General features: G+C 61.3%; 48 protein-coding genes (1 of these 48 running past the window's edge). 30 read left to right on the forward strand and 18 right to left on the reverse strand.

Features of this window, described 5'->3' with window-relative positions; genetic code table 11:
* Positions 1–24 precede the first annotated feature (24 nt).
* Genes AC1DRN_RS02005 through selO form a run of 3 tightly spaced genes read left to right on the forward strand, consistent with a single transcriptional unit; the run spans position 25 to position 6682 of the window.
* Positions 25–1767 (forward strand): potassium/proton antiporter, encoded by a 1743-nt coding sequence (locus AC1DRN_RS02005; RefSeq protein ID WP_223457704.1) that lies wholly within the window; start codon positions 25–27, stop codon positions 1765–1767.
* 34 nt (positions 1768–1801) lie between these two features.
* Positions 1802–5170 (forward strand): mechanosensitive channel MscK, encoded by a 3369-nt coding sequence (gene mscK / locus AC1DRN_RS02010; protein ID WP_223457706.1) that lies wholly within the window; start codon positions 1802–1804, stop codon positions 5168–5170.
* 48 nt (positions 5171–5218) lie between these two features.
* Complete coding sequence (gene selO, locus AC1DRN_RS02015) at positions 5219–6682, forward strand: protein adenylyltransferase SelO (protein WP_223457708.1); 1464 nt, start codon at positions 5219–5221, stop codon at positions 6680–6682.
* Positions 6683–6691: 9 nt separating this feature from the next.
* Here the strand turns inward: selO and AC1DRN_RS02020 are convergent, their stop codons facing one another.
* A complete protein-coding gene (locus AC1DRN_RS02020; RefSeq protein ID WP_223457710.1) occupies positions 6692–6922 on the reverse strand; it encodes a hypothetical protein in 231 nt (76 codons plus the stop codon).
* Between the two features lie 202 nt (positions 6923–7124).
* Between AC1DRN_RS02020 and trxC the strand changes: the two genes are divergently transcribed.
* On the forward strand, positions 7125–7559 hold the full coding sequence (gene trxC / locus AC1DRN_RS02025; protein ID WP_223457711.1) for a thioredoxin TrxC: 435 nt from the start codon (positions 7125–7127) through the stop codon (positions 7557–7559).
* Positions 7560–7669: 110 nt separating this feature from the next.
* Here the strand turns inward: trxC and AC1DRN_RS02030 are convergent, their stop codons facing one another.
* Positions 7670–8440, reverse strand: a complete 771-nt coding sequence (locus tag AC1DRN_RS02030; protein WP_223457713.1) for a ParA family protein — start codon at positions 8438–8440, stop codon at positions 7670–7672.
* A 356-nt stretch (positions 8441–8796) separates the two neighbouring features.
* Here AC1DRN_RS02030 and AC1DRN_RS02035 point away from each other — a divergent pair, with 356 nt between their 5' ends.
* From AC1DRN_RS02035 to AC1DRN_RS02130, 20 genes are all read left to right on the forward strand, one after another.
* Positions 8797–9522 (forward strand): beta-ketoacyl synthase chain length factor, encoded by a 726-nt coding sequence (locus tag AC1DRN_RS02035; protein ID WP_223457714.1) that lies wholly within the window; start codon positions 8797–8799, stop codon positions 9520–9522.
* Positions 9498–10310, forward strand: a complete 813-nt coding sequence (locus tag AC1DRN_RS02040; RefSeq protein WP_223457715.1) for a lysophospholipid acyltransferase family protein — start codon at positions 9498–9500, stop codon at positions 10308–10310. Before AC1DRN_RS02035 ends, AC1DRN_RS02040 begins: the two co-directional genes overlap by 25 nt.
* A complete protein-coding gene (locus AC1DRN_RS02045) occupies positions 10288–10563 on the forward strand; it encodes a phosphopantetheine-binding protein (RefSeq protein WP_223457717.1) in 276 nt (91 codons plus the stop codon). The genes AC1DRN_RS02040 and AC1DRN_RS02045 overlap by 23 nt, the downstream gene beginning before the upstream one ends.
* Before the next feature lie 9 nt (positions 10564–10572).
* Positions 10573–10827 (forward strand): acyl carrier protein, encoded by a 255-nt coding sequence (locus AC1DRN_RS02050; protein WP_007992314.1) that lies wholly within the window; start codon positions 10573–10575, stop codon positions 10825–10827.
* The gene (locus tag AC1DRN_RS02055; RefSeq protein WP_108216270.1) at positions 10824–11369 is read left to right on the forward strand and encodes a COG4648 family protein; all 546 of its coding nucleotides are present in this window, start codon (positions 10824–10826) and stop codon (positions 11367–11369) included. Before AC1DRN_RS02050 ends, AC1DRN_RS02055 begins: the two co-directional genes overlap by 4 nt.
* Entirely contained in the window at positions 11366–13045 is a 1680-nt protein-coding gene (locus AC1DRN_RS02060; RefSeq protein WP_223457719.1) for an acyl-CoA synthetase family protein, read from the forward strand. Before AC1DRN_RS02055 ends, AC1DRN_RS02060 begins: the two co-directional genes overlap by 4 nt.
* Before the next feature lie 146 nt (positions 13046–13191).
* Positions 13192–13926: a glycosyltransferase family 2 protein gene (locus tag AC1DRN_RS02065; RefSeq protein ID WP_223457721.1), complete on the forward strand. Its 735-nt coding sequence runs from the start codon at positions 13192–13194 to the stop codon at positions 13924–13926.
* Complete coding sequence (locus AC1DRN_RS02070) at positions 13923–14864, forward strand: LpxL/LpxP family acyltransferase (protein ID WP_223457723.1); 942 nt, start codon at positions 13923–13925, stop codon at positions 14862–14864. Before AC1DRN_RS02065 ends, AC1DRN_RS02070 begins: the two co-directional genes overlap by 4 nt.
* A complete protein-coding gene (locus tag AC1DRN_RS02075) occupies positions 14845–16389 on the forward strand; it encodes an HAL/PAL/TAL family ammonia-lyase (RefSeq protein ID WP_457265685.1) in 1545 nt (514 codons plus the stop codon). Before AC1DRN_RS02070 ends, AC1DRN_RS02075 begins: the two co-directional genes overlap by 20 nt.
* Complete coding sequence (locus tag AC1DRN_RS02080; RefSeq protein ID WP_223457727.1) at positions 16382–16807, forward strand: acyl-CoA thioesterase; 426 nt, start codon at positions 16382–16384, stop codon at positions 16805–16807. The genes AC1DRN_RS02075 and AC1DRN_RS02080 overlap by 8 nt, the downstream gene beginning before the upstream one ends.
* On the forward strand, positions 16804–17508 hold the full coding sequence (locus AC1DRN_RS02085) for an outer membrane lipoprotein carrier protein LolA (RefSeq protein ID WP_223457729.1): 705 nt from the start codon (positions 16804–16806) through the stop codon (positions 17506–17508). The genes AC1DRN_RS02080 and AC1DRN_RS02085 overlap by 4 nt, the downstream gene beginning before the upstream one ends.
* A complete protein-coding gene (locus tag AC1DRN_RS02090; protein ID WP_223457732.1) occupies positions 17492–19831 on the forward strand; it encodes an MMPL family transporter in 2340 nt (779 codons plus the stop codon). Before AC1DRN_RS02085 ends, AC1DRN_RS02090 begins: the two co-directional genes overlap by 17 nt.
* Positions 19831–20988 (forward strand): sodium:proton antiporter, encoded by a 1158-nt coding sequence (locus AC1DRN_RS02095; protein WP_223457905.1) that lies wholly within the window; start codon positions 19831–19833, stop codon positions 20986–20988. Before AC1DRN_RS02090 ends, AC1DRN_RS02095 begins: the two co-directional genes overlap by 1 nt.
* Positions 20975–22222, forward strand: a complete 1248-nt coding sequence (locus AC1DRN_RS02100; protein ID WP_457265686.1) for an NAD(P)/FAD-dependent oxidoreductase — start codon at positions 20975–20977, stop codon at positions 22220–22222. Before AC1DRN_RS02095 ends, AC1DRN_RS02100 begins: the two co-directional genes overlap by 14 nt.
* Positions 22219–22944, forward strand: coding sequence for a class I SAM-dependent methyltransferase (locus tag AC1DRN_RS02105; RefSeq protein WP_457265687.1), 726 nt, complete (start codon positions 22219–22221; stop codon positions 22942–22944). The genes AC1DRN_RS02100 and AC1DRN_RS02105 overlap by 4 nt, the downstream gene beginning before the upstream one ends.
* On the forward strand, positions 22944–23576 hold the full coding sequence (locus tag AC1DRN_RS02110; RefSeq protein WP_457265688.1) for a hypothetical protein: 633 nt from the start codon (positions 22944–22946) through the stop codon (positions 23574–23576). The genes AC1DRN_RS02105 and AC1DRN_RS02110 overlap by 1 nt, the downstream gene beginning before the upstream one ends.
* Positions 23573–24769 (forward strand): beta-ketoacyl-[acyl-carrier-protein] synthase family protein, encoded by a 1197-nt coding sequence (locus tag AC1DRN_RS02115; RefSeq protein WP_477786614.1) that lies wholly within the window; start codon positions 23573–23575, stop codon positions 24767–24769. The genes AC1DRN_RS02110 and AC1DRN_RS02115 overlap by 4 nt, the downstream gene beginning before the upstream one ends.
* On the forward strand, positions 24766–25227 hold the full coding sequence (locus AC1DRN_RS02120; protein WP_457265690.1) for a hotdog family protein: 462 nt from the start codon (positions 24766–24768) through the stop codon (positions 25225–25227). Before AC1DRN_RS02115 ends, AC1DRN_RS02120 begins: the two co-directional genes overlap by 4 nt.
* The gene (fabG, locus tag AC1DRN_RS02125; protein WP_457265691.1) at positions 25224–25952 is read left to right on the forward strand and encodes a 3-oxoacyl-ACP reductase FabG; all 729 of its coding nucleotides are present in this window, start codon (positions 25224–25226) and stop codon (positions 25950–25952) included. Before AC1DRN_RS02120 ends, fabG begins: the two co-directional genes overlap by 4 nt.
* On the forward strand, positions 25952–27178 hold the full coding sequence (locus AC1DRN_RS02130) for a beta-ketoacyl-ACP synthase (protein WP_457265692.1): 1227 nt from the start codon (positions 25952–25954) through the stop codon (positions 27176–27178). The genes fabG and AC1DRN_RS02130 overlap by 1 nt, the downstream gene beginning before the upstream one ends.
* 252 nt (positions 27179–27430) lie before the next feature.
* Here AC1DRN_RS02130 and AC1DRN_RS02135 read toward each other — a convergent pair whose 3' ends face one another.
* Together AC1DRN_RS02135 and AC1DRN_RS02140 are read right to left on the reverse strand one after the other, a co-directional pair.
* A complete protein-coding gene (locus AC1DRN_RS02135; RefSeq protein WP_223457747.1) occupies positions 27431–27697 on the reverse strand; it encodes a DUF6124 family protein in 267 nt (88 codons plus the stop codon).
* A 523-nt stretch (positions 27698–28220) separates the two neighbouring features.
* Positions 28221–29123: a LysR family transcriptional regulator gene (locus AC1DRN_RS02140; protein ID WP_223457749.1), complete on the reverse strand. Its 903-nt coding sequence runs from the start codon at positions 29121–29123 to the stop codon at positions 28221–28223.
* Positions 29124–29196: 73 nt separating this feature from the next.
* On the opposite strand from AC1DRN_RS02140, the gene AC1DRN_RS02145 reads away from it, so the two are divergent.
* Positions 29197–30516, forward strand: a complete 1320-nt coding sequence (locus AC1DRN_RS02145; protein ID WP_263289574.1) for an MFS transporter — start codon at positions 29197–29199, stop codon at positions 30514–30516.
* A gap of 153 nt (positions 30517–30669) precedes the next feature.
* On the opposite strand, the gene hemE is transcribed toward AC1DRN_RS02145, so the two are convergent.
* The 11 genes from hemE to AC1DRN_RS02200 all read right to left on the reverse strand — a co-directional run bounded on the left by hemE (position 30670) and on the right by AC1DRN_RS02200 (position 46475).
* Positions 30670–31737: a uroporphyrinogen decarboxylase gene (gene hemE, locus AC1DRN_RS02150; RefSeq protein ID WP_223457753.1), complete on the reverse strand. Its 1068-nt coding sequence runs from the start codon at positions 31735–31737 to the stop codon at positions 30670–30672.
* 254 nt (positions 31738–31991) lie between these two features.
* Positions 31992–33410: an FAD-dependent oxidoreductase gene (locus AC1DRN_RS02155; protein WP_223457755.1), complete on the reverse strand. Its 1419-nt coding sequence runs from the start codon at positions 33408–33410 to the stop codon at positions 31992–31994.
* Positions 33411–33442: 32 nt separating this feature from the next.
* Positions 33443–37888: a glutamate synthase large subunit gene (gene gltB / locus AC1DRN_RS02160; protein WP_223457756.1), complete on the reverse strand. Its 4446-nt coding sequence runs from the start codon at positions 37886–37888 to the stop codon at positions 33443–33445.
* A gap of 349 nt (positions 37889–38237) precedes the next feature.
* A complete protein-coding gene (locus tag AC1DRN_RS02165) occupies positions 38238–39833 on the reverse strand; it encodes an AAA family ATPase (protein ID WP_223457757.1) in 1596 nt (531 codons plus the stop codon).
* 10 nt (positions 39834–39843) lie between these two features.
* Complete coding sequence (gene aroB, locus AC1DRN_RS02170) at positions 39844–40944, reverse strand: 3-dehydroquinate synthase (protein ID WP_223457759.1); 1101 nt, start codon at positions 40942–40944, stop codon at positions 39844–39846.
* Between the two features lie 150 nt (positions 40945–41094).
* Complete coding sequence (gene aroK, locus AC1DRN_RS02175) at positions 41095–41613, reverse strand: shikimate kinase AroK (RefSeq protein WP_015093141.1); 519 nt, start codon at positions 41611–41613, stop codon at positions 41095–41097.
* A 4-nt stretch (positions 41614–41617) separates the two neighbouring features.
* A complete protein-coding gene (locus tag AC1DRN_RS02180) occupies positions 41618–43687 on the reverse strand; it encodes a type IV pilus secretin PilQ (RefSeq protein ID WP_223457762.1) in 2070 nt (689 codons plus the stop codon).
* Positions 43688–43700: 13 nt separating this feature from the next.
* Positions 43701–44228 carry a pilus assembly protein PilP gene (locus AC1DRN_RS02185; protein WP_223457764.1) on the reverse strand — a complete coding sequence of 176 codons (528 nt, stop codon included), beginning with the start codon at positions 44226–44228 and terminating at the stop codon, positions 43701–43703.
* Entirely contained in the window at positions 44225–44848 is a 624-nt protein-coding gene (gene pilO, locus AC1DRN_RS02190) for a type 4a pilus biogenesis protein PilO (RefSeq protein ID WP_223457766.1), read from the reverse strand. The genes AC1DRN_RS02185 and pilO overlap by 4 nt, the downstream gene beginning before the upstream one ends.
* Positions 44845–45411, reverse strand: coding sequence for a PilN domain-containing protein (locus AC1DRN_RS02195; protein ID WP_223457768.1), 567 nt, complete (start codon positions 45409–45411; stop codon positions 44845–44847). Before AC1DRN_RS02195 ends, pilO begins: the two co-directional genes overlap by 4 nt.
* Positions 45411–46475, reverse strand: coding sequence for a pilus assembly protein PilM (locus AC1DRN_RS02200; protein WP_223457770.1), 1065 nt, complete (start codon positions 46473–46475; stop codon positions 45411–45413). The genes AC1DRN_RS02195 and AC1DRN_RS02200 overlap by 1 nt, the downstream gene beginning before the upstream one ends.
* A gap of 219 nt (positions 46476–46694) precedes the next feature.
* Between AC1DRN_RS02200 and AC1DRN_RS02205 the strand changes: the two genes are divergently transcribed.
* Positions 46695–49136: a penicillin-binding protein 1A gene (locus tag AC1DRN_RS02205; RefSeq protein ID WP_411740691.1), complete on the forward strand. Its 2442-nt coding sequence runs from the start codon at positions 46695–46697 to the stop codon at positions 49134–49136.
* A gap of 233 nt (positions 49137–49369) precedes the next feature.
* Here AC1DRN_RS02205 and AC1DRN_RS02210 read toward each other — a convergent pair whose 3' ends face one another.
* The 3 genes from AC1DRN_RS02210 to rpmE all read right to left on the reverse strand — a co-directional run bounded on the left by AC1DRN_RS02210 (position 49370) and on the right by rpmE (position 51863).
* Complete coding sequence (locus AC1DRN_RS02210; RefSeq protein WP_056725708.1) at positions 49370–50638, reverse strand: malic enzyme-like NAD(P)-binding protein; 1269 nt, start codon at positions 50636–50638, stop codon at positions 49370–49372.
* A gap of 182 nt (positions 50639–50820) precedes the next feature.
* On the reverse strand, positions 50821–51609 hold the full coding sequence (locus tag AC1DRN_RS02215) for a thermonuclease family protein (protein WP_223457774.1): 789 nt from the start codon (positions 51607–51609) through the stop codon (positions 50821–50823).
* Between the two features lie 35 nt (positions 51610–51644).
* Positions 51645–51863, reverse strand: coding sequence for a 50S ribosomal protein L31 (rpmE, locus tag AC1DRN_RS02220; protein ID WP_007975586.1), 219 nt, complete (start codon positions 51861–51863; stop codon positions 51645–51647).
* A gap of 286 nt (positions 51864–52149) precedes the next feature.
* Between rpmE and AC1DRN_RS02225 the strand changes: the two genes are divergently transcribed.
* The 4 genes from AC1DRN_RS02225 to hslV all read left to right on the forward strand — a co-directional run.
* A complete protein-coding gene (locus tag AC1DRN_RS02225) occupies positions 52150–54369 on the forward strand; it encodes a primosomal protein N' (protein WP_477786615.1) in 2220 nt (739 codons plus the stop codon).
* Between the two features lie 147 nt (positions 54370–54516).
* Entirely contained in the window at positions 54517–56253 is a 1737-nt protein-coding gene (gene argS / locus AC1DRN_RS02230; RefSeq protein ID WP_223457776.1) for an arginine--tRNA ligase, read from the forward strand.
* A gap of 1 nt (position 56254) precedes the next feature.
* Positions 56255–56968: an SPOR domain-containing protein gene (locus tag AC1DRN_RS02235; protein WP_007975583.1), complete on the forward strand. Its 714-nt coding sequence runs from the start codon at positions 56255–56257 to the stop codon at positions 56966–56968.
* 232 nt (positions 56969–57200) lie between these two features.
* Positions 57201–57671, forward strand: partial view of an ATP-dependent protease subunit HslV gene (gene hslV, locus AC1DRN_RS02240; protein ID WP_046031180.1) — the 5' portion only. 60 nt of this gene lie beyond the right edge of the window; 471 of the gene's 531 nt are visible here — the first part of the coding sequence; its start codon is at positions 57201–57203; its stop codon lies off the right edge, out of view.

Raw genomic sequence — 57671 nt, forward strand, 5'->3', positions numbered from 1 at the left:
TTTCAGCTTTCTGGAGTACTGCCTTTGAATGCGACGACCATCAACAGCCTGTTCTTGATCGGCGCGTTGCTGGTAGGTGCGAGCATTCTGGTGAGCTCACTTTCGTCCCGTCTCGGCATCCCGATTCTGGTGATCATCCTGGCCGTCGGCATGGCGGCCGGTGTCGATGGCGCCGGCATTCTTTTTGATAACTACCCCACGGCCTATCTGGTGGGCAACCTCGCGCTGGCCGTGATCCTGCTCGACGGCGGCCTGCGCACCCGGGTGTCGAGTTTCCGCGTGGCGTTATGGCCGGCGCTCTCGCTGGCCACGGTCGGGGTGCTGATTACCACCGGGCTGACCGGCATGGCGGCCGCATGGCTGTTCAACCTGAACCTGATCCAGGGCCTGCTGATCGGGGCCATCGTCGGCTCCACCGACGCCGCGGCGGTGTTCTCGCTGTTGGGCGGAAAAGGCTTGAACGAGCGGGTAACCGCCAGCCTTGAAATCGAATCCGGCAGCAACGACCCGATGGCGGTGTTCCTCACCGTCACCCTGATCGACATGCTCGCCAGCGGCCAGACCGGCCTGCACTGGAGCCTGCTGACCCATCTGCTGCGCGAGTTCGGTATCGGTGGCGTCATTGGCTTGGGCGGTGGCTGGCTGATGCTGCAACTGGTCAATCGCATCAACCTCGCCACCGGCCTGTATCCGATTCTGGTCATCGCCGGTGGCCTGGTGGTGTTTGCCCTGACCAACGCCCTGCACGGCAGTGGCTTCCTGGCGGTGTACATCTGCGGCCTGGTGATCGGCAACCGCCCGGTGCGCAGCCGTCACGGCATCCTGCACATGCTCGACGGCATGGCCTGGCTGGCGCAGATCGGCATGTTCCTGGTGCTGGGGCTGCTGGTGACGCCTCACGATCTGCTGCCTATCGCCTTACCGGCACTGGCACTGGCGTTGTGGATGATTCTGTTTGCCCGGCCACTGTCCGTGCTGGTTGGCCTGCTGCCGTTCAAGGCGTTCCATGGTCGCGAGAAAGCGTTCATTTCCTGGGTCGGCTTGCGCGGCGCGGTTCCGATCATCCTGGCGGTGTTCCCGTTGATGGCCGGCCTGCCCAACGCCCAGCTCTATTTCAACCTCGCCTTCTTTATCGTGCTGGTGTCGCTGCTGGTTCAGGGCACGAGCCTGCCGTGGGTCGCCAGGTTGTTGAAAGTAACGGTGCCCCCGGAACCTGCACCCATCTCGCGGTCGGCCCTGGAAGTGCACGTCACCAGCGAGTGGGAGCTGTTCGTTTATCGTCTCGGCGCGGAGAAATGGTGCATCGGTTCGCCCCTGCGCGAGCTGAAAATGCCCGAAGGCACCCGTATCGCTGCCCTGTTTCGCGGTCAACAATTGCTCCATCCGTCGGGTAGTACGGTGCTCGAAGTCGATGATTTGCTGTGTGTTATCGGCCATGAACACAACCTGCCGGCCCTCGGAAAACTCTTCAGCCAGGCGCCACAACGGGGCCTCGACCTGCGCTTCTTCGGCGACTTCGTACTCGAAGGAGACGCCCAACTGGCCGCGGTTGCGGCCCTCTATGGCCTGAAGGTCGAAGGCATCGATCCGGACATGTCCCTGGGCCACTTCATTGCCCAGAAAGTCGGCGGCGCGCCGGTGGTGGGTGACCAGGTGGAATGGAACAACACCATCTGGACCGTGGCGGTCATGGACGGGAACAAGATCGGCAAAGTGGGCGTCAGATTCCCCGAAGGAAGTCGCCCGGGTCCCGGACTCTTCCTCTAAACTGCTTCCACTATCACTTGCTTGACCGGTCTTTATGCCTAACCTGCGCTACCTTTTCGCCATTGCCCTTTTGGGCTTGAGTCTCTCTGTCGGCACCCTTGGTTTATCGCCAGCGGCGCAAGCGGCCGAACCACCCTCCAGCGAAGCCGTGCAGGCGAGCCTGGACAAGATCGCCGACCGCAAATTGCCGGAAGCCGATCAGAAGGCCCTGCAAACCGTTCTGCAAAACACGCTGAGCCAGCTCAACAACAAGCGTGACTACGAGCAGAAACTGACCGCGCTCAAGCAGCAATTGAACAATGCGCCCAAACAGACCCTCGAGAACCAGCGTGAACTGACCCGCCTCAAGGCCAGCACCGTGGTGCCGGTGGCGCAGCGTTTCGCCAAAGAACCGATCCAGCAGCTGGAACAATTGCTCACAGAGCGTTCCACCCAGCAAAGCGACCTGCAAAAAGCCCTGGCCGATGCCAACAGCCTGATCATCACCGCCCAGACCCGCCCCGAGCGTGCTCAAGCGGAGATTTCCAGCAGCCAGACGCGCATTCAGCAGATCAACACCATCCTCAAAAACGGCAAGGACGCCGGCAAGACCTTGAGCGCCGAGCAGCGCGACCAGCTCAACGCCGAGCTGGCTGCGCTGAACGCCCTGATCCCGTTACGGCGCCAGGAACTGGCCGGCAATACCCAATTGCAAGACCTCGGCAACAGCCAGCATGACCTGTTGTCGGAGCGGTCCGACCGCCTGGATCGGGAAATCCAGGAATTGCAAAACCTGATCAACCAGAAGCGACTGGCGTTGTCCCAGGAAACGGTCACCCAGCAATCCATCGAAGCGCAGAAGGCTGGCGGCAGCAGCCTGCTGGCCACCGAAAGCGCGACCAACCTGAAGCTTTCGGACTACCTGCTCAAAAGCACCGACCGCCTCAACGAAGTCACCCAGCAAAATCTGCAGACCAAGCAACAGCTGGACAGCCTGACCCAGAGCGACTCGGCCTTGGACGAGCAAATCAACGTGCTCAAAGGCAGCCTGCTGCTCTCGAAGATTCTCTACAAACAGAAACAGGCGTTGCCGCGCCTGCGGCTCGACCGCAACCTGGCCGACCAGATCGCCGACATTCGCCTGTATCAGTTCGAAGTCAGCCAGCAACGGGAATTGCTGAGCAGTCCGACCACCTACGTCGAAAACCTGCTGGCGACCCAGCCGCCCGAGCAAGTCACGCCGCAGCTGCGCAAAAGCCTGATGGAACTGGCCACCACCCGCGCCGATCTGCTGGAACGCCTCAATCGCGAACTGAGCGCGGTGCTCAATGAATCCATCACCCTGCAACTGAACCAGAAGCAATTGCTCAGCACGGCGCAAAGCCTGCGGGCGACCCTCGATGAGCAGATGTTCTGGATCCCGAGCAACAAGCCGCTGGAACTGGAGTGGATTAGCAGTGTGCCGGATCGCCTGCAGCGACAACTCGATTCGCTGCCGGTACTTTCAAGCCTGAGCGAACTGACCGACGGTCTGACCCAGCGCCCGCTGCTGTTCCTGCCACTGGCACTGCTGATCGGTGCGCTGCTGTGGCGCCGCAAGAATCTGTACGCGCGACTGAACAAGGTTCACCAGGACATCGGTCACTTCAAACGCGATAGCCAGTGGCACACGCCGCAGGCGATTCTGATCAATATTCTGCTGGCGATGCCGGTTTCCCTGGGGCTCGCCTTGTGCGGACTGGCCCTGCGAATCGACGCCCGTGGGCAGAACGCCAATATGGGCGCGGCGCTGCTGCAAATGGCCGGGGCCTGGCTGGTGTTCTACACCGCCTACCGGATCCTCGCGCCGGGCGGTGTGGCAGAACTGCATTTCCGCTGGGAAAAGCCCCAGGTGGAATTCCTGCGCATCTGGGTCCGCCGCCTCGGCATCGTGGTGATGGCACTGGTGACCGTAGTGGCCGTTGCCGAACTGCAACCGGCGGCGCTGGCCGATGACGTGATCGGCATGCCGGTGGTACTCACCTGCTACGCATTGATGACCTTGCTGCTCAGCCGCTTGCTCATCAGTAGCCCGACCCACAAGAACGCCTCGCTGTTCCGCAAGCTAGTGGGGATCCTGTTCACCGCCCTGCCCGTCGCGCTGTTCGTGGCGGTGTGCTTCGGCTACTACTACACCGCGCTGAAGCTCAGCGACCGCTTGATCAACACCCTGTACCTGTTGATGTTCTGGCTGGTGATCGAAGCCACGTTCGTGCGAGGTCTCAGCGTAGCGGCGCGCCGCCTGGCTTATCAGCGCGCCCTGGCCAAACGTAACGCAGCAAAAGAGACCGCCGACGGCGAAGCAGTCGTCGAAGAGCCGACAATGGACATCGAGAAGGTCAACGAACAGTCCCTGCGCCTGATCCGTCTGGCGCTGCTGGGCGGCTTCATGGTCGCGCTGTACTGGGTCTGGTCCGACCTGATCAGCGTGTTCTCGTACCTGGACAACGTCACTCTCTACGAATACACCAGCGGCACCGGCGCCAACATGAGCATGGTGCCGATCAGCATCGGCGACATGCTCGGTGCACTGATCATCATCGGCATCACCTTTGCCCTGGCGCGCAACCTGCCGGGTCTGCTGGAAGTGTTCGTGCTGTCCAAGCTCAACCTGGCCCAGGGCAGCGCCTACGCGACCACCACGCTACTGTCGTACGTGATCGCCGGCGTTGGTTTCGTCTCGACGCTGTCGACCCTTGGCGTGAGCTGGGACAAGTTGCAATGGCTGGTAGCGGCGCTGTCGGTCGGTCTCGGTTTCGGCATGCAGGAGATCTTCGCCAACTTCATTTCCGGCATCATGATCCTGTTCGAGCGCCCGGTACGGATCGGCGACACCATCACCATCGGCAACCTGTCGGGTACGGTGAGCAAGATTCGCATCCGTGCCACGACCATCACCGACTTCGACCGCAAGGACATCATCGTCCCGAACAAGACGTTCATTACCGGGCAACTGATCAACTGGTCGCTGACCGATACCATCACCCGGGTGACCCTCAAGCTCGGTGTCGACTACGGCTCGGACCTGGACCTGGTGAAGGAGCTGTTGCTCAAGGCAGCACGCGATAACCCGCGCGTCCTGAAAGACCCGGAGCCGCACGTGTACTTCCTGAACTTCGGCGAAAGCACCCTCGACCACGAGTTGCGCATGCACGTGCGCGACCTCGGTGACCGCAACCCGGTGCTCGACGAGGTCAACCGCTTCATCAACCGCGAGTTCAAGAAACAGCACATCAACATCTCGTTCCGGCAGATGGAGGTTTACCTCAAGAACCTGCACGGCCAGGAATACAAGATGGTGCCAATCGAACCGGAAGCGAAGACCATCGTGCCGTTGGTCGACGGCAAACCGCCGAAAGAGCCGCCCGCCGCCGAACTCGACTAACCGGCCATTCCCCAGCAGAATGCTCGGACATTCTGCTGGAGCCGGCCCTTGAAAGCCCTCGACGAACTCACCTTCGATAACCGCTTCGACCGCCTGGGCGATGCGTTTTCCGCCCATGTGCTGCCCGAGCCCATCGATAATCCGCGCCTGGTAGTGGCCAGCCCCGCCGCCATGGCGCTGCTCGACCTCGACCCGGCCGTGGCCGAAACCCCGGAGTTCGCCGAACTGTTCAGCGGCCACAAGCTCTGGGCCGATGCGATCCCAAGGGCCATGGTCTATTCCGGGCATCAGTTCGGTTTCTACAACCCGCAACTGGGCGACGGTCGCGGCCTGTTGCTGGGCGAGGTGTACAACGAGGCCGGCGAACATTGGGACCTGCACCTCAAGGGCGCCGGCCAGACGCCGTTTTCACGCATGGGCGATGGCCGGGCGGTACTGCGTTCGTCGATTCGCGAATTCCTCGCGTCCGAAGCCCTGCAAGCCCTGAACATCCCGACCACACGCGCCCTGTGCGTGATCGGCTCCGATACCCCGGTGTGGCGCGAAAAGCAGGAGCGCGCGGCCATGATCCTGCGTCTGTCGCCAAGCCATGTGCGCTTCGGCCACTTCGAATATTTCTACTACACCAAGCGCCCCGAGCAGCAGAAAGAGCTGGGGGATCACGTGCTGGCCATGCACTTCCCGGAGTGCCTGGAGCAACCGGAGCCGTACCTGGCGATGTTCCGCGAAGTGGTCGAGCGCAATGCCGAACTGATCGCCAAATGGCAGGCCTACGGTTTCTGCCACGGAGTGATGAACACCGACAACATGTCGATCCTCGGGATTACTTTCGACTTCGGCCCGTTCGCCTTCCTCGACGACTTCGACGCCAACTTCATCTGCAACCACTCTGACGATCAGGGCCGTTACTCCTTCAGCAACCAGGTGCCGATTGGCCAGTGGAACCTCAGCGCGCTGGCCCAGGCCCTGACGCCGTTCATCAGCATCGAAGCCCTGCGCGAAACCCTCGGCCTGTACCTGCCGCTGTTCCAGGCCCATTACCTGGACCTGATGCGCCGCCGCCTCGGCCTGACAACGGCCGAAGACGACGACCAGAAGCTGCTGGAGAGTCTGCTGCAACTGATGCAAAACAGCGGCGTCGACTACAGCCTGTTTTTCCGCCGCCTGGGTGATGAAGCACCGGAACAGGCCATCACCCGATTGCGTGATGACTTCGTCGACCTCAAGGGCTTTGACGCCTGGGGCGAGCTCTACGTCGCCCGGGTGGCCCGTGAAGGCACGCTCGATCAACAGCAGCGCCGCCAGCGGATGCACGCAGTCAACCCGCTGTACATCCTGCGCAACTACCTGGCGCAAAAGGCCATCGATGCGGCAGAGAGCGGCGACTACTCGGAAGTCCGCCGACTGCACGCGGTACTGAGCAATCCGTTCGTGGAACAACCGGGGATGGAAAGTTATGCCGAGCGACCACCGGAGTGGGGCAAGCATCTGGAGATCAGTTGTTCGTCGTGAGGCAGAACATTAAACATTTTGGATTGGCGATGAACGGCGCTCCCGATCATAGGCTTCGATATGATCGCTTATGATCGACACCAAACCCTCAAGTGAGTGCAATTCATCACCGCCCATCATCACTAGCAACTCATCCCGCGATTTGACCAACCGGTCGAATTCAACTTCTGATTGAGGCCGTTTTAGCAGCCAAGATACGGATGACCAGTGTTCAATGGCTTGCTTAACGATTCTTTGCATTTTTGCGCCTCTTGGTTGTTATCGGAAAGTGCGCGAAAAGATTACAAATTGAATAACTCGCTACCTAGCAGACAGAGGCACCGTCGCCTGTAGGTGGCCTCTCCAATTGCAGAAGGCTCCTGCCTACAAATCCGAATCTTGATAAACAGGGTTCTTACCTCCAGATCAACGCTCTGACTACCAACTTCCGAAGAGCCTCACCATGACCGACCCACTCCTCATCCCCTGCCCTCACTGCAACGGCCTCAACCGCATTCCCGCCGAGCGTCTCGACGATCATCCAAAATGCGGTCGCTGCAAGGCCGAAGTCCTGCTGAACAAACCGTTTGAATTGAAGCAAGGCGACTACGCCAGCCAGATCAAGGGCGATCTGCCGTTGCTGGTGGACGTGTGGGCGGACTGGTGCGGGCCGTGCAAGTCGTTTGCGCCGGTGTTCGAACAGGCAGCCGGGCAACTGGCGGGCAAGTGTCGGCTGGCCAAACTGGACAGCGAGGCGAACCAGCAGTTGTCGGCGCAATTGGGGATTCGCTCGATTCCGAGCCTGATCCTGTTCAAGAACGGCCGGGAAGTCGCCCGGCAGAGCGGGGCTTTCCCGTTACCGCAACTGATGAGCTGGTTGCGTAGCCAGGGGATCTGAAGCAACACAGACCCTGTGGGAGCGAGCTCGCTCGCGATGAGGGCGTCAAATTCAACATCTCTGTTGACCGACACACTGCCATCGCGAGCRAGCTCGCTCCCACAGGTTTTTCAGGCGTTTTCCAACAGGTTGTGCAGCTCAACGAATTGCTGGGTCAGCTTGTGCCGCGGGTCGAGATGGATCAGCGGCGTGTTGGCCTGGTGGGATTCGCGCATGCGTACCGAGCTGGCCAGGTACACCGGCAACACCGGCAGGCCTTCGGCGATCAGCTCATCGAGAATTTGCTGGGGCAGGCTGGCGCGGGCCTGGAACTGGTTGACGACGATGCCTTCGACTTCCAGGCCCTCGTTGTGGTCTTCCTTCAACTCTTCGATTTCCGCCATCAGGCCGTACAGTGCCTGACGTGAAAAACTGTCGCAATCGAAGGGGATCAACACACGATCGGCGGCAATCAACGCTGAAACCGCGTAGAAATTCAGCGCTGGCGGAGTATCGAGGTAAATCCGGTCGTAGTCTTCGCTAAGCTCCTCAAGCAACTTACGCAGCTTGTTGATCTTGTGCTTGGCTTCAAGCTTTGGCTGCAAGTCCGCCAGCTCGGCGGTTGCGGTCACGACATGGAGGTTATCGAACGGGGTTTCGTAGATGTCGACCTGATTCTTTTTGGAGAACGGCCCGGAAGACAGCGTCTGCTTGAAGAAATCGGCGATACCCATCGGGATGTCGTTACCGGTGAGCCCCGTCAGGTACTGAGTGGAGTTGGCCTGGGCATCGAGATCCACCAACAAGGTGCGAAAACCCTCGCTGGCACTGACCGCCGCCAGATTGCAGGCAATGCTGGATTTGCCAACGCCACCTTTCTGATTGAACACCACGCGCCGCATGTCAAAACCTCCGTGTACCAAAGAATGACCGAGTGTAGTGGTCCACCGCGTCGCTTCGCTACCTTGTCAGCAAAGGGACTACACCGTCAGTTGCCTTCTCCTGCTTGAAAAGCCCTGAACGGCCCGATGGCTCGACGTCAGAGCCGACAGACGGAGGCATGATTTTGTGAATAATTACCAATCGTTCAATTTTTTCGAGTCAGCCGCTTCATCTTATTGAGCAAAATGTAACCAGCATTTGCTACACGTTCCCGGCACCGGGATAATGCGCGCCACTCGGCGCCAAACGCCACGCAGGGTGAGTCTCGGCTCTCGGCCGCTCCCCCGCGTCAAGTAAGCCCGTGAGGGCGGGATGAATGTCTGTGATCAACTTCAACATCGCCCAATGGCGCGCCTGGGCCCCGGGGCTTGAAAGCGTGAGCGATTGGCAGGCCTGGAGCCGACAACCGGTCGTGCTGCCGGACAGCGATGCCGCTCCCGACGTTTCCTTTCTGCCGGCCATGCAGCGCCGCCGGCTCAGCCGTCTGGCGCGGATGGCCTTCAGTGTCGGCTGGCCATTGGCCGAAGGTCGGCAGGATCTGCCATTGGTCTTTGTTTCCCGTCACGGCGAAACGCCCCGCACCGTCGACATTCTCAGTGATCTGGCCGCCGACCAGCCGCTGTCGCCAACCCAGTTCAGCTTGTCCGTGCATAACGCGATTATTGGCTTGTGGTCGATCATGCGCGGTGAAACCAGCGAAATGACGGCCCTGGCCGCCGCAGGCGACGGCCTGGAACACGGCATGCTGGAAGCTGCCGCATTGCTGGCTGAAGGCGCTCCGGCAGTACTTCTGGTGGTCACCGAAGAGCAACCACCCGAGGCTTACTCAACCTGGATCGACGACGTGCCGTTCCCTTATGCCGTCGGCCTGCTGATCACACCCGGTACCGACTGGCAGTTGTCCCTGAACAGCCCCGCGGATGCGTTGTCCAACACCCGTTGGCCCCACGCGCTGAATCTGTTGCGTACGATGCTCGGCCAGCAAACCACTTGCCAACATGCCTGGAAAAATCGCGTATGGACCTGGCAACGCAACCCATGACCGAAAAAAACCGCGACGCCTATTACTGGCGCTTGCTGGCCACCGCCGCGAGCTTTGCCCTGTTCGGGTTGGGTGGGCTGTGCCTGCGTCTGGTGATTTTCCCTGTGCTGAACTGTCTGCCCGGCGACGCCCAGACCCATCGGCTGCGGGCCAGACAAACGGTCAGCCGCTGTTTCTGGATTTTTGTGCGTTTCATGGCCCGTACCGGGGTGCTGACCTATAACATTGAAGGCGCGGAAAAACTCGGTCGTCCCGGGCAGATGATCATTGCCAATCACCCGTCACTGATCGACGTGGTGTTTCTGATCGGCCTGGTGCGTCACGCCAACTGCGTGGTCAAGCAAAGCCTCTGGGAAAACCCTTTCACCCGCGGACCGCTGGGCAGCACCGAATACATCAGCAATGACGGCAGCATGGACATGCTCGACGCGGCTGCCGACGCGCTGAAAGACGGCCAGACCCTGATCATTTTCCCTGAAGGTACACGCACCCAACCCGGCCAGGCGCCAGCCTTTCATCGGGGGGGCGCGGCAATCGCCCTGCGCGGTGCGAAAATCCTCACCCCGGTCATTATCAAGGTCAACCCGACCACATTGACCAAGGCCGAGCCCTGGTATCGCATCCCCAAGCGGCGCGTGCACTTCAGTTTTCGGGTTGGGGCCGATATAGACCCACAGACCTTCGCCACGCTGGGGCCGGCTCCGCAAGCCTCGCGCAAGCTCAACGATTATTTGCATTCTTACTTCATCAAGGAGCTCGCCGAAGATGAGCGATCTGTACACCCATAGCCTGGTGCTGGAAATCAAAGAACTGATCATCGAAGCCCTCGGCCTCGAAGACATCAGCGCCGAAGACATCGGCAACGAGCAGACGCTGTTCGGCGAAGGCCTGGGCCTGGACTCGGTGGACGCCCTGGAACTGGGCCTGGCCATCCAGAAAAAGTACGGCATCAAAATCGACGCCGATGCCAAGGACACACGTAATCACTTCAGTAACGTGGCGAGCCTTGCGGCGTTCGTCACCGCAAAACAGGCAGCTTGAGACCGGACCATGCAAACTCGTGACGACATTTTCAACACCCTGCGCGATGCCCTGGTCGAGCTCTTCGAACTGGACCCCGAGCGTGTGAGCCTGGAATCCAACCTGTATCAGGACCTGGAAATCGACAGCATCGACGCGGTCGACCTGATTGATCACATCAAACGCCAGACCGGCAAGAAAATCGCCGCCGAAGAATTCAAATCGGTGCGAACCGTCAGTGACGTGGTCGAGGCGGTCTACCGTCTGGTTCAACCGGCCGCATGAATCGACTGATTGGCCTCGGCCTGCTGCTGGCGGGTCTTTTGTATCCCTTTGCGGTGTATTTCGGCATGGAGCATTTCGCCCCGTGGCAGTTCGGGCTGCTGCTGGGCGGACTGTGGCTGGCCCGGGCGCTGACCGGCACACGACGGCCTGGCAGCCTGTGGATGGCCACGGTGGCCATTGTGTTCTGTCTGTTGCTGGCACTGTTCGACAGCCCGGCGCTGTTGCGCTGGTATCCGGTGTTGATCAGCAGCTTCATGCTGGTGCTGTTCGGATCGAGCCTGACATTCGGCCCGCCGATCGTTGAACGCCTGGCCCGGGTACGCGAGCCGCAATTGCCGGCCGAGGGCATTCGCTATACCCGTCAGGTGACCATCGCCTGGAGCGTTTTTTTTCTTTGCAACGGTGTGTGCGCCGCCGCCCTGACCCTCTGGGCGCCGCTGAGCTGGTGGACGCTGTACACCGGCCTGATTTCCTACGGATTGATAGGCCTGATGTTTGCCATTGAATGGCTCATACGACAAAGGGTACGAGGCCGCCCATGAATTGGATAAAACTTGAGCACATGCTGCTCAAGGCTCAGCCGGTGCGCGCCGTAACGACCGCTCCGGCACTGGATCACGCCCAACTGTGCGAACAGGCGCTGCGCCTGGCTGCCGGCCTGCAAGCCCGGAATGTACGGCAGATGGCCGTGCACCTTGAGGATGCCGCCGATCTGGCGATTGCCCTGTTCGGCGCCTGGCGTGCCGGGGTCAGTGTGCTGCTGCCGTCTGACCTGCAACCGCAGACTCGCCAACGCTGGTCAGGTGAAGTTGATCTCTGGCTGACCGATCAGCCCGACGATGAACACCTTGGCAATTTCCAACAGCCTCCGCTCAGTACCGCTGTGCTGGATCCGGATCACTGTCAACTCAGCCTGTGCACGTCGGGCTCCAGTGGCGAGCCCAAGCGCATCGAAAAAAACCTGCGCCAACTGGCCAATGAAGTCGAAGCCCTGGAACAGCTGTGGGGCGCTGATCTGGGCCCGGCGTGCATCATCGGCAGCGTCGCCACCCAGCACATCTACGGTCTGCTGTTTCGGGTGCTGTGGCCGCTATGCGCCGGACGCCCGTTCGTGCGTCGACAGTTGGCCTTTCCGGAAGACCTGCAACGCGCCAGCCGCGAATGCCCGGCCTTCGCCTGGGTGGCCAGCCCGGCGCTGCTCAAACGCATGGGCGACAACCTCGACTGGCCTGCGTTGAGCTCCGTACGCCGGGTTTTTTCCTCCGGCGGTGCATTGCCGGTCGAGGCCGCACAGCGCCTGCATGAGCGTCTGGGGCAATGGCCAGCGGAAATTTTCGGCAGTTCGGAAACCGGCGGCATCGCCTGGCGTCAGGGCGATGAACTCTGGCGGCCCTTTGCCGATGTCACGCTGACTCAAGACAGTGATGGCGCGCTGTTGATCGCTTCGCCCTACTTGCCTGACGGCCATGTTGAACAAACTGCCGACTCAGCGCGCATCACCGCCGATGGTCGCTTCGAATTGCTCGGGCGACTGGACCGGATCGTCAAACTGGAAGAAAAACGCATCTCGCTACCGATGCTGGAACAGGCGCTGACAGCCCATGAATGGGTTGTCGAAGCGCGGCTCGGCGTCGTTCAGGAAAACCGCGCCTCCCTGGGGGCATTGCTGGTGCTGAACGAGGCCGGCTTGCATGTGCTGCGCAATCAGGGCCGACGCAGTCTTACCGAGCAATTGCGCCAACACCTGAGCCAACACTGCGAAGCCCTGGCCCTGCCAAGACGCTGGCGCCTGCTACGACAACTGCCGCTGAACACTCAAGGCAAACTGCCCCAGGCCGACGTCGATGCCCTGCTGCTGGCGCCGCGCTCCAAAGCCCCGGAGGTCTTGGAGCAAGTCGAAACCAATGGCGAGTGGAGCCTGCAACTGGCCGTGCCACCGGACCTGGCCTATTTCAGCGGTCATTTCCCCACGGCGCCGGTGTTGCCTGGCGTGGTGCAGGTGGACTGGGCGCTGAGTCTGGGCCAGCAACTGATGAACCTGCCGAAAAAATTCGCCGGCATGGAAGTCTTGAAGTTCCAGCAACTGGTGCGCCCGGGCGATGAAATCCAGCTGCACCTGCGCTTTGACCCGGTGCGCGGCAAACTGTATTTCGCCTATCGCAACGAAACCGCCACTTGCTCCAGCGGGCGGATCTTGCTGGAGGCTGCAAATGCATAAGCTGGGTGAGTGCTGCGCACTCAATCGCGAGCAGGTCGAATCGTCGCACCGCCGCTCCCACACTGGATTTGTGAACGACACAGCCCCCTTGTGGGAGCGAGCTTGCTCGCGATGCAGACACCTCGGTCTTTCAGGTGCACACCAACATGCATAGCCCCTGCGCCATCGTCCCGGTGTACAACCACGAAGACGCGATCACCACAGTGGTCGACGCCCTGATCGCCAGCCATCTGCCGTGCATTCTGGTGGACGATGCCAGCAGCCCGCGCTGCGCCCGGGTGCTGGATCGCCTGGCCCAGCGTGAAATGGTTTACCTGATTCGCCTCGCCGAAAACCAGGGAAAGGGTGGTGCGGTCATGACCGGCTTGCGCGAAGCTTCGCGTCTGGGTTTCAGCCATGCCTTGCAGGTGGATGCCGATGGCCAGCACGATTTGCAGGACATCAAACGCTTCATCGAACAATCACGCCGTCACCCACAAGCGGTGATTTGCGGTTATCCGCTATATGACGCCAGCGTGCCGAAAGGCCGTTTGTATGCACGCTACCTGACCCACGTCATGGTCTGGATCAACACCTTGTCGTTGCAGATTCGCGACTCCATGTGCGGATTCCGGGTTTACCCGTTACCGCCAGTCCTGGCGTTGATCGAGTCAGCGAAAATCGGCAAGCGCATGGACTTCGACTCGGACATCCTGGTGCGCCTGGCCTGGCGCAATCAGCCGATGCAATGGCTGCAAACCAAAGTCCACTACCCGCTGGACGGCGTTTCGCATTTTCGGATGTTCCACGACAACGTGCTGATTTCCAGCATGCACACGCGGCTGTTCTTCGGCATGTTGCTGCGGGCGCCAGTGATCCTCTGGCGACGGTGGCGGGCATGAGCGCAGACAAGCAACACTGGGCCGACCGCGAAGAACGGGGCAGTTTCTGGCTGATGAAACTCACCGCGTTCGGCGCCAAAGTGCTGGGCCGTCGAGTACTGAGCCCAGTGTTGTACGGCATCGTCCTGTACTTTTTCCTGTTCGGTCGCAGCGCCCGACACAGTGCCTGGCAATACCAGCAACGCCTGACTGACTGGAGCGGTCGCAGCGAATTGCGTCCGAGCCATTGGCGCGTATTCGGCCAGTTCATGGCCTTCGCTGATTCCATGCTCGACAAACTCGACGTATGGAACGGCAAGTTGAGCATCGAACAAATCGAAATCATCGACCCGGCGCTGCTGCGTGACCAGTTGCGTGGTGCCCGCGGGCAGATGCTGGTGGGCGCGCACCTGGGCAATCTGGAAGTCTGCCGCGCACTGGCGGAAATCGGCGAGAAGGTCACGATGAACGTGCTGGTCCACACCAAGCACGCTGAACAGTTCAACCGTTTGCTGGGTGAGGCCGGGGCGACCAATTTGCGCCTGATTCAGGTCAGCGAACTGGACCCCGGGATCATGCTGCAACTGAGCGAGCGCCTGGAACGCGGCGAGTGGCTGGCAATTGCTGGCGACCGCGTGCCGCTGCATGGCGGACGCTGCGCGACCGTGGACTTCCTCGGTCATCCGGCCAGGTTCCCCCAGGGCCCGTGGCTGCTGGCCGGCCTGTTGAAATGCCCGGTCAACCTGCTGCTGTGCCTGAAAAAGCCCGACGGCGATTATCGACTGACCATTGAGCCGTTCGCTGAGGCAATCACCTGGAAGCGCAGCGACCGCGAGCAGGTCATTCATCAGTGGGCCTCCCGCTACGCCGAACGCTTGGGTCACTATTGCCTCGAAGCGCCCCAACAATGGTTCAACTTTTACCCTTTCTGGAAGACCGATGACGACGCCAACGCTTGAGCCGGTAACCTTCGGCGAACGCCCTTTGCGCATTGAAGACGTGCTGGCCCTGGCCAACCGCAAGGTGCCGACGCAGTTGCAAAGCGATCCCGCCTACCGCGAGCGCATCGCCAAGGGCGCGCGTTTTCTGGACTCGCTGCTGGACAAGGAAGGCGTGATCTACGGCGTGACCACCGGTTATGGCGACTCTTGCGTGGTCGCGGTGCCACTGCATCACGTCGAGGCGCTGCCCCGTCATCTGTACACCTTCCACGGCTGTGGCCTGGGCAAACTGCTCGACGCCCAGGCCACCCGCGCGGTACTGGCGGCGCGCTTACAGTCGTTGTGCCACGGTGTGTCCGGGGTGCGCGTGGAGCTGCTGGAGCGCCTGCAGGCGTTCCTTGAACACGACATCCTGCCGCTGATTCCGGAAGAAGGCTCGGTGGGCGCCAGCGGTGACCTGACGCCGCTGTCGTACGTTGCCGCCACGCTGTCCGGCGAACGCAAGGTGATGTTCCGAGGCGAGCGCCGGCAGGCCGCCGATGTGCACCGCGAACTCGGCTGGCAGCCTCTGGTGTTGCGTCCAAAAGAAGCCCTGGCGCTGATGAACGGCACCGCTGTGATGACCGGTCTGGCCTGCCTGGCCTACGCCCGCGCCGATTACCTGCTGCAACTGGCCACGCGCATCACCGCGCTGAACGTGGTCGCCCTGCAAGGCAACCCGGAGCACTTCGACGAGCGCCTGTTCGCCGCCAAGCCGCATCCGGGGCAGATGCAGGTCGCTGCGTGGTTGCGCCAGGATCTGGCCATCGACGCGCCGACCGCGCCACTGCATCGCCTGCAAGACCGCTATTCCCTGCGCTGCGCGCCCCATGTGCTGGGCGTGCTGGCCGACAGCCTGAACTGGCTGCGCTCGTTCATCGAGATCGAGCTCAATAGCGCCAACGACAACCCGATCATCGACGCCGAGGCCGAGCGCGTGCTACACGGCGGGCACTTCTACGGCGGGCACATCGCGTTCGCCATGGACAGCCTGAAGAACCTCGTGGCCAACGTCGCCGACCTGCTGGACCGGCAACTCGCGCTGCTGGTGGATGAGCGCTACAACCATGGCTTGCCGAGCAACCTGTCCGGAGCCACGGCCGACCGCGCCATGCTCAACCACGGCTTCAAGGCGGTGCAGATCGGCACCAGTGCCTGGACCGCCGAAGCGCTGAAGAACACCATGCCGGCCAGCGTCTTCTCGCGCTCCACCGAATGCCACAACCAGGACAAGGTCAGCATGGGCACCATCGCCGCCCGCGATGCCATCCGCGTTCTGGAGCTCACCGAACAGGTGGCCGCCGCCACGCTGCTGGCGGCCAATCAGGGTGTCTGGCTGCGTGGCCAGGCCAAAGATGCACGACCCCTGCCACCCGCTTTGGCCGTCATGCATGAAGCCTTGGCCAAGGACTTCCCGCCGGTCATCGAAGACCGCGCGCTGGAAGGCGAATTACGCCTGTGCCTGCAACGCATCGCCGAACAACACTGGAGGCTGCATGCGTAGCAAGGGATTCCTGCACACCGACACGGAAATCGTCGTACCGTTCTTTGACGTCGACAGCATGCACGTGGTCTGGCACGGCCATTACGTCAAATACCTGGAAGTCGCCCGCTGTGCGCTGCTGGACAGGATCGGCCACAACTACACGGCGATGAACGAATCCGGCTACGCGTGGCCGGTGATCGACCTGCAATTGCGCTACGTGCGCGGCGCGGTGTTCGGCCAGAAACTCAACGTGCGCGCCAACCTGGTGGAGTGGGAGAACCGCTTGAAGATCAATTACCTGATCAGCGATCTGCAAACCGGTGAACGTTTGACCCGGGCCATGTCGGTACAGGTCGCCGTCGACCTCGTCAGCCGCGAGATGCAGTTGGCCTCGCCGAAAGTGCTCACCGACGCCGTAGAGAGAGCTCTGCGATGATTTTCTGCCCCTCCCGCTCCCCTGTAGGAGCGAGCCTGCTCGCGATGGTCGTTAACGATGACACTGGGCACCTGACAGTCCGCGGCGCCCTCAGGTTTTTCGCGAGCAGGCTCGCTCCTACAGTGTTCTGCGTGTTACTAGGCATTCCAGGGCTGGCCAACGCCTTCGACCTGCAACAACTCAGCGATCAACTGGCCAAACCTGATGTCATCCACGGCAGTTTCACCCAGGAAAAACACCTGCGCGCCCTGCCCCAGCCGCTGACCAGCAAGGGCACGTTCGTGCTGGCAAAAAACCACGGCTTGTTGTGGCTGCTCAAAACACCACTGCAACAGGACTATCGCATCACCGCCAAAGGCATTGCCCGGCGTGACGGCATTGTCTGGCAAATGCTGCCGGGCAAAAGCGCCGGTGCCGAGCAGAACCGTTTGTTCCTGGCCGTGCTGCAAGGTGACAGCAGTGGCCTGCAACGGGATTTCGAGTTGTCCCTGAGCGGCGACGCGCAGAACTGGAAGCTCACGCTGCTGCCGCGCTCGATGCTGCTCAAGCAGGTGTTCAACCAGATCAACATTGCCGGCGCAGAGCTGGTGCACAGCATCGAACTGCTCGAAACCCAGGGCGACAGTACATTATTGCGCATGCAGGACAGCACCAGCACCCAACCATTGAGCGACGCGGAGCAGCATGACTTTGCCGAGTGAACGCTGGTTGCCACGGCTGTTTCTGATCCTGCTGCTGGCAGTACTTGCGCTCGCCGGTTGGCAATGGCGTGACGCCGCGCCACTGTCAGCCAACCTGATGGAACTGGTGCCCGGCACGGCGCCCGATGCCCTGGAACTGCGCGCCGAACAACGCATGCAGGAACCGCTGAACCGCGAAATGCTGGTGCTGGTCGGCCACACCGATCGCCAGCAGGCCGTCGCCATGGCGCAGACCCTCGGCGAGCAATGGCAGGCCAGCGGACTGTTCGAAAAGGTCCAGTGGACCCTGCAAGCCGACTTGCCAGCGCTGCGCACGCAGTTGCTGCAAGGTCGCCTGGCGATGCTCCAGGCGGCAGACCGACAACTGCTTATCGAGCACCCCGACACCTTTATCCAGCAACGGGTGCAGGCGTTGTTCGACCCGTTCAACGGTTACAGCCTGGTGCCGAGCCAGGATGACTGGCTGGGCCTGACCGGGCGCATCCAGAACAGCCAACCGCAACGYGGTTCGGTGCAACTGGACATCGGCAGCGGCGCCCTGGTCGCCGATGCCGACGGCAAGAGCTGGGTCCTGCTGCGCGCACGCACCACCGGCAACGCCTTCGACATGAACCTGCCGCTGCAAGTGGCCGACCTGCTCAAGCACAGCCGCGAAGAAGCCGCCCGGCACGACGTGCAACTGCTCGCCGCCAGCGGCCTGTTGTACGCAGCCAGCGGGCAACAGCAGGCTGCCCGGGAGATGACCTGGGTCGGCGGCGGTGCCACCGTGGGGATTTTGTTGCTGCTGCTGTTGGCTTTCCGGCGCTGGCGCGTCTTGCTGGCGTTCGTGCCGGTGTTGGTCGGGATGCTCTTCGGTGCGGTGGCCTGTGTGGCGTTGTTCGGCCATATGCACGTGATGACGCTGGTGCTGGGCTCGAGCCTGATCGGTGTCGCGGTCGATTACCCGTTGCACTACCTGTCCAAGAGCTGGAGCCTGAAACCCTGGCACAGCTGGCCTGCCCTGCGCATGACCTTGCCCGGATTGACCCTGAGCCTGATCACCAGCGGCATCGGTTATCTGGCCCTGGCCTGGACCCCCTTCCCGGCGCTGACCCAGATTGCCGCATTCTCTGCCGCCGGTTTGCTCGGCGCTTACTTGTCCGCCGTGTGCCTGCTGCCGGCATTGCTCAAGGGCGTAGACCTGCGCCCGGCGCAATGGCCATTGCGCGTTTGCGAGATTTTGCTGGGCTGTCGTGAAGCCCTGCTCAAACAGCTGAAAACACCTGTCTTGCTGGCGTTGCTGATCGCCTTTTGCGTGGCCGGCCTGTTGCAACTGGGCAGCAAAAACGACATCCGCCAGTGGATCAGCGCGCCGCAACAATTGACCGACGAAGCCCGGACCATTGCCCGGATTACCGGCTATCAACCCACCAGCCAGTTCTTCCTGATACGTGCCGCCAATCAGCAGCAGTTGCTCGAACGCCAGACAGCCCTGAGAGAGCGACTGGATCAATTGATTGGCCTGGAAAAGCTCCAGGGTTATCTGTCGCTCAATCAACTGGTCAGCCCGCCGAACGAACAGCAACAGGTGCGCGCAGCATTGAGCAAACTGCCGTCGTTCTGGCAACCGTTGCTCGACATCGGCATACCGGCCGAAGCGCTGCAAGCCGAGCTGACGAAGCTACAGGCACTGCCGACCGTGGACATCGACGCAGCGCTCAGCGGCCCGTTGGCAGAACCCTACCGGCCCCTGTGGCTGGGGCCGACCGATGACGGCGTGGCAGCGATGGTCAGCCTGCAAGGCATCAACAACCCGGCCCTGCTGCGGCTCCAGGGTGAGGATTTACCCGGCGTGACACTGGTAGATCGACTGGATGAATTGAACCACGTCTTCGCGGCCACCCAAATCAGTGCCGCAGAACTGAAACTCGCCTCCTGCGTGCTGATCGTGCTGGTGCTGATCCTGCCATTCGGCCTCGGCGGTGCGTTGCGTATCGTGTCCCTACCCCTGCTGGCGGCGTTGTGCAGCCTGGCCAGCCTCGGCTGGCTGGGGCAGCCGTTGACCCTGTTCAGTCTGTTCGGCCTGCTGCTGGTGACGGCGATCAGCGTCGATTACGCAATCCTGATGCGCGAACAGGTCGGCGGTGCGGCCGTGAGCTTGCTGGGCACCCTGCTGGCGGCATTGACCACATGGTTGTCATTCGGCCTGCTGGCGGTGTCGAGCACTCCGGCGGTGAGCAATTTCGGATTGTCGGTAAGCCTGGGCCTGATCTTCAGCTTCCTGCTCGCGCCTTGGGCCGGTCGACAGGTACATGGGGCTGCGGCCGTGGAACGGGCAGCGTGATGGTCGTGCTGTTCTGGGCAATGGCGCTGGCATTATTCGCGGTGGCGACCCGTGTCGGCCGGCATTTCGGCCTGATTCCCATCGTCAGCCAGTTGTTGCTGGCGACCCTCGGCCTGCCGCTGTTGATGTATTTCTGGATCGAGCCCCAATGGCAATTGAGCGGTGCGCTGCTGGTGTCGCCGGGCTGGCTGAAGAGCCTCTACAGCCTGAGCTTTGCCCTGTTGCTGGGCTACATCCTCAGCGATGTGATCGACCTGCAACTGGATCGCCAAAGCCTGAAAATCGCCCTGCCCAGCTTTTGCCTTCCGTTTGCCTGCGGCCTGGCCACGGCGGTCTGGTTGTTGCCGGCGCAACCGTGGATCAGCTCGCTGGCCGTCGGCCTGTTGTTCGCCATCACCGCGATTCCGGTGTTGTACCTGTACCTGCGGCACATCGATTACCCGCCCGCCGCCACCCGGCGACTGGTGCAAACCGCGATCCTCATCGATCTCGCCTGCTGGACGCTGTTCGGCATCGCCCAAGGCAGCCTGCACCTGAGCAGCCTGTTGCTGCCCCTGGCCGGCGCCTGCCTGCCGGTGCTACTGCGGCTGCTCGGTTTGCGCCAGACATGGCTTTACAGCCTGTGCTTTTTCGCCCTGCTGGTCGTCGCCGAGCACTACAAGCTCAATGCGCTGATTTTCGGCATCGGCTATGTGTTGATCATGGCCGCGTTGAAAGCACCGCTGGTGCTGCCGTTGCCGGCCTTGTGGATGAGCCGCCTGCAGACGTACATCGCCATCCCGCTGATCCTCACGTTCGGCATTGTGCAGATCAACGTGCACAACGCGATCGACAGCCTCGGCTGGATGCAATTGGCGGCCCTGCTGCTGTTGCCGATGCTAAGCAAACTGCTGGGTAACTGGCTCGGCCTCGGCTGGGCCGGGGCCTCGTTCCAGGGCGCCAGCCGCTGGCGCGAAAGTGTGCTGCTGAACATTCGTGGCTTGAGCGAAATCGTTTTTCTCAACCTGCTGCTGCAACAGCAACTCATCAGCCCACCGCTGTACTTTGCCCTGATGCTGATGGGCCTGATCGCCACACTGCTGCCAGCCTTGGCCGGCATGCACCGAATCCCCCTGAAAACCGCTGTCCCGGCAAGGAGCCCCCATGCCAATCGTTGAAATGGAATGTCGCCAGGTCGTGGTGATCGGCGCCGGCCCTTCCGGTGCCATCGCCGCCGCGTTGCTCAAGCGCAAGGGACACGATGTGCTGATGATCGAGCGTCAGCATTTCCCACGGTTTTCCATCGGTGAAAGCCTGTTGGCCCATTGCCTGGACTTCGTCGAGGAAGCGGGCATGCTCGACGCCGTCAACGCGGCCGGCTTCCAGCTGAAAACCGGTGCCGCCTTTGCCTGGGGCGAGCGTTACAGCGCGTTCGATTTCGGCGATACGTTCAGCCACGGCAAATCGACGACGTTTCAGGTCCAGCGCGCCGATTTCGATAAGCTGCTGGCCGATCAGGCCGCGCTGCAAGGCGTGGAGATCCGCTATGGCGAAACCATCGTCAGCGTCGACATTGCCCCTGGAAAACCGCAGCTCGGCGTGCGCCGCGAAGACGGTAGCGAGTACCGCGTCGAAGCCGATTTCCTGCTCGATGCCAGTGGTTACGGCCGCGTACTGCCGCGCTTGCTCGACCTCGAGGCGCCGTCGAACTTCCCGGTGCGTCAGGCCGTGTTCACGCACGTCGAAGACCGTATCGACCTCCCGGCCTTCGACCGCAGCAAGATCCTGGTCACCACTCATCCGACCCAGCGCGACGTGTGGTTCTGGACCATCCCGTTCAGCAACGGGCGCTGCTCGGTCGGCGTGGTCGCCGCCGAGGAACGTTTCGCCGGCCGCAGCGACAATCTGGACGAGTGCCTGCGCGGCTTTATCGCCGAGACGCCAAGCCTGGCCAGCGTGTTGCAAAATGCGCAGTGGGACACCGAGGCGCGAACCATTGGCGGTTACTCGGCCAATGTCAAAACCTTGCACGGCCCGGGCTTCGCGCTGCTGGGCAATGCCGCGGAATTCCTCGACCCGGTGTTTTCCTCCGGCGTGACCATCGCCATGCGTTCGGCGAGCATGGCCGCCGGGGTCTTGCACCGTCAGCTGCAAGGCGAAGCCGTCGACTGGCAAACCGAGTTCGCCGAGCCGCTCAAGCGCGGCGTCGACACATTCCGTTGCTACGTCGAAGGCTGGTATGCCGGGACCTTCCAGGATGTGATTTTCCATGAGAGTAGTTCGCCGGAAATCCGCGGGATGATCAGCTCCATTCTTGCCGGATACGCCTGGGATCAACGCAATCCGTTCGTCAGCGAAGCCAGGCGCCGTTTGAAGGTGATTTCGGAATTCTGTGCGAAGGCTGCGTCATGAACTACTTGAGCGACAAATACGTCGAAGAAACCCGTTTCGGTTTGTGGTTCCTGCGTAGCCAGATCTGGCAACACTATGTGCTGCGGTTGGCGATCGACGATTTGCGTAACCTGTTCAGCGAAGCGCTGCCTGTCAGCCCGGTGCTGCTGGATGCCGGTTGCGGCCAGGGCAAGTCGTTCCCGCTGCTGCGCCAGGCCTTTGCGCCCGGTCGTCTGATGGGCGTCGATGCTGATCCCCACAGCCTGGAACAGAGCCGCGCAGAAGCGGCCCGCCAGGGCATGGAAGTGGAGTTGATCGGCGGCGACTGCGCCAGCCTGAACCTGCCGGACGCCAGTATCGACCTGCTGTTCTGCCACCAGACCTTCCATCATCTGGTGGAGCAGGAACAGGCACTGGCCGAGTTTTACCGTGTACTCAAACCCGGCGGTTATCTGCTGTTCGCCGAATCCACCGAGGCTTACATTGATACCTGGGTGATCCGCTGGTTGTTCCGCCACCCCATGCACGTGCAGAAAAGCGCCGCGCAGTATCTGCAAATGATTCGCCAGCAGGGTTTCGAATTTACCGAGAAAAACGTGTCTTATCCGTACCTGTGGTGGAGTCGCGCCAAGGATTTCGGCCTGCTCGAACTATTGGGTGTGTGCAAGCCAAAACCCTTTGGCCAACGGGAAGAAACCCTGGTCAATGTGGTGGCGCACAAACCTTTTGAAGGAACTGTGTGATGTTGATTACCAACCGCTTGAAATACCAAACCTGTGGGAGCGACGGTGCGACGATTCGACTTGCTCGCGATAGCGGTGGATCAGTCAACACTTATGCTGAATGTATCGCCGCCATCGCGAGCAGGCTCGCTCCTACAGGGGTTATCGGTGCTATGCGATTTCTGTTAATCGCCGCAACCCTGCTGCTGAGCGCCTGCACCAGCCGGGCGCCATTGCCCGAGCACAATCCGGATCTGCCGTTGCCGCTGCAACTGCACATCCAGCGCTGGCAGGCCGACGAACGCCAGGACTGGATACTGGTGATCCAGCGTGAAGAGCCTGGCATCCGCTGGTCGATGATGGACCTGTTGGGCATTCCCCAGGCCCGCCAGAAATTGATCGACAAAACCTGGGAGTCCGATGGTTTCCTGCCGCCCAATCCGCAAGCCCGGGAGCTCTTCGCAGCGCTGCTGTTTGCACTGACGCCGCAAGATGAACTGGCGGCCAACTATCCCGGTGCCTGGCAGCACGGCAAACAACGGTCCCTGCCCGAGCGCTGGGACATCCGCTACGCACAACCGCAGAACTTTGAATTGCAGCTTGCGAACGGTCCGACCTATCAAGTCACGCCCCTGAGCGGTGAAACGCCATGACGGCATACCTCAATGCCCTCGGATTGGTCTGCGCGTTGGGCCGCGAGAAGCAGGAAGTTGCCCGCAACCTGTTTGCCGGCGACTGCGGCGGCATGCGCGAACAAGCCGGGTGGGTGCCGCAACGCACGCTGCCGGTCGGTGCGGTCCAAGGCAAACTGGCAACCATTCCAGCCGACATGTCGCACCATCACAGTCGCAACAATCAGTTGTTGCTGGAAGCCACGCTGCAAATCCGTCCGGACATCGACAGCGCGATCCAGACCTACGGCCGCGACCGCATCGGTGTCGTGCTGGGCACCAGCACCTCGGGCATCGACGAAGCCAGCCAGGGCCTGGCGCATTACCTGCGAGAAAAGCAGTTCCCTTCCGACTACGACTATCAGCAACAGGAACTCGGAGCACCGGCGAACTTCCTCGCCGAATGGCTGCAATTGAGCGGGCCGGCCTATGTCATTTCCACAGCCTGCACTTCCAGCGCCCGAGCCTTGATGAGCGCCCAGCGCCTGTTGGATCTGGGCATTTGCGACGCGGTGCTGTGTGGCGGTGTCGATACCTTGTGCAAGCTGACCCTCAACGGTTTCTCGGCGCTGGAAGCGGTCTCGGAACAACGCTGCAATCCGTTTTCGGTGAACCGCAATGGCATCAACATTGGCGAAGCGGCGGTGCTGTTCCTGATGACCAAGCGTGCAGGCGACAGCCAAGCGATTGCCTTGCTCGGCAGCGGCGCCAGTTCCGATGCGCATCACATATCCGCTCCGGAACCGAGCGGGCGTGGCGCCCTGCAAGCCATGCGCAAAGCCTTGGGCCGCGCCAACCTGCAACCGGAGCAGATCGCTTATCTGAACCTGCACGGCACCGCCACCCAGCACAACGACGCCATGGAAAGCCAGGCCGTGGCGACGCTGTTCCCGGCCGGCGTGCCCTGTTCGTCGAGCAAACCCATGACCGGCCACACCCTCGGTGCAGCCGGGGCGCTGGAGGCAGCGTTCTGCTGGTTGAGCCTGAGCCCGGACAATCGCACGCACGCCCTGCCGCCGCACGTCTGGGACGGGCAGCCCGACCCCGAACTGCCACCGCTGCAATGGGTGACCCCGGCCACTCGCCTGACGTCCATTRCACCCCGCTACCTGATGAGCAACTCCTTTGCCTTCGGTGGCAACAACGTCAGCCTGATTATCGGAGACGCCCCATGATTGACTGGCCGCTCGCCGAACTGCTGCCCCACGCTGGCGATATGATCCTTATCGACCGGATCCTGGCGTTCGATGAAGAGCAGATTCACACCCGCCTGACCGTCAAGCCCGATGGCCTGTTCAACCTCCCCGACGGCAGCCTGCCGGCCTGGGTCGGCATCGAACTTATGGCCCAGAGCGTGGCCGCCTTCGCCGGTTGCCATGCGCGTCAGCGTGGTGATGCGGTGGAATTGGGCTTCCTGCTCGGCAGCCGCAAATTCGAATGCAACGTTGAAAGTTTTCCGGCCGGTACCGAGTTGACCATCCACGGGATTCGCTCCCTGGAAGACGATAACGGCATGGGCGTGTTCGAGTGCCACATCAACGCTCCCGGCATTCACGTCACCGCCCGTCTGAACGTGTACCGCCCACCCCAGGCCGCTCAATATCTCCATGAACCCGAAGGAGTCCAGTCATGACTGAATCCGTACTGGTCACCGGTTCCAGCCGTGGCATCGGCCGCGCCATCGCCTTGCGCCTGGCCCAGGCCGGGCGCGACATCGTGTTGCATTGCCGCAGCGGCCTGGCCGACGCCGAAGCCGTCAAGGGTGAAGTCGAGGCCTTGGGACGTCGTGCGCGCATCCTGCAGTTCGACGTGTCCGACCGCGCCCGCTGCAAGGAAATTCTCGAAGCCGACGTGGAAACCCACGGCGCCTATTACGGCGTGGTACTCAATGCCGGCCTGACCCGCGACGGTGCCTTTCCGGCCCTGAGCGAGGAAGACTGGGATGTGGTGATGCGCACCAACCTCGACGGTTTCTACAACGTGCTGCACCCGGTGATGATGCCGATGATTCGGCGTCGCGCCGCCGGACGGATTGTCTGCATCACCTCGGTGTCGGGGCTGATCGGCAACCGTGGCCAGGTCAACTACAGCGCCTCCAAGGCCGGGTTGATCGGCGCGGCCAAGGCATTGGCGATTGAACTGGGCAAGCGCAAAATCACCGTCAACTGTGTCGCACCCGGTCTGATCGACACAGCCATGCTCGACGAAAACGTGCCGGTGGAAGAACTGATGAAAATGATCCCGGCACAACGCATGGGCACTCCTGAAGAGGTGGCCGGCGCGGTGAATTTCCTGATGTCGGCGGAAGCCTCGTACATCACCCGGCAGGTTCTGGCCGTCAATGGAGGCCTGTGCTGATGAAGCGCGTCGTCGTCACCGGCATGGCCGGCATCACCTCACTGGGCAGCGACTGGAAGACCATCGCCGGCAACTTCGCGGCCAACCGCAGCGGCATTCGCCGGATGGACGAGTGGGATCGTTTTACCGAGCTCAACACGCGCCTGGCTGGCCCCATCGATGACTTCAAGGTGCCGAGCCACTGGACCCGCAAGCAACTGCGCAGCATGGGCCGGGTATCACGGCTGGCCGTCGGCGCGTCGGAACTGGCACTGGCCGACGCCGGCCTGTTGGGCGACGAATCGATCAAGGACGGGCGCATGGGCGTTGCCTGCGGTTCCTCCACCGGCAGCACCGACGAGATCAAGGCGTTCGGCAACATGCTGCTCAACTCGGTGGCCGAGGGGCTGAACGCCAACTCCTACGTCCGCATGATGCCGCACACCACGGCAGCCAATATCAGCATCTTCTTCGGCCTCACCGGTCGCCTGATCCCGACGTCCAGCGCCTGCACCAGCGGCAGCCAGGGCATCGGCTATGCCTACGAGGCGATCAAGTTCGGGCGCCTGCCACTGATGCTCGCCGGTGGTGCCGAAGAACTGTGCCCGACCGAAGCCATGGTCTTCGACGCGCTCTACGCCACCAGCCTGAAAAACGACACCCCACAACGCAGCCCGCGCCCTTACGACTCCGCACGCGACGGCCTGGTGATCGGCGAAGGCGGCGGCATGCTGGTGCTTGAGGAACTGGAACACGCCCTGGCCCGCGGCGCCCACATCCATGCCGAGATCGTCGGTTTCGGCAGCAACGCCGACGGCCAGCACACCACCCGTCCCGAGCAAGTCACCATGCGCCGGGCCATGGAACTGGCCCTGGAGGACGCCGGGCTGAAACCCTCGGACATCGGCTACGTCAATGGCCACGGCACCGCCACCGAGCAGGGCGACATCGCCGAAACCCTGGCCACCAGCAGCCTGTTCGGCGAACACATGCCGATCAGCTCGCAGAAAAGCTTCCTCGGCCACACCCTCGGCGCCTGCGGTGCGCTGGAGTCCTGGTTCAGCATCGAAATGATGAACCGTGACCTCTACGTGCACACCTTCAACCTCGACGAAGTCGACCCCCATTGCGGCAAGCTAGACTACCTGCGCGGCGAGTTTCGGCAGATGAGCAACCAGTATGTGATGAACAATAACTTTGCGTTTGGCGGGGTGAATACTTCGCTGATTTTCAAGCGCTGGCCGTAACAAGGCAATTTGAAGAATTACCGGTAAGCAATGAATAACCTGTGGCGAGGGAGCTTGCTCCCGCTGGGTCGCCTAGCGGCCCCAAAAGGCGACAGCTGCGCAGTCCAGCGGGAGCAAGCTCCCTCGCCACAATAGGTTTTTCTCAAACAGGTCGACTCTGCATCGACCTGTCTGGCTCTGCGATGGCTGGTTGCCCAGGATCCTCAAAGTCTCACAAGCCCCTTTCGGGAACGATCAGTTACCAGTGATTTACTAGCGCGACTCCAGGTTATCCAACACCCGGTTCACCGCCATTTCCCCCAGCATGATCGACTGCTGAATGCCCAGCAGGGTGTTGCTTTGCGCTCCGTTCAGACTCCTCGCAAAGTCGCTCGCCATGGCATTCGCAGATGCCAGTGACACACATGCGTACTCCAGCAGAGTGTGGTTGTCGACTTCAGGAGCGACGAGAAAGATTTTGCTGGGTTGGCGTGAGGTATCCGGATCGGTGTCCGACCGGTTTTTTGCTTTATTGGTCATGATTCAGTGCCCAGAAAAGAGGAGCCGACACCGAGTCGCTACGAATCAAAAGGGTGGCAGCTGTACGCAGGTTAGCAGACCGGGTTACATGAACCGGCGCACCCGAAGGCGCCCTGCGCACAGCGGCCGTCAAGAGCAGGTATGGAGATACCTGCCTTTCAGGAGCGCTAATACGCTACATGTAACTACGGGCTGCTAAACCCGATCACTGACCATCAGTGACACGAATCAAGTTAGCGATGGCCCTCACAGCGCACAAGCCGGCGGATTCTGGAGTAGTTGCAGGCAACGTCGCAAGGCGCTGTAGCCTTTGCGAAGGATTTCGGAAATGTCCTACGGCGGGTGGTGAAGCTTCCGGCAGGGTTGGTACATTCTCGCCCCAGACAGCTGGTCTTTTTGGTGTTCTCTCGGACGCCATCGCGAGCAAGCTCGCTCCCACAGGGTCCAGCGCTGTGAACACAATGCTCGCCACACCACCCACCCACTGTGGGAGCGAGCTTGCTCGCGATTGACTGCGCAGCAGTCACGCCTGCAACGGCTCAACCTTCCTCGTCAGCAGTTCGACAAACGCCCTCGCCATCGCCGACTTCTGATCCTTTCGCTGCACCAGCCACACCGCCGACACCGCCGCCGGATCGAGCAGCGAGCGGTAGACCACACCGTCGATGCGCATCCGCTGATAAGACGCCGGCAGCACCGATACACCAAGACCTGCGGCCACAAGCCCGATGATGGTCATCGCCTCTCCGGCCTCCTGGGCAAAGTGCGGGCTGAAGCCGGAGTCCCGGGCCAGGCTGAGCAGCTGCGCATACAGGCCACTACCGTAGCTGCGCGGAAAAAACACAAAGGGCTCAAGCGCCAGGGCTGACAGGAACAAGCCTTCCTCGCTGCCCTCGACCAACGGGTGCTTGGAGCTAAGCACCGCGACCAGCGGCTCGCGCATCAGCTCGACCACGCTGAGGCAGTCCGGCAACCCGAGTGGGCGCATGATGCCGACTTCGATCGACTCGTCCACCAGCGCATCGGCCACCTGGGTGCTGCTCATTTCCCGCAGGTTCAGGTGCACCGCCGGGAAGCGCTGGCGGAAAGAGAAAATCGCCTGGGGAATGGTCGAGTTGAACGGGGCCGACGAGGTGAAGCCGATTTTCAGCTCACCCAACTCGCCCAGTTGCGCCCGTCGCGCGACATCCGCCGCTTTGTCGACCTGCGCCAGCACCAGCCGTGCCTCTTGCAGAAACAGCCGACCGGCCTCGCTCAGCTCGACCCGACGATTGGTACGTTCGAACAGCCGTGCGCCGACTTCCTGTTCCAGCGCCTGAATTTGCTGGCTCAGCGGTGGCTGGGAGATGCCCAGTACCTGTGCGGCGCGGCCGAAGTGCAGTTCTTCGGCGACGGCGATGAAGTAGCGCAGGTGACGCAATTCCATGAAAACCCCATTAGGTCGTAAAAGCTATCAAACAGGTCGAACAATATATTGGATTGAATCATTAGCCAGCTATATGATTTTTTCATTGCCTGACCGGCTGCGCCCTCCGAGGTCCAACGTGAAAACTGCTGTCGCCCCACTCGCCCATGAAGTTCCTCCCGCAGCAGCGGACGCTATCGCCGCTGAGCGGGCGGAGATCTACATCGAAAAAGGCACGCCGGCGTTCATGCGCACGGTGCTGGCGTTGTTCTGCGGCGGCTTCGCGACCTTCGCCCTGCTCTACTGCGTGCAGCCGATGATGCCGCTGCTGTCCCACGAGTATTCCATCAACGCGGCGCAGAGCAGCCTGATCCTGTCTATCGCCACCGGTATGCTTGCCATCGGCCTGCTGATCACTGGCCCGATTTCCGACCGTATCGGGCGTAAACCAGTGATGGTGGCCGCACTGTTCGCCGCTGCGCTGTGCACCATGGCCAGTGCAATGATGCCGAGCTGGCACGGTGTGCTGCTGATGCGGGCGTTGATTGGATTGTCGTTGAGCGGTCTGGCCGCGGTTGCGATGACTTACCTGAGCGAAGAGATCCACCCACAGCACATCGGCCTCGCCATGGGCTTGTACATCGGTGGCAACGCGATTGGCGGGATGAGCGGACGCTTGATCACCGGGGTTTTGATCGACTTCGTCAGCTGGCACACGGCGATGCTGGTGATCGGTGGCCTGGCGCTGATCGCCGCGGCGGTGTTCTGGAAAATCCTCCCGGAATCGCGCAACTTCCGCGCCCGCTCGCTTCACCCGCGCAGCCTGCTCGACGGTTTCACCATGCACTTTCGCGACGCCGGCCTGCCCCTGCTGTTTCTTGAAGCCTTTGTGTTGATGGGCGCGTTCGTCACGCTGTTCAACTACATCGGCTATCGCCTGCTGGCCGCGCCGTACCACATGGAACAGGCCTTTGTCGGCTTGCTGTCGGTGGTGTACCTGTCGGGCATCTACAGCTCAGCGAAAATCGGCTCGCTGGCCGACAAACTCGGTCGCCGCAAAATGCTCTGGAGTACCATCGCGCTGATGATCGGTGGTCTCGCCTTGACGATGTTCACGCCGCTGCCGCTGGTGATCATTGGCATGCTGATCTTTACCTTCGGCTTCTTTGGCGCCCACTCGGTGGCCAGCAGCTGGATCGGCCGCCGCGCCACCACGGCCAAGGGGCAGGCATCGTCGCTGTACCTGTTCAGCTATTACGCCGGTGGGAGCATCGCCGGAACGGCAGGCGGCGTGTTCTGGCACCTGGGCGGCTGGAACGGGATCGGGTTGTTCATTGGCACGCTGCTGGTGATTGCGCTGCTGGTCGCGTTGAAGCTGGCGAAGTTGCCGTTGTTGAGTGATGCAAAGACCTGAGATAGCCTTTTTCTGCCAGCCACAAACCACTGTGGGAGCGAGCCTGCTCGCGATTGCGGAGTGTCAGCCAATACATTTTGCTGACTGATCCACCACWATCGCGAGCAGGCTCGCTCCCACATTTTGTACTGGGCGTTTTTTATCGGGCAGCGATCACTCGTGATATTGCGCCGACAATTCATGCACGGCACGCAGGAATGCACCAGCATGTTCCGGATCGACTTCAGGCGTAATGCCATGACCGAGGTTGAACACGTGGCCGCTGCCCTTGCCGTAGCTGGCCAGAATGCGCCCGACTTCAGCGCGAATCGCTTCCGGCTTGGCGTAGAGCACGGTCGGATCCATGTTGCCTTGCAGCGCGACCTTGTCGCCAACACGGGCACGGGCGTTGCCTATGTCGCAGGTCCAATCCAGACCCAACGCATCGGCGCCAGCCTCGGCAATGCTCTCCAGCCACAGGCCGCCATTCTTGGTGAACAGGATCACCGGCACCTTGCGACCTTCGTGCTCGCGGATCAGGCCGCTGACGATTTTGCGCATGTAGGCCAGGGAGAATTCCTGATACGCCGCAGCGGACAGGTTGCCGCCCCATGTGTCGAAGATCTGCACCGCTTGTGCACCGGCCATGATCTGGCCGTTGAGGTAGCCGGTGACCGACTGCGCGAGTTTATCCAGCAGCAGGTGCATGGCTTGCGGGTTGTCGTAGAGCATGGCCTTGGTCTTGCGGAAGTCTTTCGACGAGCCGCCTTCGACCATGTAGGTCGCCAGGGTCCATGGGCTACCGGAGAAACCGATCAACGGTACGCGGCCATTCAGTTCGCGGCGGATGGTGCTGACCGCGTCCATCACATAGCCCAGGTCTTTCTGTGGGTCAGGAATCGGCAGGGATTCGATGTCGGCCAGGGTGCTGACGACTTTCCTGAAGCGCGGACCTTCACCGGTTTCGAAGTACAGGCCCTGGCCCATGGCATCGGGGATGGTCAGGATGTCGGAAAAGAGGATCGCCGCATCCAGCTGTGGATAACGGTCGAGCGGCTGCATCGTGACTTCGCAAGCGAACGCCGGGTTCATGCACAGGCTCATGAAATCGCCGGCCTTGGCGCGGCTGGCGCGGTATTCAGGCAGGTAGCGACCGGCCTGACGCATCATCCACACGGGGGTGACGTCTACGGGTTGCTTGAGCAGGGCGCGCAGGAAACGGTCGTTCTTCAGGGCAGTCATGTCGGCATCCGGAAAAAAAGTGAGGGCATTTTCTCAGAGCCGGGCGCAAAAGGCACGGCAAGAGCGGAGGCTTTTGTCTTTCGGGTCAATTTGTCGCAATGAAATACAGAGTTTAGCAACACCGCGAAACAACTGTGGGAGCGAGCTTGCTCGCGATGGCGGCATCACATTCAACATTTCTGTCGACTGGTCCACCGCTATCGCGAGCAAGCTCGCTCCCACAGGGGGTATTGCATTTGGCTCTGGATCGGGGGTTACACGCCCAGATAATCCAGGATCCCTTCCGCCGCATTGCGGCCTTCGAAGATCGCCGTTACCACCAGGTCGGAACCGCGCACCATGTCGCCACCGGCGAAGATTTTCGGGTTGCTGGTCTGGTGCTTGTACTGACCTTGTTCCGGCGCCACCACGCGGCCCTGGCTGTCGGTCTGGATCTCGAACTGTTCGAACCACGGCGCCGGGCTCGGGCGGAAACCGAAGGCGATGACCACGGCGTCGGCCGGGATGATCTCTTCGGAGCCCGGGATTGGCTCGGGGCTGCGACGGCCACGGGCGTCCGGTTCGCCGAGACGGGTCTCGACCACCTTCACACCTTCGACCTTGTCTTCACCAACGATGGCGATCGGCTGGCGGTTGTAGAGGAATTTCACGCCTTCTTCCTTGGCGTTCTTCACCTCTTTGCGCGAGCCCGGCATGTTCGCTTCGTCACGACGATAGGCACAGGTCACTGCCTTGGCGCCCTGGCGGATCGACGTACGGTTGCAGTCCATCGCCGTATCGCCACCGCCCAGCACCACAACCTTCTTGCCTTTCATGTCGACGAAGTCTTCCGGCGACTTTTCAAAGCCCAGGTTGCGGTTGACGTTGGCGATCAGGAAGTCCAGTGCGTCATGCACGCCCGGCAGGTCTTCCCCGGCAAAGCCGCCCTTCATGTAGGTGTAGGTGCCCATGCCCATGAAGACCGCATCGTATTCTTCGAGCAGTTGCTCCATGGTCACGTCCGTGCCTACCTCGGTGTTGAGGCGGAACTCGATACCCATGTCGGTGAAGACTTCGCGACGATTGCTCAGCACGGTCTTTTCCAGCTTGAACTCGGGGATGCCGAAGGTCAGCAGACCGCCGATTTCCGGGTTCTTGTCGAACACCACCGGGGTCACGCCGCCGCGCACCAGCACGTCGGCACAGCCCAGGCCTGCAGGCCCGGCACCGATGATCGCGACACGCTTGCCGGTCGGCTTGACCTTGGACATGTCCGGGCGCCAGCCCATGGCGAACGCGGTGTCGGTGATGTACTTCTCCACCGAACCGATGGTCACCGCGCCGAAACCGTCGTTGAGGGTGCAGGCACCCTCGCACAGACGATCCTGCGGGCACACCCGGCCGCAGACTTCCGGCAGGGTGTTGGTCTGGTGCGACAGCTCGGCGGCCTGGAGGATGTTGCCCTCGGCCACCAGCTTCAGCCAGTTGGGAATGAAGTTGTGCACCGGGCACTTCCACTCGCAATACGGGTTACCGCAACCCAGGCAGCGGTGGGCCTGGTCGGCCGACTGCTGGGGTTTGAAGGGTTCGTAGATTTCCACGAACTCTTTCTTGCGTTGACGCAACAGTTTCTTCTTCGGATCCTTGCGCCCGACCTCGATGAACTGGAAGTCATTATTCAGACGTTCAGCCATTTTAAAACCTCATCAAACTCTTCAGGCGCATATCACTGCGGATTGGCACGGGTGCTGGAAAGCAACGATTTCAGGTTGGCAGCCTTGGGCTTGACCAGCCAGAAACGGCGCAAGTAGTCATCGAGGTTTTCGGCGAGTTCACGACCCCACTCGCTATCTGTTTCCTCGACGTACTCGTTCAGCACGTTTTGCAGGTGGCTGCGGTAGGCTTCCATCGCCTCGCCGCTGATCCGCTGGATTTCCACCAGTTCGTGGTTGACCCGGTCAACGAAGCTGTTGTCCTGGTCGAGCACGTAGGCGAAACCGCCGGTCATGCCAGAGCCGAAGTTGTAACCGGTCTTGCCCAATACGCAGACGAAACCACCAGTCATGTACTCGCAGCAGTGATCGCCAGTGCCTTCCACCACAGTGTGGGCACCAGAGTTACGCACGGCAAAACGCTCGCCCGCGGTGCCGGCAGCGAACAGCTTGCCGCCAGTAGCACCGTACAGGCAGGTGTTGCCGATAATGGCACTGTCCTGGGTGCGGTAGACGCTGCCCTTGGGCGGAACGATCACCAGCTTGCCGCCGGTCATGCCCTTGCCGACGTAGTCGTTGGCGTCGCCTTCCAGGTACATGTTCAGGCCGCCAGCGTTCCACACGCCGAAACTTTGCCCGGCCGTGCCTTTGAAGCGGAACGTGATCGGCGCGTTGGCCATGCCCTGGTTGCCGTGCTTGCGCGCGATTTCGCCAGAGATGCGCGCACCGATGGAACGGTCGCAGTTGCAGATTTCCAGGTCGAACTCGGCACCGCTCAGGTCATTGATCGCCGAGGTGGCCATGGTGACCATTTTCTCGGCCAGCAGGCCCTTGTCGAACGGCGGGTTGCGTTCCACACCGCAGAACTGCGGTTTGTCCGCCGGCACGTGGTCGCTGCCCAGCAACGGAGTCAGGTCCAGGTGATGTTGCTTGGCGGTCTGTCCTTCGAGGACTTCCAGCAGATCGGTACGGCCGATCAGCTCTTCGAGGGAGCGCACGCCCAGCTTGGCCAGCCACTCACGGGTCTCGGTGGCGACGTAGGTGAAGAAATTCACCACCATGTCGACGGTACCGATGTAGTGATCCTTGCGCAGCTTCTCGTTCTGGGTCGCAACGCCGGTGGCGCAGTTGTTCAGGTGGCAGATGCGCAGGTATTTGCAGCCCAGAGCGATCATTGGCGCGGTGCCGAAGCCGAAGCTTTCAGCGCCGAGGATTGCCGCCTTGATCACGTCAAGGCCGGTTTTCAGGCCGCCGTCGGTCTGCACCCGGACTTTGCCGCGCAGGTCGTTGCCGCGCAGGGTCTGGTGGGTTTCGGCCAGGCCGAGTTCCCACGGAGCGCCCGCGTATTTGATCGAGGTCAGCGGCGATGCACCGGTGCCGCCGTCGTAGCCGGAGATGGTGATCAAGTCCGCATAGGCCTTGGCCACACCGGCAGCGATGGTGCCGACGCCCGCTTCTGCTACCAGCTTCACCGAGACCAGCGCCTGCGGGTTGACCTGTTTCAGGTCGAAAATCAGCTGCGACAAGTCTTCGATCGAATAGATGTCGTGGTGCGGCGGCGGCGAAATCAGGGTCACGCCCGGCACTGCATAACGCAGCTTGGCGATCAGACCGTTGACCTTGCCGCCTGGCAGTTGACCACCTTCGCCAGGCTTGGCGCCCTGGGCGACCTTGATCTGCAGCACTTCAGCGTTGACCAGGTACTCCGGGGTCACACCGAAACGGCCGGTGGCGACCTGCTTGATTTTCGAGCTCTTGATAGTGCCGTAGCGCGCCGGGTCTTCGCCGCCTTCGCCGGAGTTGGAACGCGCACCGAGGCGGTTCATGGCTTCGGCCAGGGCTTCGTGAGCTTCCGGCGACAGGGCGCCCAGGGAGATACCGGCGGAGTCGAAGCGCTTGAGCACCGATTCCAGCGGTTCGATTTCGCTCATATCCAACGGCGTGTCGAGGGTTTTGACTTTCAGCAGGTCGCGGATCATCGACACCGGGCGGTTGTCCACCAGCGACGTGTATTCCTTGAACTTGCTGTAGTCACCCTGCTGCACGGCGGCCTGCAGGGTGTTGACCACGTCCGGGTTGTACGCGTGATATTCGCCACCGTGGACGAACTTCAGCAAACCACCCTGCTGGATTGGCTTGCGCGGGCTCCAGGCTTCTGTGGCCAGGGCCTTCTGCTCAGCTTCGATGTCGACGAAACGCGCACCCTTGATGCGACTCGGTACGCCTCGGAAGCTCAGGCTGCAGACTTCCTCGGACAGGCCGATGGCCTCGAACAACTGCGCACCGCGGTACGAAGTGATGGTCGAGATGCCCATCTTCGACAGGATCTTGAGCAGCCCCTTGGTGATGCCTTTACGGTAGTTCTTGAACACCTCGTAGAGGTCGCCCAGCACTTCACCGGTACGGATCAGGTCGCCCAGCACTTCGTAAGCCAGGAACGGATAAACGGCGGAGGCGCCGAAACCGATCAACACGGCGAAGTGATGCGGATCGCGAGCGGTCGCGGTTTCCACCAGGATGTTGGAGTCGCAGCGCAGGCCTTTTTCGGTCAGGCGGTGGTGCACCGCGCCGGTCGCCAGGGATGCGTGGATCGGCAATTTGCCTGGAGCGATGTGACGGTCACTCAGTACGACCTGAGTGCGACCGGAGCGCACGGCTTCTTCAGCCTGATCGGCAACATTGCGGATTGCCGCTTCGAGACCGACGCTTTCGTCGTAGTTGAGATCGATGATCGCGCGCTCGAAGCCCGGACGATCGAGGTTCATCAGCGAGCGCCACTTGGCCGGGGAAATGACCGGCGAGCTGAGAATCACGCGCGAAGCGTGTTCCGGCGACTCCTGGAAAATGTTGCGCTCGGCACCGAGGCAGATTTCCAGCGACATGACGATGGCTTCACGCAGCGGGTCGATCGGCGGGTTGGTGACCTGCGCGAACTGCTGGCGGAAATAGTCGTACGGCGTGCGCACGCGCTGGGACAGCACGGCCATCGGCGTATCGTCGCCCATCGAGCCCACGGCTTCGTAGCCCTGTTCGCCGAGCGGACGCAGCACCTGGTCGCGCTCTTCGAACGTGATCTGGTACATCTTCATGTATTGCTTGAGCTGATCGACGTCGTAGAACGCTGAACCGTGGTCATTGTCTTCCATGGTCGCCTGGATGCGCAGGGCATTCTTGCGCAGCCATTGCTTGTACGGATGACGGGACTTGAGGCGGTTGTCGATGGCGTCGGTGTCGAGGATCTGACCGGTTTCGGTGTCCACGGCAAAGATCTGGCCAGGTCCCACACGGCCCTTGGCGATCACGTCTTCAGGCTGGTAGTTCCAGACACCGATTTCCGAGGCCAGAGTGATGAAGCCGTTCTTGGTGGTGACCCAACGCGCCGGACGCAGACCGTTACGGTCGAGCAGGCACACCGCGTAACGACCGTCGGTCATTACCACGCCGGCCGGGCCGTCCCACGGTTCCATGTGCATCGAGTTGTATTCGTAGAACGCACGCAGATCCGGGTCCATGGTCTCGACGTTCTGCCACGCCGGCGGAATGATCATCCGCACGCCACGGAACAGGTCGATGCCACCGGTGACCATCAGCTCCAGCATGTTGTCCATGCTCGAAGAGTCGGAACCCACGCGGTTGACCAGCGGGCCGAGTTCTTCCAGGTCCATCAGATCGTTGGTGAACTTGGTGCGACGGGCCACGGCCCAGTTGCGGTTGCCGGTGATGGTGTTGATCTCGCCGTTGTGCGCCAGGAAGCGGAACGGTTGGGCCAGCGGCCATTTCGGCAGGGTGTTGGTGGAGAAGCGCTGGTGGAACACGCAAATCGAGGTTTGCAGGCGCTCATCGCTCAGGTCCGGATAGAAGGCGGTCAAGTCCGCCGGCATCATCAGGCCTTTGTAAATGATGGTCTTGTGCGAAAAGCTGCAGACGTAGTGGTCGGTGTCAGCGGCGTTGGCCACAGACGAGCGACGACGGGAGGTGAACAGTTTGACGGCCATGTCCTGATCGCTCAGGCCTTCACCGCCGATGAACACTTGCTCGATCTGCGGCAGGCGCTCAAGGGCCAGGCGGCCGAGGACACTGGTGTCGATCGGCACTTTGCGCCAGCCGACGAGTTGCAGGCCGGCGGCAAGGATCTCGCGGTTCATGTTCTCGCGAGCGGCTTCGGCTTTGACCGGGTCCTGGTTGAAGAAAACCATGCCCACAGCGTATTGCTTGGGCATTTCGACGCCGAAGGTTTCCTGGGCGATGGCTCGCAGGAACACGTCCGGCTTTTGAATCAGCAGACCGCAACCGTCACCGGTCTTGCCGTCGGCATTAATCCCACCGCGGTGGGTCATGCAGGTCAGGGCCTCGATGGCCGTTTGCAAAAGGGTATGACTGGGCTCGCCCTGCATATGGGCTATCAGGCCGAAACCGCAGTTATCCTTGAATTCATCTGGTTGGTACAGACCTGCTTTCATAGACACTTTCTCACCAGGCTGCTTCTCGCGAAGCAAATTTCTTTTCAATTCAACCACTTGCCATCCACGCCGAACGTACGCCAGCTTTGCGGGGACAAAAGGGAGGTCATTGTACACACCGACACTTAGCCTCACAAATTTGACGACGAAATGCCGCAAATCTATGTCGCATTTGTGAAAGGTTTAAAGCGATCTGCTGTGCTAGTCAAAACTTTTTTTAATTTTGACCGCAACGACTCAAAGACTACTGTGACGCAGACACCACAAGGCACGCAGCCCGGAAGGCGGCGCGCGCTTGTAGAAATTTTGAGGTGCTTGGAGAGGCGGCCTGGGTAAGGCCGCCGAATCTTCAGCGAGTTGTTGCCAGTTCCTGTTGGACGCTGGCGACAGTGCGAGGCCAAGGTTTACCAGCCTGAACCTTCGCTGGCAAGGCCTTGATGGCGGAAACAGCTGCATCACGATTGGCGAAGTTGCCGTAGGTGATCACGTAAAGCGGCTTGCCGTTGAGGACTTTCTTGAAGTAACGGTACTCGCCGCCCTGCTCCTTGACGAAGCTTTGCGCGCTCGCTTCAGAGCTGGTGCCAAGGATTTGCACCACGTAGTTGCCCGGTGCTTGCCCTGCGTACCAGGTGCCGCCAGCAGCCTTGGCCGCCGGAGTCGGAGCCGGTTTCTCGGCAGGCTTGGCCGCAGCAGCAACGGCTGGCTTGGCTGGGGCTGGAGCAGGTTTGGCCACTGGAGCAGGCGCTGGCTTGGCGGTGGCGACCTGAGTCGGCGCAGGGGTCGGCTTGGCCGCTGGCGTCGGCGCAGGACCGGCAGGAACACCCACAGGCGGTGCGGTTGTGGTGACGGTCGGCGGTGTGGCGCTGGAACCTTCAACCGGCACGCCGTCGTCGCCCTCGGTAATGCCACCCGCGGCTTCAGCCAGCGGACCGCGCATGACCGGTTGCGAGTTACCGACCAACGGCAACGGCATCGGCTGCGTATTACCGGCGAATTCGACGGCCGGAGCACCGCCATTCGCTGTTGGCTGACCCTGGCCAAGCGGCAGTTGCGCCTGTTCGTTGGCCGGTGCACCCGTGGTCGGTGCCTTGTTGCGACCCGGCATCAGCCAGGCGGCAGCTACCGCGACCACGACCACGGCGGAAATCGCCAATACGTGTTTCTTCGGCATATTGAACCCCATTTTTGGACGCTTGACCGCTGAGCGGCTGGCGATCATGGCTTCGATCATTGCATCGCGGGCGACCTGATTGATGCTGCCAGGCCAACCTTCGGAGCTTTCGTGAATATCAGAGATCTGATCTGCGGTGAAAAGTTCGATACCGCGACCAGCGCCTTCAAGCCGCTGCTCCAGATATTCGCGGGTTTCTTCCTCGGTGTAGGGTTGCAACTCGATGACATGGAAACGCTCTTCCTCGAGATGCAAAGCCTCAAGCTGAGCAATCAGCGAAGTTTCACCGAACAGGAACACATGCGGGCGGCCTTCAGGCGCGCCGGCAGCCAGGGTCATCAGCGCCTCAAGGGCGGACTCGTCGAGTTGTTCGGCGTCATCGACCAGCAGATAGACTTCCTGCCCGGTCAGTGCAAGCTGCACCACCTGGGCCAGAATAGCGTCGGCATCAGCCTGGGCAACGTTCAGCGCCTGGGCCACCTGACGCAACACCCCGGCCGCATCGCCGGCGCCGCGGGCGGACACCACCAGACTTTGTACCGATTGCTTGTTGGTGCTGGCAACCAGGGCCTGACGCAACAGGGTCTTGCCACTGCCCTCGGGACCGGTGACCACCAGCAGCAACTGGCTGTAACGCGCCAGGTGATGCAGTTGTCCCAGCACGGGCTTGCGCTGGGCCGGGAAAAATTTGAAGCCAGGCACCCGAGGAGCAAAAGGGTCATGACTCAACTGGTAATGGCCGAGGAAAGCCTCGTCGGCATGCAAACTAGTCATCGTGTTCTTATTAACCTTTAAGCTGGGCCAGGGCGCGGTAGTCTGCCCCCAGCGTGGCCTGTAGAACCTCTTTCGGATAATCGTCGGTCACCACCGCTTCACCCATGCGGCGCAGCAGCACCAGGCGCAAACGACCGTCGATCACTTTTTTATCAATGGACATGTGTTCGAGAAAATCGGCTTCTGTCATCTCTTCTGGCGGAATGACCGGCAGACCCGCACGCTGGAACAGACGAATGCCGCGATCACGCTCCTGCTCGCTGATCCAGCCCAGTCGCCTGGACATTTCCAGCGCCATTACGGTGCCAGCAGCCACAGCTTCACCATGTAGCCACACACCATAGCCCATGTGGGTTTCGATCGCGTGGCCAAAAGTGTGGCCCAGGTTCAAGGTGGCACGAACACCGGTCTCTTTCTCATCGGCGCCGACCACCGCCGCCTTGGCCGCGCAGGAGCGCTCGATGGCATAAGTCAGGGCTTGTTGATCCAGATTGCGCAGGCGGTCGACGTTGTCTTCAAGCCAGGTCAGGAAAGGCTCATCACAGATCAGCCCGTACTTGATGACTTCGGCCAATCCGGCGGACAGCTCGCGCGCCGGCAGGGTATTGAGGCTGGCAGTATCGATCAGCACCACGTTGGGCTGGTAGAAGGCGCCGACCATATTCTTGCCCAGCGGATGGTTGATCCCGGTCTTGCCGCCCACCGAAGAGTCGACCTGAGACAGCAGCGTGGTCGGAACCTGAATGAAATCGACGCCGCGCTGGTAGCAGGCGGCGGCAAAGCCGGCCATGTCACCGATCACACCGCCACCGAGGGCGATCACTGTGGTGCGGCGGTCATGCCGGGCAGTCAGCAGGCCGTCGAAAATAAGTTGCAGGGTTTCCCAGGTCTTGAAGGCTTCGCCGTCGGGCAGCACCACGGAAATCACCGAGAACTGCGCCAGGCTGCGGGTCAGACGCTCGAGATAGAGCGGCGCAACAGTCTCGTTGGTGATGATCGCTACTTGCCGTCCGCGAATATGCGGGGCCAGCAGCTCGGGCTGATCCAACAAACCTTCGCCAATATGAATCGGGTAGCTGCGCTCGCCTAGATCGACCTTGAGTGTCTGCATGTGTCCCCACAGTGAAGATGAATCAGGCATCCTGCCCTGAGTTTACGAATATCCACGGCCTCTGCTGGTGTGACGCCGTTCGGTAGCCATCCGCCACAACCTTGAGCGGTCATGGCGCGACGTCGAGGATAGCGCATTTCGCGCGGCGCTTTAACGGGGTGGCAGCTGCTGCAAGCGCTCTAGAATGTCGAGTACGACCATTCGTGGCGGTCGCTCATCGGTTTCGACCACCAGGTCGGCAATTTCCCGATAAAGCGGATCGCGGATCGCCAACAGATCCCGAAGGGTCTTGGCCGGATCGGCAGTACGCAACAGTGGCCGATTGCGGTCGCGGGCCGTGCGACCGACCTGCTGCTCGACCGACGCATGCAGATAAACCACTCGCCCACCGGCATGCAGTGCCCGGCGATTGGCTTCGCGCATGACCGCGCCCCCGCCTGTCGCCAGCACCACACCGTCGTAATCGCACAGCTCGGCAATCATTGCCTGCTCGCGATCACGAAAGCCCGGTTCGCCTTCTTTATCGAAGATCCAAGGGATATTGGCGCCCGTGCGCAATTCAATTTCCTTATCGGAATCTTTGAATGGCAGGCGCAGCTCTTTGGCCAGCAACCGGCCGATGGTGCTTTTTCCAGCACCCATCGGTCCAACAAGAATCAAATTTCGCACAGAATCAATGACTCACAGCAATCGCCTGGTTATTCATGATACGCGGAGTGAGGAATACCAACAGCTCGGATTTTTTCTCCGAAACCACATCACGCCGGAAAAGGCGGCCAAGATACGGCACATCGCCAATAAATGGCACCTTATCTACGACCTTGCTCTGAGTATTTGAGAAAACACCGCCAATGACGATGGTCTCGCCATCGTTGACCAGGACCTTGGCGTTGACCTCGTTTTTCTTGATCGGCGGCACATCCTGGACCTTGTTCAGGAAGTCCGGTTCGTCCTTGGTCACCTTGACCTCCATGATGATCCGGTTGTCGGGCGTGATCTGCGGCGTCACCTCCAGCGACAGCGAAGCCTCCTTGAACGACACCGAAGTCGCGCCACTGGAACTGGCTTCCTGATAGGGAATCTCAGTGCCTTTGAGGATTTTGGCGGTTTCCTTGTCGGACGTGACCACCTTGGGCTGTGAGACGATTTCCCCGTTACCGGTTTTTTCCATCGCCGTCAGCTCCAGGTCCAGCAAGACGTTATCGGTGATGAACGCGATGCCGATTCCCGAGGTGTTGTTGGCTACGCCCATGTCGACGAACGGTGAGTTGGTGCTGGTACTGCCGGGTGTACCGATGGTCGATGACCCATTGAGTCCATTGCTGACGCCGGAGGTGTTCCAGTTGCCCTTGTTCTGTATCGAACCACCCCAGCGCACCCCAAGGCTTTTGTCATAGTCGACGTTGGCTTCGACGATCCGCGCCTCGATCATCACCTGACGCACCGGGATATCCAGCTGCGTGACAATCCTGCGCAGCTCGTCAAGCCGGTCCTGGGTCTGGTAGGCAATGATGTTGTTGGTGCGCTCATCGACGGTGATCGACCCCCGTTCGTCGGGTTTCGCTTCGGCACTGGTCACCGACTGGAAGAGCTTGGCGATGTCCGCCGCCTTGGCGTAGTTGACCTGCAACAGCTCCCGACGCAATGGCGCCAGATCGGCGATCTGCTTCTGTGATTCCAGCTCCTGGCGCTCACGGGCAGCAATTTCATCGGCCGGCGCAACAAGCAGGACATTGCCGACCTTGCGCTTGTCCAGCCCCTTGGTTTTCAGCACCAGATCCAGCGCCTGATCCCACGGCACGCTCTGCAAGCGCAGGGTAATCCCCCCTTGTACCGTGTCGCTGGCCACCAGATTGAGGTTGGTGAAGTCGGCGATCAGTTGCAGTACCGAGCGCACATCAATGTCCTGGAAATTCAGCGAAAGTTTCTCTCCGCTGTAGGCGTGTTGCCCGGCATTGCGCTTTTGCAGGTCGTCGGCCGTCGCCGGGCGAACGCTGACCGTGAGCTTGCTGTCGGTCTGATAGGTCGAATAATCGAACCTGCCACCAGGCTCAATGCTGATGGTCGCTCGATCGCCGCTCGCGCTGGCATTGACGAACTGCACTGGCGTGGCGAAATCCTTCACATCCAGACGCACGCGCAACGGCTCGGGCAATCGGGTTTTGGCAAAGCCAACGATGATCTTGCCCTCGCGCTCTTGTATATCGGGCGCCATCGATGGATCCGACAAGTCGATCACCACATTGCCCTCGCCCTGCGTGCCGCGCTGAAAATCCACACCCCGAATGGCCTTGCCTGCCGGCGTAGCGGCGCGTGCCGGAACCGGCATTGCCGTGGCCGCCGGCCTGGATGTCGACGGTTTGACACCCTGCCCGACAACTACCAGCAAATTGTTGCCTTCAATTCGCGAGTCGTACGGGGCCAACTGGGTCAGGTTGATGATCAACCGCGTACGGTCCCGGGCTTCCACCACCGTTGCACTACGGGCATTTCCACTGCCGAGATCGCGAGTCTTGCTGGCCAGCTGACTGGCGACACCCGGCAAATCCAGGGCAATCCGGGCCGGCGACTCCGTCGTATAGCCGTGGGGCACCGGGGGTGGCGCATCGAACGACAACTTCAACTCGACACGGTCTCCCGGCAGCGCAGCGACATCCAGCGCCTTGAGATTGGCCGCTTGTACCATCGGCGACAACAACGCTATCCATAGCGAAAGGCCGACGGTGGAGAGAATCCTGTTCATTATTGGAGTTCCACTATGAGTGCTCTTTCAAAGGAATGGTCCGGGGACGCTCCAGCCACGCGCCTTGACCATCAGGGACAATTTCAACCACATCGACTTGCGAGCCACTGATCGCAACGATCCGTCCGTCGTTTCGCCCCAGGTAATCGCCGACTTTCAACCGATGGACCCCGCCCGCCCCTCGCAGCAAGGCATAAGAGCCCGTTGCATTGGAAAGGGTGCCGACCATTTCAAACTGCTCGATGTTGAAACCTTCAAGGTATTGCTTGACCCGACCAGGGTCGGGCTTGACGTTACGTGAACCCCGCCGCTGAGCCGCCAGATCGCTGCTGACCTGCGGTGAAAAAGGGCTGCGCAGATTCGCCGCGTTGTAAGTGAATGTCGGGTAAGACCGGAATACCGGCGTTGGTTCAATCCTGCCCGGCCCACGCAGGCGCATTTCGTCCATGTACGCGTCCAGATCGTCGTAGTCATCGCCTGCGCCACAACCGGACAGAGCAGACAGCACCACCATTACCGAAAAACACTGCGCCGGTCTCATTGATGCTGTCCCTTGTCGTTGTAGCGGTAGGTCTTGGCGAGGATGCTCAAGCGCAGCTTCGGCCCCCCCTGGGGGCTGACGGGGGCAAGGTCGAAATCGTGCAAGGTGACGATTCGCGGCAACCCGGCCACACCACTGACGAAGGTGGCCAGATCGTGGTAATCCCCGGTGACCGTGATCTGGATCGGCAGTTCGATGTAAAACGGCTGGGCGACCTCCGGCAGCAGCTTGATCTCTTCGAACTCCAGACCACTACCCAGACCGGTACGAGTGATGTCTTCCAGCAAACCGGGCACCTCGGTGTCGCCGGGCAGTTGCCGCAACAGCTCGCCGAAGGCGTTCTCCATTTCCTTCAACTGCCGGGTGTAGAGATCCAGATTCGCCGCCATGCGGGCTTTGCCGGCGAACTGCTCCTTGAGAGTCGACTCTTCCTCGCGTTTGAGATCGAGTTGGCTCTCAAGGTCGCGAGTGGAAAAGTTGTAGCCCAGGGCCAGCACCAGAAGCATGAGCAACCCGGCCACCAGAAACTTGATCGGCGGCGGCCAGGAACCCATGTTGCTGGTATCCAGTTCATTGATGTCGATCTTGCGCAGCCCTTCGAACCATTCGGATGGACTCATTTGCCCCCCTCCGGTGCTGCGGGTCGAGTCTGGCGCACGGTCAACTGGAAGACGTTGGCCGGCTCCACCTGACCGGCAGCTGTGGCCTTGACCTCAGTCAGGCTCGGCGCATCGAACCAGTCTGATGCCTCGAGGTTGCGCATCAAGTCTGAAACACGGTTGTTGGATTGCGCAGCGCCGGTGATGGACAAGGTCTTTGCGGTCATTTTCACTTCGGTGAAATACACGCCGTCGGGCAGTGCTCGCGCCAACTGGTCAAATATTCGCCCGCTGATTTGGCGATTGCCTTGCAGGTCCTGGATGATGCGCATGCGCTCGACCAGTTGCTGACGGCGCGCTTTGAGATCATCGATCTGTTTGATTCGCTCATCGACCACAGCGACTTGCTTGCCGATGTAGTCGTTACGGGCGACTTGCCGGTCGATGGCACCGCTGATGGCCTGGTTCGCGACCAGCACCGCGCCCATCGTGCCCACCATCACGGCCACCAGGATCAGCAGGAAGCGCTTGCGGCGGGCTTCACGCCGCTCCTCGCGCCAGGGTAAAAGGTTGATCCGTGCCATCAATCGAAGCTCCTGAGGGCCAGGCCACAGGCGATCATCAACGCCGGGGCATCACTCGCCAGAGCAGCACCATTGACCTTGCTGCCCAGAGTCATTTCGAAAAAAGGATTCGCAACCTGGGTCGGCGTGCCCAATTGCTGCTCGATCAAACGGTCCAGTCCCGGGATCGACGCGGTACCGCCGACCAACAGGACATGGTCGACGGTGCTGTACCGGCCTGAGGCGAAGAAGAACTGCAACGAGCGCGACACCTGCTGCACCAGCGCCTCTCGAAATGGCTGCAAGACCTCACTGGCATAGTCATCCGGCAGGCCGCCCTTCTTTTGCGCCAGCCCCGCCTGCTCCAGCGTCAGGCCATAGCGACGCTGGATTTGCTCGGTCAATTGCCGACCACCGAACAATTGTTCGCGGGTGTAGATAATCCGCCCGCCGTGCAGCACGCTCAGAGTGGTCATGGTGGCACCGATATCCACCACTGCGACCGTCAAACGCTCCCCGGAAACCGCAAGCCGACTGGCCAGCAACGCGAATGAGCGCTCCAGCGCGTAGGCCTCGACATCGACCACGCGGGCGGTAAGCCCCGCCAAGGCCAGGACTGCCTCGCGGACCTCGACGTTTTCCTTGCGGCAAGCAGCGAGCAGCACGTTGACGCGCTCGGGATTGCGCCCGGAGGTGCCCTGGACTTCAAAGTCGATCGCGACTTCGTCCAAGGGATAAGGGATGTACTGGTCAGCCTCGATTTTCAGCTGGCTTTCCATCTCGTCCTCGGAAAGACCGGCCTCCATCTCGATGGTCTTGGTGATCACCGCCGAGCCTGCCACGGCCACGGCCACGTTCTTGAGGCCGGTTCTGGCCTTGGCCAGCGCGCGGGCGAGGGCCGACCCCACGCCTTCGAGCTCGGCGATATTTTTTTCGATCACCGCCCCGACCGGCAACGGCTCGACCGCATAGGCCTCGACACGGTAGCGCTCACCCTGACGGCTCAACTCAAGAAGTTTCACCGAGGTGGAGCTGATGTCGATTCCCAGCAGCGTATTGGATTTTTTGTTGAAGAGTCCTGGCACAACCAATTCCCTATGACTTTCCGTGAGTTACGGACTCTGCATTGTCAATTGCGTTCAATCCACCCGTCTTGAGAGCAGCGCCAACCACGCTCCCGAGCAGAAAAATGCTTATAATGCCCAGCGCTTTTTTTCCGCATTTGCTTAATGCGCGGGTCGTTCTCATTTAGCCTGAACCCTGTTGCCCAATTCATTTTTTGCCCTGGATATCCAAAAGCCTTGATTCGTCTGCTGAAGTTTTTCGGTTGGTCCATCGTCGCGGTTTTCTGCGGACTCCTTCTGGGTCTGAGCGGGGCGTACCTCTACCTTAGTCCCGGGCTGCCGTCCGTGGAGGCACTGAGAAGCATCCAGTTGCAGATCCCTTTGCGGGTCTACAGCAGCGATAACAAGTTGATCGCAGAATTCGGCGAAATGCGCCGTACACCGATCCGTTTCGCCGACATTCCGCCCAATTTCATCAATGCGTTACTAAGTGCTGAAGACGACAATTTCGCCAACCACTACGGTGTCGATCCGAGCAGCCTGATGCGTGCGGCATCCCAGTTGGTCAAAAGCGGACACATCCAGTCCGGCGGCAGCACGATCACCATGCAGGTGGCGAAAAACTTCTTCCTGAGCAGCGAACGCAGCTTTTCGCGCAAGACCACCGAGATCCTGCTGGCCCTGCAGATCGAACGGCAGCTGACCAAGGACGAGATCCTCGAGCTGTACGTCAACAAAATCTATCTGGGTAACCGTGCGTACGGCATCGAGGCGGCGGCGCAGGTTTATTACGGCAAATCGATCCGTGATGTCAGCCTGGCGCAGATGGCGATGATTGCCGGCCTGCCCAAGGCACCGTCGCGCTTCAACCCGCTGGCCAACCCGGCGCGCAGCAAGGAGCGTCGCGACTGGATCCTGGGGCGCATGTACAAGCTCGGGAAAATCAGCGAGGCCGACTACACCGCTGCGGTCAACGAGCCGTTGAACGCCAGCTACCACGTGCCGACTCCGGAAGTGAATGCCCCGTACATCGCCGAAATGGCCCGTGCCGAAATGGTCGGACGTTATGGCAGCGATGCGTATACCGAGGGCTTTCGCGTCACCACCACGGTGCCGAGCGACCTCCAGGAACTGGCCAACACCGCGGTCCACGAAGGCCTGATGACTTACGATCAGCGCCACGGCTATCGCGGACCCGAGTCGCGGCTGCCAGGCAAGACTCGCGAAGCCTGGGCCACCGAGCTGACCAAACAACGCACCATCAGCGGCCTGGAACCGGCCATCGTGACCCAGGTCGACAAGAACGGCCTGCAAGTGCTGACCCGCACCGGCCAGGAACACGTGAGCTGGGACACCATGAAATGGGCCCGGCCGTTCCTGAACACCAACAGCATGGGCGCCAGCCCGAAACAACCATCGGACGTGGCCCAGGTCGGCGATCTGATTCGCGTGCAGCGTCAGCCGGACACTTCGCTGAAATTCAGCCAGATCCCGCAGGCCCAGGGCGCGCTGGTGTCCCTGGACCCGCAGAACGGCGCCATTCGTTCGCTGGTCGGCGGTTTCGCCTTCGAACAGAGCAACTACAATCGCGCATTGCAAGCCAAGCGCCAGCCGGGTTCGAGCTTCAAACCGTTCGTCTACGCCGCCGCACTGGATAGCGGCTACACCGCCTCCAGCCTGGTGAACGACGCACCGATCGTGTTCGTCGACGAGTATCTGGACAAGGTCTGGCGCCCGAAGAACGACACCAACACCTTTCTCGGCCCGATTCGCCTGCGTGAAGCGCTGTACAAGTCGCGCAACCTGGTGTCGATCCGCTTGCTGCAAGCGATGGGCGTAGGCAAGACCATCGATTACATCACTCGCTTCGGCTTCAACAAACAGGACCTGCCACCCAACCTGTCCCTGGCGCTGGGCACCGCGACCCTGACGCCAATGGAGATCGCCACAGGCTGGAGCACCTTTGCCAACGGCGGCTACAAGATCACCCCGTACATCATCGACAAGATCGAAAGCCGCAACGGCGACACGCTGTTCGTCGCCAACCCGCCAAGCGTGCCTCAGGGCGGTGCGGCCAGCGATGGCATTGCCGTGCCAACCGCCCCTCAAGCCTTCACAGTCAACGCAACGGTGGGCGAAGCCCCAGGCACTACGTCGACGCCACAAGTACCCGCCGTGGCTGAACGCATCATTGACGGACGCACCACGTACATCCTCAACAGCATGCTTGAGGACGTGATCAAGCTCGGCACCGGTCGCCGCGCACTGGCCCTGGGCCGCCCCGACATTGCCGGCAAGACCGGTACGACCAACGAATCCAAGGACGCCTGGTTCTCCGGTTACAACGCCGATTACGTGACGACCGTGTGGACCGGTTTCGATCAACCGGAAAGCCTGGGCCGCAAGGAATTCGGCGGCACCGTCGCGCTGCCGATCTGGATGAACTACATGGGCCCCGCACTCAAAGGCAAACCGCCGCATACGCAGCCGGAGCCGGAAGGCATCCTCAGCCTGCGAGTCGATCCGATCAGTGGCCGCGCAGCCACTCCGGGCACGCCAGGGGCCTACTTCGAGCTGTTCAAGGCCGAAGATACGCCGCCGTCGGTCAACGAACTGGGCAACGGCTCAGTGCCAGGCAGCCCGCTGCCAGCGGATGAAGCGGCGCCGATCGATTTGTTCTGATTGGATGACGCAAGGCAAAAGCCCCGCTCTTCTTTGGAAGCCGGGGCTTTTTGATATCCGGGTTTCTTGTAATACCGCCATCGCGAGCAGGCTCGCTCCTACAGGGGCTACGCATTCCAAGGTAGGAGCGAGCCTGCTCGCGATAGCAACCTGAAAGCCAGCCAAAAACTGTCAGGCACAAAAAAGCCCCGACTCTCACAAGCCGGGGCTTTTCGTTGAAGCGCTACAACGGCTTAGCCGTTGAACACATCATCCACGCTTTTGAGCGGGTAGTTCTTCGGATACGGCAGGGTCGCCACACCGGTCTCGATGGCGGCTTTAGCCACAGCATCGGAGATCAGAGTGATCAGGCGGGCATCCATTGGCTTCGGAATGATGTACTCACGACCGAATTCCAGCTTGATGCCGCCGTAGGCGTCGCACACTTCCTGAGGCACCGGCAGCTTGGCCAGTTCGCGCAGGGCGTTGGCTGCAGCCACTTTCATTTCTTCGTTGATGCGCTTGGCGCGAACGTCCAGGGCACCACGGAAGATGAACGGGAAGCCCAGTACGTTGTTGACCTGGTTCGGGTAGTCGGAACGACCGGTGGCCATGATCACGTCGTTACGGGTGGCGTGCGCCAGTTCCGGAGAGATTTCCGGATCAGGGTTGGAGCACGCGAACACGATAGGGTTCGGCGCCATCGACAGCAGGCCTTCAGCGCTCAGCAGGTTCGGGCCGGACAGGCCAACGAACACGTCAGCGCCTTGCAGGGCGTCAGCCAGGGTGCGCTTGTCGGTCGCGTGAGCGAACACCGCCTTGTACTGGTTCAGGTCGTCACGGCCGGAGTGGATCACGCCAGTACGGTCGACCATGTAGATGTTTTCGATGTTGGCGCCCATGCTCACCAGCAACTTCATGCAGGAGATGGCCGCGGCGCCGGCACCCAGGCAGACGATCTTGGCTTCCGGCAGGGTTTTGCCAGCGATTTCCAGGGCGTTGATCATGCCGGCGGCGGTCACGATAGCGGTGCCGTGCTGGTCATCGTGGAATACCGGAATATCGCACTGCTCGATCAGAGCGCGTTCGATTTCAAAGCACTCTGGTGCCTTGATGTCTTCCAGGTTGATGCCACCGAAGGTGATGGAGATACGCTTGACGGTGTCGATGAAGGCTTGCGGGCTTTCGGAGTCGACTTCGATGTCGAAAACGTCAATGCCGGCGAAGCGCTTGAACAGTACGCCTTTACCTTCCATCACTGGCTTGGAAGCCAATGGGCCGAGGTTACCCAGGCCGAGAATCGCGGTGCCATCGGAAATGACTGCAACCAGGTTGCCTTTGCCGGTGTACTTGTAGGCCAGTTCAGGATCGCGGGCGATCTCGCGTACTGGTTCGGCTACGCCCGGGCTGTAGGCCAGCGACAGGTCGCGAGCGGTAGCAGTGGCCTTGGTGAGCTCGACACTCAGCTTCCCTGGACGAGGATTGGCATGATATTCGAGAGCGGCAGTTTTCAGATCAGACATTTTGGCATTCCGCTTTTACTGTTGGACAGACTGGTCAGCGAGGATACGCGCCTCGCAAAGTCCCCACAAGACTGACTGGTCACCCCTGTCAAGCGCCCGGCCCTACGACTTTGGGCCAAGAGCCACGGCACACAAGGGCTATACTGTTCACAATCAGAAGAAAAAATGTCTACAATTTTTTATCACTGCGCCACTTGCAGCATCGCCGGATCGGTCAAGGGCAACATCCAGCGCGCCTGGCCAACCTTGAGATCGCCTTTGCGCGAGCGATCCAGCACCCAGCCGCGCGCCTCGACCTGCTTGCCCTTGAGGCTTTCCAGCGAGTTCACATCGAAACGCGTCAGCAGATTGGGTGCAACGCGTAATACAACCGAATCCTGCAACTCGATCCAAACCCCGCCGCGATTGCGCTGCACTTTGCTCACACGACCGCTGAGCACGGCAAAACCGGAGGCGCTGATTTGCTCCGCTTTCAGTATAGGTGACTGGCGCCACAACCCGAGCCCGGACTGACGCGCACTGCGCTCGGCCGCCTGCTGACAGGCGACCAGATCGACATTCGGTGCCACGGCCACCAGAAAACCCAGGCCTTCGGCGAGCATCTGCGCTTCGAGGTTGGCTCCATTGGCACCGTAGACATGGGCCAGGGTGCGGCCGTAATGGTCCTTGCTTTCTTTGCCAGGCACCAACCCGACCCGCGCGTCACTCGCCGCCACCAGGGCTTCGAGGCGTTTGCGCGCGGCCACGGCGAACGGTTCATCGGAACGGCCCTTCTTGCCCAGCTCCGGCGTGTTCAAGCCGATCATGCGCACGCTGCGGCCATCGCTCAGGCGCAGAGTGTCGCCGTCCACTACCCGCTGCACCGCGACGGGCGTCAGGCCGCTTGGCGTCGGGCAAAAGGCCTGGGCGCCAGACAGCCAAATCGCGGACATAAAAAAGGCGCCCGCCAGGGACGCCTTCTTCATCAGCATGGAAAAACCGTAGCGGCTTCCCAAGTTGATCGGCCTTAGGCCTTTTTCGCGCCGAAAGCACCGAAACGGTCGGCGAACTTCTGTACGCGACCACCGGTGTCCAGAGTCTTCTGCTTACCGGTGTAGAACGGGTGGCATTCGTTGCAAACGTCGATCGCCAGGGCTTTGCCGAAGGTCGAACGGGTTTCGAACTTGTTGCCGCAGCTGCAGGTAACAGCAACTGCCGGGTATTCTGGATGGATATCAGCTTTCATGGTGTCTTCCTCAGGCTAGCGTGCCGCCACCCAACACTATTGTTGAATACCGCACGTAATTAGGCCGCGGATTCTACCAGACAATCCTGATCACGCAAGCTGTCCCTGAAACCAGTCGTCTGCTAGGCTCCCGGCCCAATACGCGATCCCTTGTAGGAGTGAGCCCGCTCGCGATAGCGGTCTGSCAGTCRSCGCWGCGSYGACTGSCAGACCGCTATCGCGAGCGGGCTCACTCCTACAGGTTATTTGTCACGCCCCCTATTGTTTGTCGATCGAGATCCCCCGCGTGCCCAACGCCATTCTGCGCCTCGCCCTGCCTTCGCCGCTGCGCCGCCTGTTCGACTACCGCGCTCCGGCCGGCGTCCTGCGCGCGCAACTGCACCCCGGCATGCGCCTGCGGGTACCGTTCGGCCGGCGCGAGATGATCGGGATTCTGGTGGAAGTCACCAATACCAGCGAAGTGCCGGCCGAGAAACTCAAGCCGGCCCTGGCCCTGCTCGACGCTACGCCCCCCCTGCCGCCGGCGCTGTTCAAGCTGTGCCTGTGGACGTCCCAGTATTACCAGCACAGCCTTGGCGACACCTTGAGCTGGGCGCTGCCGGTGCTGCTGCGCCAGGGTGAGCTGGCCGAAGCGCGCCAGGAGCGCTTCTGGTCCGCCGCGCCGGGGGCCAGCCTCGATGATCCGCGCATCGCCCGCGCCCCGCGCCAGCGCGAAGCCCTGGCCACGCTGGCCCAGCATCCCCACGGCGTCGCCCATCAGCTGCTGAGTAAACTGATGCTGAGCAAGGACAGCCTGGATTTGCTGCTGGCCAAAGAGTTGGTGCAGGTCGAGATCCGCCGCCACGCCCCGGGCGTACGCCACGAACACTGGCTGGCGCAACCGGAACTGCCGCTGAACCCGGAGCAACGCGCCGCCTATGAGGCGATTCGCGCCGGCTTCGACAGCTATCACGCATTCCTGCTGGCTGGCGTCACCGGCAGCGGCAAGACCGAAGTCTATTTACAGTTGATCCGCGAAACCCTCGAGGCCGGCAAGCAAGCACTGGTGCTGATCCCGGAAATCAACCTGGGCCCGCAGACCCTGGCGCGCTTCGAACAGCGTTTCAATGCCCGTATCGCGCTGATCCATTCGGCGGTCAATGACCGCGAACGCCTCGAGGCCTGGCTGGCCGCCCGGGACGGTGAGGCCGACATCATCATCGGCACCCGCTCGGCCCTGTTCACGCCGATGAAGAACCCCGGCCTGATCATCATCGACGAAGAACACGACGGCTCCTATAAACAGCAGGAAGGTTTGCGCTATCACGCCCGCGATCTGGCGCTGGTGCGGGCGCGACAGGAAAACATCCCGATCGTCCTCGGCTCCGCCACCCCTTCGCTGGAAAGCCTGCACAACGCCTATACCGGCCGCTACGGGCTGCTGCGCTTGAACGAGCGCGCCGGAGGCGCCAAACAGCCGCGTTTCCTGCGCCTGGACGTCAAAAGCCGTCCGCTGGACAGCGGCATTTCCGGACCGATGCAACAGGCCATTGGACAGACCCTGGCCGCCGGACAACAAGTCCTGGTGTTCCTCAACCGCCGCGGCTTCGCCCCGACCCTGCTGTGCCATGACTGTGGCTGGATGTCCGAGTGCCAGCGTTGCGATGCGCGAATGACCGTGCACCAGCGTCACGGTGAATTGCGCTGCCACCATTGCGGCTACGTCGAACGCGCGCCGCGCCAGTGCCCGAAGTGCAACAAGGTCGATCTGCGCCCCGTCGGCGCCGGCACCGAACGGGCCGAGGAGCGCCTGGCGATTCTGTTCCCGGACTATCCGGTGCTGCGAGTCGACCGCGACAGCACGTCGCGCAAGGACGCGATGAACCAGTTGTTCGCGACCATTCAAAAAGGCCAGCCGTGCATCCTGATCGGCACGCAAATGCTTGCCAAAGGCCACCACTTTCCACGGGTGACGCTGGTGTCGATCCTCGACGCCGACGGTGGCCTGTTCTCCGGCGACTTCCGCGCCAGCGAGCGCATGGCTCAACTGATCGTCCAGGTCGCCGGCCGCGCAGGCCGCGCCGAAGAGCCGGGCAAGGTGATTATCCAGACGCACCTGGCTGACCATCCGCTGTTGGTGCAATTGACCGAGCAAGGCTATTTCGCCTTTGCCGAACAGGCCTTGAGCGAACGTCGTGCGGCCGGACTGCCGCCGTTTGCGCACCTGGCGCTACTGCGGGCCGAGGCGCACAAACCGGGTCAGGCCGAAGGTTTCCTGGATGAGGCGTGCAGCGAGGCCGAACGTTTGCTGGCCGAACAGAATCTGACCGGCATTGAATTGCTGGGACCGGTGCCGGCGCCAATGGAGCGACGGGCCGGGCGTTATCGCGCGCAGTTGTTGTTGCAGGCGAYGGCGCGGGCACCGCTGCATCGGTTGCTGGCCAGTTGGTTGTTGGTGCTGGAGCAGATGCCGAGCGGGCGAGCGGTGCGTTGGTCGCTTGATGTTGATCCCGTCGATTTGTATTGATTGATAAATCGCGATGGCGGACGAATTGTCACCACACATCCACATCCTGCCTGCTAAGGTTGGCAAGCCCGTCTTCGCAACGGATAATGCCCAGTTTTTCCACCAGCGCATGATGCGCCGCCGCGCCTGCGGTCGAAAGAGAAGACCATGAAAGACACCATTCGCCAGCTGATCCAACAAGCCATCACCCAACTCGTCAACGAAGGTGTGTTGCCTGAAGGCCTGTCGCCGGCGATCCAGGTGGAAAACTCCCGCGACAAGAAGAACGGCGACTTCGCCAGCAACATCGCCATGATGCTGGCCAAGCCGGCCGGCATGAAGCCCCGCGATCTGGCGGAAAAAATCATCGCTGCGCTGCCGGCTGACGAAAACGTCGCCAAGACCGAAATCGCCGGCCCGGGCTTCCTGAACTTCTTCCAGAACACCGACGCCCTGGCGACCCGCCTGGACGCCGCCCTGGCCGACGCCCACATCGGCGTGCGCAAGGCCGGCCCGGTGCAGCGCACCGTGGTTGACCTGTCGGCACCGAACCTGGCCAAAGAGATGCACGTCGGCCACCTGCGCTCGACCATCATCGGCGACGGTGTGGCCCGCGTGCTGGAATTCCTCGGCGACACCGTGATCCGTCAGAACCACGTCGGCGACTGGGGCACCCAGTTCGGCATGCTGATGGCTTACCTGCAGGAAAACCCGATCACCAGCGACGAGCTGTCGGACCTGGAGAACTTCTACCGCGCCGCCAAGCAACGCTTCGACGAATCCGCAGAGTTCGCCGACCGCGCCCGTGGCCTGGTGGTCAAGTTGCAGGCTGGCGACGCCGATTGCCTGGCACTGTGGACCAGGTTCAAGGACATCTCGCTGTCCCACTGCCAGAAGATCTACGAACTGCTCAACGTCAAACTGACCATGGCCGACGTGATGGGCGAAAGTGCCTACAACGACGACCTGATCAACGTGGTCAACGACTTGAAGGCCGCAGGCATGCTGGTCGAGAGCAACGGCGCCCAGTGCGTGTTCCTCGACGAGTTCAAGAACGCCGACGGCGACCCGCTGCCGGTGATCATCGTCAAGGCCGACGGCGGTTACCTCTACGCCACCACCGACCTGGCGGCCGTGCGCTACCGCAGCGGCAAGCTCAAGGCCGATCGCGCACTGTACTTCGTCGACCAGCGCCAGGCCCTGCACTTCCAGCAAGTGTTCGCCGTGGCACGCAAGGCCGGTTTCGTGACCCATCCGATGGAAATGGAGCACATGGGCTTCGGCACCATGAACGGCGCTGACGGCCGTCCGTTCAAGACCCGTGATGGCGGCACCGTGAAGCTGATCGACCTGCTGACCGAAGCCCAGGAACGCGCCTACACCCTGGTCAAGGACAAGAACCCTACACTTGCCGAAGCCGAGCTGCGCAACATCGCCAAAGTGGTGGGCATCGGCGCAGTGAAATACGCCGACCTGTCCAAGCACCGCACCAGTGACTACAGCTTCAACTTCGACCTGATGCTCAATTTCGAAGGCAACACCGCGCCGTACCTGCTGTACGCCTACACCCGCGTGGCCGGCGTGTTCCGCAAGCTCGGCAAGGACTTCAGCGAAGTCGACGGCCAGATCGTTCTGGAAGCGGCGCACGAACACGAACTGGCGGCGAAACTTGCGCAGTTCGGTGAAATCCTGAACAACGTGTCCGAAAAAGGCACCCCGCACATCCTTTGCACTTACCTGTACGACGTCGCCGGCCTGTTCTCCAGCTTCTACGAGAACTGCCCGATCCTCGCCGCCGATACCCCGGCACAAATGCAGAGCCGCCTGCGCCTCGCCGCGCTGACCGGACGCACTCTCAAGCAAGGCCTGGAACTCTTGGGCCTGGAAACTCTGGAGCGTATGTAAGTTGGCTGCCAAGAAAAAACCTGCACCCAAACGTGGCGCCAGCCGTTACCAAGCTCCTGCAAAGCAACCGATCCCGGGTTGGTTGTGGATGGCCATCGGCCTGACGGTCGGCGCCTTCATCGTATTTCTGATGAAGCTGGAGCCGGGCAAGGGCAGCGACACGGTCAAGCGTGAAAAGGTCGAACAACAGCAACAGCAGAAAGCCAGCAAGATCGCCGAGGCCAACAAGACCCCGCCGAGCCCGACGCAACCGGTGAAGCCAAAGTACGACTTCTACACCTTGCTGCCGGAATCGGAAGTCATCGTGCCGCCGGATGCCGTGCCGGAAAAAACCCTGCCGACGCCGCAAGTGCCAGCCATCCCGACCACGCCGGTCACCCCGGCCGAAGCGGCGAAGATCGACACGGCTCGCGCCCAGGCAGCCCTGGCCGGAATCACGCCGCCACCAGCGCCTCCGGTCAAGGCTGCGCCTGTGACGAAGTTTTTCCTGCAGGCCGGTTCGTTCCGCAAAGAGACTGATGCGGACAAGGTTCGGGCGCAGATCATCCTGCTGGGTCAGGCCGTGGCGGTTGAATCGGGCACGGTGAAGGATGAAACCTGGTATCGGGTGCTGGTCGGTCCGTTCAGTAACCGCGAACAACTGACCACGGCGCAGAAACAACTGGCCGGCGCAGGCTTTAGCAACTTGCTGTTACAACAACGCCAGAGCCGCTGATCCCGTCAGGACCACCGCGTCATCGTTCTTCGCTGGAAAGCCAGCTCCTACAGAATATTCGACAAACCCTGTAGGAGCTGGCTTGCCAGCGAATGCGCCTGAAAGGGCACTATATCCAGAACTCGATTCACACCATTCGTCCCTCGCCTCGCCCCGCAGTTGAAATCCTCTCCAGCACCCCCATATGAATGGGCATAAGGCATTTTCGCCCCGCTGCGTGGAGACTCTTCCCTTGACCACCATCGTTTCAGTTCGCCGCCACGGCAAAGTCGTCATGGGCGGCGACGGCCAGGTTTCCCTTGGTAATACCGTGATGAAAGGCAACGCGAAAAAAGTTCGCCGCCTGTACCACGGCCAGGTCATCGCCGGTTTTGCCGGTGCCACCGCTGACGCCTTTACCCTCTTCGAACGCTTCGAAGGCCAGCTTGAGAAACATCAGGGCCACCTGGTGCGCGCCGCCGTCGAACTCGCCAAAGAATGGCGCACCGACCGCTCCCTGAGCCGCCTTGAAGCCATGCTCGCGGTCGCCAACAAAGACGCCTCCCTGATCATCACCGGTAACGGCGATGTGGTTGAACCCGAAGAAGGCCTGATCGCCATGGGTTCCGGCGGTGGTTACGCCCAGGCTGCTGCCAGCGCGCTGCTGAAGAAAACCGATCTGTCGGCCCGGGAAATCGTCGAAACCGCTCTCGGCATCGCCGCC

This window comes from Pseudomonas sp. P5_B3 (genome assembly GCF_056400405.1).

Excerpts from the sequence above, each read along its gene's own strand:
- AC1DRN_RS02070 (WP_223457723.1), top strand. The coding sequence starts at position 13,923 with ATGAGCGCAGACAAGCAACACTGGGCCGACCGCGAAGAACGGGGCAGT.
- AC1DRN_RS02110 (WP_457265688.1), top strand. The coding sequence starts at position 22,944 with ATGTTGATTACCAACCGCTTGAAATACCAAACCTGTGGGAGCGACGGT.
- AC1DRN_RS02165 (WP_223457757.1), bottom strand. The coding sequence starts at position 39,833 with ATGACTAGTTTGCATGCCGACGAGGCTTTCCTCGGCCATTACCAGTTG.
- mscK (WP_223457706.1), top strand. The coding sequence starts at position 1,802 with ATGCCTAACCTGCGCTACCTTTTCGCCATTGCCCTTTTGGGCTTGAGT.
- AC1DRN_RS02040 (WP_223457715.1), top strand. The coding sequence starts at position 9,498 with ATGGACCTGGCAACGCAACCCATGACCGAAAAAAACCGCGACGCCTAT.
- pilO (WP_223457766.1), bottom strand. The coding sequence starts at position 44,848 with ATGAGTCCATCCGAATGGTTCGAAGGGCTGCGCAAGATCGACATCAAT.
- AC1DRN_RS02155 (WP_223457755.1), bottom strand. The coding sequence starts at position 33,410 with ATGGCTGAACGTCTGAATAATGACTTCCAGTTCATCGAGGTCGGGCGC.
- AC1DRN_RS02020 (WP_223457710.1), bottom strand. The coding sequence starts at position 6,922 with ATGCAAAGAATCGTTAAGCAAGCCATTGAACACTGGTCATCCGTATCT.
- AC1DRN_RS02120 (WP_457265690.1), top strand. The coding sequence starts at position 24,766 with ATGATTGACTGGCCGCTCGCCGAACTGCTGCCCCACGCTGGCGATATG.
- AC1DRN_RS02050 (WP_007992314.1), top strand. The coding sequence starts at position 10,573 with ATGCAAACTCGTGACGACATTTTCAACACCCTGCGCGATGCCCTGGTC.
- AC1DRN_RS02035 (WP_223457714.1), top strand. The coding sequence starts at position 8,797 with ATGTCTGTGATCAACTTCAACATCGCCCAATGGCGCGCCTGGGCCCCG.
- AC1DRN_RS02195 (WP_223457768.1), bottom strand. The coding sequence starts at position 45,411 with ATGGCACGGATCAACCTTTTACCCTGGCGCGAGGAGCGGCGTGAAGCC.
- rpmE (WP_007975586.1), bottom strand. The coding sequence starts at position 51,863 with ATGAAAGCTGATATCCATCCAGAATACCCGGCAGTTGCTGTTACCTGC.
- AC1DRN_RS02100 (WP_457265686.1), top strand. The coding sequence starts at position 20,975 with ATGCCAATCGTTGAAATGGAATGTCGCCAGGTCGTGGTGATCGGCGCC.
- fabG (WP_457265691.1), top strand. The coding sequence starts at position 25,224 with ATGACTGAATCCGTACTGGTCACCGGTTCCAGCCGTGGCATCGGCCGC.
- AC1DRN_RS02055 (WP_108216270.1), top strand. The coding sequence starts at position 10,824 with ATGAATCGACTGATTGGCCTCGGCCTGCTGCTGGCGGGTCTTTTGTAT.
- gltB (WP_223457756.1), bottom strand. The coding sequence starts at position 37,888 with ATGAAAGCAGGTCTGTACCAACCAGATGAATTCAAGGATAACTGCGGT.
- AC1DRN_RS02095 (WP_223457905.1), top strand. The coding sequence starts at position 19,831 with ATGGTCGTGCTGTTCTGGGCAATGGCGCTGGCATTATTCGCGGTGGCG.
- AC1DRN_RS02135 (WP_223457747.1), bottom strand. The coding sequence starts at position 27,697 with ATGACCAATAAAGCAAAAAACCGGTCGGACACCGATCCGGATACCTCA.
- trxC (WP_223457711.1), top strand. The coding sequence starts at position 7,125 with ATGACCGACCCACTCCTCATCCCCTGCCCTCACTGCAACGGCCTCAAC.
- hemE (WP_223457753.1), bottom strand. The coding sequence starts at position 31,737 with ATGACTGCCCTGAAGAACGACCGTTTCCTGCGCGCCCTGCTCAAGCAA.
- AC1DRN_RS02075 (WP_457265685.1), top strand. The coding sequence starts at position 14,845 with ATGACGACGCCAACGCTTGAGCCGGTAACCTTCGGCGAACGCCCTTTG.
- AC1DRN_RS02215 (WP_223457774.1), bottom strand. The coding sequence starts at position 51,609 with ATGCTGATGAAGAAGGCGTCCCTGGCGGGCGCCTTTTTTATGTCCGCG.
- AC1DRN_RS02185 (WP_223457764.1), bottom strand. The coding sequence starts at position 44,228 with ATGAGACCGGCGCAGTGTTTTTCGGTAATGGTGGTGCTGTCTGCTCTG.
- AC1DRN_RS02145 (WP_263289574.1), top strand. The coding sequence starts at position 29,197 with ATGATTTTTTCATTGCCTGACCGGCTGCGCCCTCCGAGGTCCAACGTG.
- AC1DRN_RS02060 (WP_223457719.1), top strand. The coding sequence starts at position 11,366 with ATGAATTGGATAAAACTTGAGCACATGCTGCTCAAGGCTCAGCCGGTG.
- aroB (WP_223457759.1), bottom strand. The coding sequence starts at position 40,944 with ATGCAGACACTCAAGGTCGATCTAGGCGAGCGCAGCTACCCGATTCAT.
- AC1DRN_RS02080 (WP_223457727.1), top strand. The coding sequence starts at position 16,382 with ATGCGTAGCAAGGGATTCCTGCACACCGACACGGAAATCGTCGTACCG.
- AC1DRN_RS02210 (WP_056725708.1), bottom strand. The coding sequence starts at position 50,638 with ATGTCTGATCTGAAAACTGCCGCTCTCGAATATCATGCCAATCCTCGT.
- AC1DRN_RS02180 (WP_223457762.1), bottom strand. The coding sequence starts at position 43,687 with ATGAACAGGATTCTCTCCACCGTCGGCCTTTCGCTATGGATAGCGTTG.
- AC1DRN_RS02030 (WP_223457713.1), bottom strand. The coding sequence starts at position 8,440 with ATGCGGCGCGTGGTGTTCAATCAGAAAGGTGGCGTTGGCAAATCCAGC.
- AC1DRN_RS02085 (WP_223457729.1), top strand. The coding sequence starts at position 16,804 with ATGATTTTCTGCCCCTCCCGCTCCCCTGTAGGAGCGAGCCTGCTCGCG.
- AC1DRN_RS02140 (WP_223457749.1), bottom strand. The coding sequence starts at position 29,123 with ATGGAATTGCGTCACCTGCGCTACTTCATCGCCGTCGCCGAAGAACTG.
- argS (WP_223457776.1), top strand. The coding sequence starts at position 54,517 with ATGAAAGACACCATTCGCCAGCTGATCCAACAAGCCATCACCCAACTC.
- AC1DRN_RS02065 (WP_223457721.1), top strand. The coding sequence starts at position 13,192 with ATGCATAGCCCCTGCGCCATCGTCCCGGTGTACAACCACGAAGACGCG.
- AC1DRN_RS02045 (WP_223457717.1), top strand. The coding sequence starts at position 10,288 with ATGAGCGATCTGTACACCCATAGCCTGGTGCTGGAAATCAAAGAACTG.
- AC1DRN_RS02130 (WP_457265692.1), top strand. The coding sequence starts at position 25,952 with ATGAAGCGCGTCGTCGTCACCGGCATGGCCGGCATCACCTCACTGGGC.
- AC1DRN_RS02105 (WP_457265687.1), top strand. The coding sequence starts at position 22,219 with ATGAACTACTTGAGCGACAAATACGTCGAAGAAACCCGTTTCGGTTTG.